Origin of the sequence: Thiogranum longum (assembly GCF_004339085.1) — a bacterium.
Classification (GTDB): Bacteria; Pseudomonadota; Gammaproteobacteria; order DSM-19610; family DSM-19610; genus Thiogranum; species Thiogranum longum.
This window is the reverse complement of record NZ_SMFX01000001.1, coordinates 963,594-1,021,264: the sequence shown is the minus strand read 5'-3', so window position 1 is coordinate 1,021,264 and position 57,671 is coordinate 963,594. Positions and strand designations below refer to the sequence as shown.

Sequence of the window (57,671 nt, the reverse complement as noted above, 5' to 3'; positions counted from 1 at the left end):
CAGCACCTTGACGGTGCCATCGGGCAGCTTCAACAGCTGCAGAATGGTGGAAAGCGTACCGATCTCATGAATGTCATCCACCTGCGGATCATCGACCTCGGCACTCTTCTGGGCAACCAGCAGAATCCGCTTGTCGTCATCCATTGCCGTTTCCAGCGCGCGTATCGATTTCTCGCGCCCGACAAACAGCGGGATCACCATGTGTGGGTAAACAACGACATCGCGCAACGGCAGAACCGGAACGACGGCTGTGGACTCATTGTCTGTTATTGCAGGGGTGTTTTCGTTTTGCTCCATAGGAGAGTACCTCAGTATCCGGTTCTGATCAGGGGAGTCACGCTTTTAACGGGCTCCCGGCACTTTGACATGGGGTCAGCCATAAGACATTTCAATGGCGGTTTTGTGCCCCACAAAGATTTCTGCAAGAAACAAGCCATGGTTTACACCCGGGCTACCGGCGATACGGGTCATGTTTCGCAGTATAGTTCTTTTGCAGGTAAACGCTGACAGGCCCGATGACAACATCATCGGGCCCGGGGCGGAATAAATCGAAAATCAACGCTAATCTGAAACAGCGCGTTGTTCCGGCTCGGAATCATAGACAAGGTAAGGCTCTGATTCACCGGCAATTGCACGCTCATCGACCACAACTTTCTGGACGTTTTCCAGCGAAGGCAGCTCGTACATGGTATCCAGCAGGACGTGCTCCATAATGGTTCGCAGCCCACGGGCACCGGTCTTGCGCGCCATGGCCTTTCGCGCCACCGCCCGCAGTGCATCCTCGCGGAACTCGATCTCCGCGCCTTCCATGTCAAACAGTTTGGCGTACTGCTTGGTCAGCGCGTTCTTGGGTTCGGTCAGAATCTGTACCAGCGCATCTTCATCCAGCTCTTCCAGCGTGGCCACAACCGGCAAACGACCCACAAATTCCGGTATCAGGCCGAACTTGATGAGATCTTCCGGCTCGACGTCGTACAGGATCTCGCCGACATTGACATCTTCATCGACAGTTTTGACCTCTGCCGAGAAACCGATGCCACCCTTCTCGGAACGTCCCTTGATAATTTTTTCCAGTCCGGCAAACGCACCGCCCACGATGAACAGGATGTTCGAGGTATCGACCTGCAGGAATTCCTGCTGTGGATGCTTGCGTCCACCCTGAGGCGGAACGGATGCAACAGTACCTTCGATCAGCTTCAGCAGGGCCTGCTGCACACCTTCACCGGAAACATCACGGGTAATGGAAGGGTTGTCGGACTTACGGGAAATCTTGTCGATTTCATCGATGTAAACAATACCGGTCTGCGCCTTGTCGACATCGTAGTCGCACTTCTGCAGCAGCTTCTGGATGATGTTCTCGACATCCTCACCTACGTAGCCGGCCTCGGTCAGCGTAGTGGCATCGGCAATGGTAAACGGTACATTCAGTAACCGCGCCAGCGTCTCGGCCAGCAGGGTCTTGCCGGAACCGGTTGGCCCGATAAGCAGGATATTACTCTTGGAAAGCTCCACCTCGTCCTTGCGGCCACCGGCCTCCAGGCGCTTGTAGTGGTTGTACACGGCAACAGAAAGCACCTTCTTGGCATTTCTCTGGCCGATAACGTACTCGTTGAGTACATCGTTGATTTCATGGGGTGTCGGGAGCTTGCTGCTGCCGCCTGCCGTCTTCTCCTGCATCTCCTCACGGATGATGTCATTACAGAGTTCGACACATTCGTCGCAGATGAAAACAGAGGGCCCCGCAATCAGTTTGCGCACCTCGTGCTGGCTCTTTCCACAGAAAGAACAGTACAGCAGTTTTCCGTCATCACCCTTACCGTTCCGATCGTCATTCATACTCGATATCCCGACTTGCGATTCCCTTGGCCATATCAACGGCAGATTGCTGTCCAACTGAACATACAGACTGCCGCGAAAACAACAGGTTCCTATTCAACTACGTCCCCGCACCGCTGACAAGTGTTCCCGGCGGGAATCTACGGTTTTTACACCGTCAACACCCTTCAGGCGTCGCTGCTTTCTTCAGCGCCCGCTGTTTCTTTCCGTGATGACAGAATCTCGTCGATCAGGCCATAATCCTTTGCATCCTGGGCGCCCAGGAAATTGTCCCGATCCGTGTCATTCTGGATTTTTTCCATTGGCTGGCCCGTATGATTCGATAAAATCGTATTAAGCCGCTCGCGCACCAGCAGGATCTCTTTGGCATGGATATCGATATCGGTCGCCTGACCCTGGAAACCACCCAGCGGCTGGTGAATCATCATGCGAGAATGCGGCAGGCAGAAGCGCTTGCCTTTTGCGCCACCGGCAAGAAGAACAGCACCCATACTGGCTGCCTGCCCGATACACATGGTGCTGACATCCGCCTTGATGAACTGCATGGTGTCATAGATTGCCAGGCCCGCTGTTACCGAACCACCAGGCGAATTGATGTAAAGATGAACATCCTTGTCGGGATTCTCGGATTCAAGGAACAACAACTGCGCCACGATGACGTTGGCCATGTAATCCTCTACCGGACCCACCACGAATACCACGCGTTCCTTGAGCAGACGCGAGTAAATATCGTAGGAACGTTCACCACGAGCAGTCTGCTCGATCACCATAGGAACGAGATTCAGCGCCTGGATATCTCCACCGCCCTTGATCATGCTATCTGACATTCGGTTGTTTCCTTTGCTACGCAGCGCCGCTGGCTGACTGCATGAGTTCCTCAAATGTTGTGGCCTTGTCCTCGACCTGCGCCTGTTCTGTTACCCATTCCGCCACGGTTTCTTCCATGATGAGGGTCTGCACACCTGACAACATTTCCTGGTTACTGTAGTACCACTGTACAACTTCTTCCGGGTTCTCGTAGGACTGCGCCATCTCCTCGATCGTTTCACGAACACGATCAGGATTAACCGCCAGCTGATTGCGCTGAATAATCTCCGAAATCAACAGACCCAGTGACACACGACGACGCGCCTCTTCCTCGTAGCGGCTACGATCATCGCTCCCTGCATCGGCAGTCGCGCCATCTTTCTTGATAAGGGCCTCGATCTCGCTGTCCAGCAGCGAAGCCGGCACATCAAGGTCAGCCTTTTCCAGCAATGCATCAAAGACCTGTGATTTGATGCTCTTCTTGATTACAGCATCCAGCTCTCGACGCATATTCTTGCGCACTTCCTCACGTAATGCGTCCAGGCCACCGTCACCAACACCAAAAGCGCGGGCAAACTCGTCATCCAGTTCCGGCATGGCCGGCTCGGAAACACTGTGCACGGTGATATCAAATTTCGCCGTCTTGCCTGCCACCTCGGCTGACCCGTAATCATCCGGGAATGTCACTTCAATCGTCTTGTGGTCACCGGCGCTGACACCTGCCAGTTGCTCCTCGAAACCGGGAATCATCGAACCGCTTCCCAGTTCCAGTGGAACATTCTGTGCGGCGTTACCGTTGAACGGCTGACCATCAATGCTGCCTTCGAAATCTATCTCGACACGATCTCCATTTGCCGCAGCCCGATCGACCCTGGTCCAGGTTACCCGCTGCGAACGCAGCTTTTCGAGCATGGCATCGATTTCTGTATCGGACACCTCGGCGACAGGCCGCTCGAGCTTCAGATCGCCCAGATCCGGTATGACAATCTCCGGATACACATCGAAGATCGCCACGTATTCCAGTTCTTCACCGGAGCGGTTACGCGTCTGTTCGATACTCGGCTCTCCGGCCGGCTTGAGATTTTCCTGTTGCAGGGCCTGCTCGTAAGTGGAAGCAATCAGTTCCGCAGCCGTTTCTTCCCGAACCTGTGATTCATAGCGTTTCTTCACGACACCCAGCGGTACCTTGCCGGGACGAAAACCGTCCAGACGCACCGAACGGGTAAGCTGCTGAAGCTTGCTGTCCACCTGCTGGTCTATCTGTTCCGCCGGAATCTGCACCGTCATACGGCGACCCAGCCCACTGGTTGTTTCAACGGAAACTTGCATGTCATACCCTCAAACTTGAAATTCAGTTGCAAAAAAAACGTGTATCCCCGGCTACAGTGAATCGTAACAACTGTGCGAAGACAGAAAACCGTTGTAATTCTGGTGCGAAAGGAGAGACTCGAACTCTCACGGGTTGCCCCACTGGAACCTAAATCCAGCGCGTCTACCAATTCCGCCACTCTCGCAATGTGTGCCAAGGTACTGATTAATCAAGGCCGCAACACAAGCAAGTGATTATACGGGTTTGGAAAATCGAGTATAACCCCAAAAAATACCCGGAAAATAAAAACCCGCGCAAGCGCGGGTCTGAATTAATGGTGGGCCGTGAAGGACTCGAACCTTCGACCAAGAGATTAAGAGTCTCCTGCTCTACCAACTGAGCTAACGGCCCGGATAGCAAAGTGTAATGGGGCGAACGACCGGGATCGAACCGGCGACCACAGGAGTCACAATCCTGTGCTCTACCAACTGAGCTACGCCCGCCATAAACTGCTACAAACTCATTCTGTCTGGCGCCCCGGAGAGGATTCGAACCCCTGACCCACGGCTTAGAAGGCCGTTGCTCTATCCGACTGAGCTACCGGGGCAAAAACTCGAACCACCGATCTGCATCTGACGCATCAGACAGCAAAAAAATTGGTCGGGGTAGAGAGATTCGAACTCCCGACATCCTGCTCCCAAAGCAGGCGCGCTACCAGACTGCGCTATACCCCGCATCTCGGCAGTGCCGGATGGGCGGGCGATAATACGGTCCCACCTGCCCAGCGTCAACGGCCGAAGCGCGGCAGTATACCAGAAATTATCCTGTTCGCTTGTCCGCTTGCAGCCTGCATGCGAGAATCGCCGGCCTTCCCAGCAGCGAAGTCAGGAACCGGATTTTCATGAGCGCCCGCATCATTGACGGCAAAACCATCGCAGCCACCACACGCCAGCAGGCAAAAGAACAAATCAACGCCCGACTGGCTGCCGGCAAGCGTCGACCCGGGCTGGCGGTAATCCTGGTGGGTGCGGATCCAGCCTCCGAAATCTATGTCAGGAATAAACGCACCGCCTGCGAGGAAACGGGGGTACTGTCACGGTCATGGGATCTGCCGGATGACACCAGCGAACAGACCTTGCTGGAATTGATCGATGCGCTCAACGAGGATGAAGAGATCGATGGCATCCTGGTACAGCTTCCGCTGCCGGCGCAGATCGGCACTCAAACGGTAATCGAGCGTATCAGCCCGGACAAGGATGTGGATGGTTTCCACCCGTATAATATCGGCCGTCTCGCTGTGCGCATGCCACAGCTACGTCCCTGCACACCGCGTGGCATCATTACCCTGCTCGACAGTACCGGCGAGGAATACCACGGGCGCGAGGCGGTGGTTGTCGGTGCGTCCAATCACGTCGGCCGGCCGATGGGACTGGAGCTCCTGCTGGCAGGCGCCACCGTGACCTGCTGCCACCGGTTTACCCGTGACCTGGAAGCTCATGTTCGTGCTGCGGAAATCCTGGTGGTAGCCGCCGGCAAGCCCGGCCTGGTACCCGGTGAATGGGTGCAGTCAGGCGCAACCGTCATCGATGTCGGTATACATCGCACGGAAAACGGCCTGATCGGTGATGTCGGTTTTGAGGTCGCAAAGGAGCGGGCCGCCTGGATTACACCAGTCCCCGGGGGCGTGGGGCCAATGACGGTTGCCACACTGATACAGAATACGGTCTATGCAGCGGAAACGCTGCACGACTAAAATAACAAGCCATCATTCTGGTTTAAATACCCGTCATTCCGGCGTAGGCCGGAATCTATTGCGCTGAATCTCTGGATGCCGACATGCACCGGTATGACAGGAAATAAAAGGATCAGAAGTCTCACTACGCCCTCCGCCAGCGGGTCCCTTCGGCCGAATCCTCCAGCTCAATGCCCATCTCTGTCAGTTTCTCCCTAAGCCGGTCAGCCTCGGCCCAGTCGCGCCGTTCGCGGGCAGCCTGACGCTGCGCAACGAGGTCATCAATCAGCGCATCATCGCCTGCTTCACCCTGTGCCGTATCGCCGCGCAGGTAGGCTTCGGGGTCTGACTGCAACAGGCCAAGTCGCCCACCCAGCAACCGCAGGGTAGCGACAAGGGTATCGAGTTGCCCGTCACCGCTATCACGACTACGGTTGATTGCGCGCGCCAGCTCGAACAATACAGCCAGTGCCTCGGGCGTGTTGAAATCATCATTCATGGCTGCGCCGAAACGCTCGACATAGTCAGCAATCGGCTCTGCCTGCAGATCCGTATCGGTATCGCGCAGTGCCGTGTACAGTCGCTGCAAGGCGCCACGTGCCTTGTCCAGGTTGTCGTCGCTGTAGTTCAGCGGGCTGCGATAGTGGCTGGCCAGAATAAAATAACGAACCTCTTCCGGCTGGTACACAGACAGTATTTCACGCACGGTGAAAAAATTGCCCAGCGATTTGGACATTTTTTCCTCGTCCACCTGCACAAAACCATTGTGGATCCAGTAGTTCACGAAGTGCTCGCCGGTAGCGGCCTCGGACTGGGCAATCTCGTTTTCGTGATGCGGGAACTGCAGGTCCATACCGCCGCCATGAATGTCGAAGTGTGCCCCCAGGCACTCGGTGGCCATGGCCGAGCATTCGATATGCCAGCCTGGCCTGCCCTCGCCCCAGGGCGACGGCCAGCTTGGTTCATCGGGTTTGGCCGCTTTCCACAGCACGAAATCCAGTGAATCGCGCTTGTCTTCATCGACATCCACGCGCGCACCGGCACGCAGGTCTTCCAGTTTTTTGCCGGACAACCGCCCGTAATTCTCGAAGTGGCTGACTGAATAATAGATATCGCCATTTTTACCCTGGTAGGCATAGCCTTTCTCCAGCAGAACCCCGATCATGGACAGAATATCGTCCATCGATTCGGTGGCACGCGGCTCAAAATCGGGGCGTAACACGCCCAGTGCGTCGGCATCCTCATGCATGGCGGTAATAAAGCGGTCGGTGAGCGACTGGATGGTTTCACCATTCTCCTGCGCCCGCCGGATAATCTTGTCATCAATATCAGTGACATTGCGTACGTAGGTCACTTCATAGCCCAGGTTGCGCAAGTGCCGGACAATCACGTCAAACACCACCAGTACGCGCGCATGACCAAGGTGGCACAGGTCATAGACCGTCATGCCGCACACGTACATGCGTACCTTGCCCGGCTCGATCGGCACAAATTCTTCTTTCCGGCGTGACTGGGTGTTGAACAGTTTCAGCATGCGTCAGGGCTCCGTTGGCGCTGTCGGACTGTCTGCGCATCCGCGCAGACACATTATCAGGCCGCCCGATCTGCGGGCGTTAACCGGCAGGCATGTTAACAAAAATTGGTCAGGCGCGCGGAAACCGCTATGATACGCGCTGCAAAAAGGAGCCTCCGCCATGACACGTTTTTTGAAACTTATCCTTGGGGCACTGTTACTCTCAACAGCCGCCCATGCTGACACAGGCAAAAAAACCGCCAGTGCCGGTGATACCGTTATTGTTCACATGCAGACAAGCAAGGGCGAAATCGTCCTTGAACTGGATCGGCGCAAGGCCCCGGTTACCGTCAATAATTTCGTGGAATATGCTAATGCCGGTTTTTACGACGGTACCCTCTTCCACCGCGTCATTCCCGGCTTCATGATACAGGGTGGCGGCTTTGAGCCCGGCATGGTCAAGAAGCCTACCCACGCACCGATCAAAAATGAATCCCGCAACGGTCTGCACAACACCGTGGGCACCATCGCCATGGCGCGTACCCGCAATGCGGATTCTGCAACCTCGCAGTTCTTCATCAATACCGGTAACAATGCCGCGCTGGACTATCCATCACAGGGTGGCTACTGCGTGTTTGGCAAAGTCATCAAGGGCATGGACGTTGTGAAAGCCATCGAGAAGACACCAAGAGGAAAACGCGGCATGTATGGCGATGTTCCGAAAGAAGACATTGTCATTGAAAAAGTTACCGTTGAACAACCCGTGCCTGCGCCGGCAGCGAACGAGACCAGCAAATAAACTGCGCGTGCAGCCACCCGCAACAGGATTCACCAGGAGACAACCATGAAAGTCCAGATGCAAACCAACAAGGGCACCATCGTGCTCGAGCTCGATGAAGAAAAAGCACCGATTACCGTCGCCAATTTTGCTGAATATGCCAAATCCGGTTTTTATGACGGTACTATTTTCCACCGCGTCATCCCCGGTTTTATGATTCAGGGTGGTGGCTTTGAGCCAGGCATGACACAGAAAACAACCCGCGAACCGATCAAGAATGAAGCAGACAACGGTCTGACAAATGACCTCGGCACCATTGCCATGGCACGTACACCGGACCCGGACTCCGCCACTGCGCAGTTCTTCATCAATGCCAAGGACAATGGTTTCCTGAATTTCACAGCACCCAATGCACAAGGCTGGGGCTATTGTGTATTCGGTAAAGTGACCGATGGCATGGATGTTGTACAGGACATCGAAAAAGTCACTACCGGTAACAGCGGCGGACACCAGGACGTGCCTGCTGAAGATGTCGTTATCGAGAAAGTTACCGTCGAAGATTGATGACAATTGCCTCCCCGTCACAGGGGGGCATACCCTCTCTTGTCCACCCTGTTCATCTCTGACCTGCACCTCGACCCGGCACGCCCGGCAGTTATCGACGGCTTCATTCACTGGCTTGGCCTGCAGGCAGGCAATGCTGACGCCTTGTATATCCTGGGCGATCTTTTCGAGGCCTGGATCGGTGACGATGACCCGGCACCCCTTTGTGGCCAGGTCAGTGTTGCCCTGAACCACTGTGTAAAAGCCGGCACCCCGGTCACACTGATGCACGGCAACCGGGATTTCCTGATCGGGGAACAGTTCCTTAAGGCCAGCGCCTGCCGGTTGACGGCAGACCCGGCAGTCATTGATCTTTATGGGCGCCGTACCCTGCTGATGCACGGTGACCTGCTGTGCAGCGATGACCACGAGTACCAGCAAATCCGCCGCCTGGTGCGAGACCCGTTATGGCAACAGCGGATACTGGCGAAACCCCTGCAGGAGCGCCGGCAACTTGCCCGGCAGATGCGGGCTGAAAGCCGCCAGTCTATCCTGGGCAAACGCGACGACATTATGGATGTCAACCCGGATACCGTAATCCAGTTCATGGTGCAATACGAGGCTGACCTGCTGATACACGGGCATACACACCGCCCGGGCATTCACCCTGCTGAACAGGGCCAACACCCGTTCACACGTATCGTCCTTGGGGACTGGGTTGACCGGGGCAGTGTACTGTTTGCCGACAGGCAGGGGGGGCTGAGGCTCGAGTCACTGCCCCTTTAAGAACAGTCAGGGCGCCAGCGGCTGATACTGTTCGTAATCCTTCGGCAACTCAAACAGGGCATCATCAATCACCACGTCACGCTCGTAACGCAGCAGCTGACGATGTTCACCTTTTGGCCCCCAGGTAATCACGGGCAATCCCAGCGCCACATCAAAATCCGCCTTGTATAAATAGCGCGCCTGGAAACAGGGCGTAATATATTCAGCTGGTGTATTTCCCTTTGAACGCTGCTGCTGAACGGCCAGTACATCGGCGAATGCCTCGAAAGCATCACGGCTATCGTCCATCAGGCCCTCGACAACCACACTTGAATAACACAGCTCTCCATCGGCGAACAGTTTCAGTGTGGTGGAATCCTGGCCTTCCAGCGTTGGCGCGTCACTGTCATGACTTCGCTTCACCTCGATATCGAGTGCTTCGGGACGTTTACCGGTTTCACCACGACCATCGATATTCAGAATCGTTCGACTGTCCTCGACCACGTTGTAGATTTGTTTCTCCCGACGATCCAGCAGAACAAAGTCAACGCTGCCGTCACCCTGGTCGGAGCGTAAATAGTGATCGGTAATAATGTAGCGCACTTCCCAGGGTTCGTTGCCGGCTTCCTGTTCCAGGTACCAGAGTACGGTTGCACGCGTTTCAGCGACTGACGGCAAGGCTACAGACAGACTGCACGGAATAAACAGTACATAACAGACTGTCCTGCGAAGCAACGTATTAAAAAACACAGCATTCATCAATTTACTTACCATCCTTTTTTGCCATCACCTCAAGGTGACGCATTTCACTGTCGCTGAAACCGGCGCGACGACGTGCTTCGTAATGAAACGGCGGCCTCACCTGCCCCTGCATATATTCCGAGAGCAAGCGTTGAAAAGTCTGCCCGGAATCCAGCCGGCGCTGCGCGCACAGGTGGCGGAACCAGCGCGTCCCTATTTCCACGTGGCCAATTTCGTCGCGCAGGATAATTTCGAGCAACCCCACGGTAGCATTATCACCAACCTTGTCCAGCCGCTCAATCATACCGGGCGTCACGTCCAGTCCCCGCGCTTCCAGTACACGTGGCACCAGCGCCATACGCACCAGCGGATCATGGGCAGTACGCGCAGCCGTTGCCCACAGGCCGTCGTGTGCATCCATGTCACCGTATGATGAGCCCAGCTCAGCCAGTCGTGCGGCCAGCAAACGGAAATGGTAAGCCTCTTCGGCGGCAACACGCGACCAGTCATGATAGTAGCGGTCCGGGAGGCCACGAAAACGATATACCGCATCCCATGCCAGGTTAATGGCATTGAACTCGATATGCGCAATGGCATGCAGCAGGGCAATACGACCTTCCCGACTTGCCGGGCTGCGACGCGGCAGTGCCCGCGGCGCTACCAGCCTGGGACGACGCGGACGACCGGCATCGCTGAAGGGCAGCGGTGCATGACAGGATTCCAGGCTGAGGTCCCCGGCCAACAGCGCTGTAAATGTTTGCGCCGTCAGCGCCAGCTTCTCAACCGGATCGCTGCAATCAAGGCAACGTTTAGCCTGGTCGAACAGGTTCTGCATCATTTCCCCAAATTATGGATTTATATATTATCATATATAACATGTTGTTATGATATATTTCTACGGTAGAATGTAATGTCTCTACAGCTTCTGCTTTGACAGCCCTGACCACTTTAGGCATGCTCGAAAGCACCGTATCGAAGGACAAGCCTATGAAACAACAACATGTCCTCGAAATCTACGAGCCGTACGAGTACACCGGACAAAACCCGGTTGCTGCCGAAGGAATTGCGGTAATCCCCGGCCCCTCGCGCGAAGTCTATTATCTCTTGCAGATTTCCAGTCCGTTTGAATTCGAGCACGAGACGGTCAGACAGTTTGTCATTATGCCGCACTATAATGGCGACAAGATTGATCGCGCCGTCTCCAGTTCCTGCACGGTGAATATCTCACGTGTGCCCGACGGCATGGATCTGTCAGAAAAAAGTCGACTGGCATTTGAAGATTTCCTGCGCTGGGGCGTTGGAAAAATCAGCCTGTGCGAGGAGCACTGAACAGGACCCCTGCCTGCACCGCCGGTCGCATTACTCTCTCAGCAGGTGAATCGAACCACTGACCTGCACGCTGATGCTGCTGCTACCCTGCTCTACCGCCGGTGGCGCCACCGATGCTGCGCTGACCCGGGCGGCACTTTCCATACGCATGGGCACAACCGGTGGTCGGCCTGCACCACCGATATTGATATCAAGCAGGGCATACCCGCTGGCTTTCAGGCTTTTGGCAATCAGCGATGCACGCTTCCGGAACGCGTCCAATGCTTCTGCAATCAGCTCATCCTCGATGGCATCACGCGTGCCAGTAGATACGGAAAATTGCATCGACTGGATTTGCAGGCGTGCCTGCAAGCTGCCCAGCAAGCGGCTGAGCGCCTCCACATCACGTGATTCCAGATGCAGCTCCTGCACACCCCGCCAACGCACAATTTTGCGATCTTCATAAACCGGATAGGTGCGGTAGTTCCCGCTCTGTGGCATAACGCCCTTCCCGGTTTTCACCTGCTGAAGAGCCCAGCTCATGGTACGGTTGATCTCATCCGCCAGCTTTGCTGCGTCTCGATCCTCGGCTTGCGCCTGAAGTACTGCGGAAACCTGGTCATTCTGCACCTCGCGACTGGCCTCGACGTGAAAACTGACCCGGTCGCCGACCGGTATTGCTTCAGCATGCGCCAGGGCGTGCCAGAACATCGCCGCCAGCAGTGGCAGAAAATATGAAATAGCCCGTTTGTCCATCGTCGATACTCTCCTCAAGTCAAAGACCGTGCTGAAGGTCGTCTATCAGGTCGTCCAGCGTTTCCAGGCCCACGGCAACCCGAACCAGACCGTCCGAAATACCCGCTTCTGCACGCTGTTCCGGTGTCAGGCGACCATGCGTAGTGGTTGCCGGATGCGTTATTGTTGTCTTTGCATCACCCAGGTTGGCCGTAATGGAACAGATTTGCGTACTGTCGATCACCTTCCACGCCGCTGTCTGACCACCCTTCACTTCAAATGACACAATACCGCCATAACCCGACTGCTGGGTACTGGCCAGCGCATGCTGCGGATGCGATGCCAGCCCGGGATAGAACACCCGCTCTACCGTCGGCTGTTCCTGCAACCATTCAGCCAGCACCTGGGACGAGCAGCAATGCGCCTTCATGCGCAGCGACAGCGTTTCCAGTCCTTTCAGGAATACCCACGCATTGAATGGACTCATGCTCGGCCCACAGGTCCGCAGGAATCCGTACACACCCTCACCCACAATGTCCCGGGAACCGACAACTGCGCCACCGACACAGCGACCCTGACCATCGAGATACTTGGTGGCAGAATGAATAACAATATCGGCGCCAAGTTCGAGCGGGCGCTGCAACACGGGAGTACAAAAACAGTTGTCCACGGCCAGCAGGCAATCATGTGCATGGGCCAGATCCGCCAGTGCGCGAATATCGGCAATGGCCGTAAGCGGATTTGAAGGTGTTTCCAGGAACAGTAGTTTTGTCTCCGGACGAATTGCCCGGGCCCACTCGTCTACGTCTTCCTGCGAAACAAAAGTGGTTTCGATACCGAATTTCTGCAGGAAGTTGGTGAACAGCAAGGTGGTGCTGCCGAAAATACTGCGTGATGACACGACATGATCACCACTCCTTAACAGGCCGGCACAGGTCGCATAGATTGCTGACATCCCGGAAGCAGTGGCCACGCATCGCTCCCCCCCTTCCATTGCTGCCAGGCGTTCCTCGAATGTGCGCACGGTCGGGTTGGTGAAACGGGAATAGATATTACCGGGTTCCTCACCGGAAAAACGTGCAGCTGCTGCAGCCGCCGAATCGAACACGTAACTCGATGTCGGGAAGATCGGCTCCGAATGCTCGCCTTCTGACGTGCGGTGCTGCCCCGCGCGTACTGCAAGGGTTTCCAGCCCAGGCGATCTGTCTTTGTTGTCAGGCATGACCCGGCTCCTATACTCGAAATAACCGCGGGCGCAAAAAAACCCGCCATCGGCTGTACGAGGGCAGGCGCCTTCGCTTTAGCCGGATTTATAATGCGCCCGCAAGCTGAATTCAAATCGGCGCAATAACGACGAGATTAGATTCGTTACTGTCTCTCGTCAAGCATTATTGTGCAGCTCGATGACCTCATGGTCAGCCAGTCGGCGGTCCTGCTTGGCGGCATCGCTGCGCAGCTGCTCGATGTGATCGAGGTATTCAGCATCCACGCCACCGGTTACATACTCACCGGTAAACACCGAGCAGTCGAATTCGCTGATATCGGGATTACCCTTGCGCACCGCCTCGACCAGGTCATCGAGCGCCTGGAACACCAGCCAGTCAGCGCCGATTTCCTCTGCAATCTGCTCCACCGTGCGACCATGCGCAATCAGCTCATCCTTGGTCGGCATATCGATACCGTAGACGTTGGGATAGCGTACCGGCGGCGCAGCCGAGGCAAAGTAGACATTGCGGGCACCGGCATCGCGTGCCATCTGTATGATCTGCTGTGATGTCGTACCCCGCACAATGGAGTCATCCACCAGCATCACGTTCTTGTCGCGAAATTCCAGCTCAATGGCATTGAGTTTCTGGCGCACCGACTTCTTGCGCTGCTGCTGACCGGGCATGATAAAGGTGCGGCCGATATAGCGGTTCTTGATAAAACCTTCGCGGTACTTGATGCCCAGCGTATTGGCCAGCTGCAAGGCTGCCGTGCGGCTGGTATCCGGGATGGGGATCACGACGTCGATATCGTGCTGCGGACGTTCACGCTCGATCTTTTCTGCCAGCGCCTCGCCCATGCGCAAACGCGCCTTGTAGACAGAGACATTATCAATAATGGAATCAGGACGCGCCAGGTAGACGTGTTCGAATATACACGGCGAATATGATGGTTGATCGGCGCACTGGCGCGTTACGATACTGCCATCGTAACCGAGAAATACCGCCTCGCCCGGGCGTACGTCATCGATCAGCTCAAAACCCAGTGAGTCGAGTGCGACGCTCTCGGAAGCCGCCATGTAATCATAGCCCTCACTGTTTTTACGGCGGCCATACACCAGTGGCCGCACACCGTGCGGGTCACGGAATGCCACGACTCCGAAACCGGTAATCATGGCCACCGCTGCATATGCACCCTTGCAGCGCTGGTGCACGCCGGAGACGGCAGCAAACACATCATCGGCATTGATGCGCAACTTGCCACGCCGCTGTAACTCATGGGCGAACACATTGAGCAATACTTCAGAATCGGAATCCGTATTGATATGACGCAGATCTTCGCGAAACAGATTCTTTTTCAGCGACTCGGCATTCACCAGGTTGCCATTGTGTGCCAGCGTCAGGCCATAGGGTGAATTCACATAGAAAGGCTGGGCTTCTGCCGAACTTTCACAACCCGCCGTGGGATAACGGACATGACCTATGCCCATCTTGCCGCGCAGCCGCAGCATGTGGCGGGTGTGAAAGACATCGCGCACCAGACCATTACTCTTGCGCAGGTAGAGCTGACTACCCTCGCAGGTCATGATACCGGCAGCGTCCTGCCCGCGATGCTGGAGAATGGTCAGCGCGTCATAAATTGACTGATTGACCGCACCATTTGAAACAATACCGACTATGCCACACACAAGCCCGACCTTCGCTTACCCGAATTGAATGTTTTCCGCGATGCTGGCGGGCAGAAAACTGCGCAACCACATCGCCATGTCCTGAAAATGCGCCAGCAGCAGCGACTCGTTCCACCAGGGATCCTGCGGCACTGATGTCAATCCTGCCAGCATTACCAGTACGGCCACGATTACGGCACCACGTGCCACACCAAACACCATACCCAGCGCCCGGTCAGTCGCGCTAAGCCCGGATTTCTCCACCAGCTTGCCAACCAGGAAATTCACTACGCCACCCGCAATGACTGTCGCCACAAACAGAACGGCAAACGCCACCCATCGGCGTACTGACGGGGTTTCGATCCACTGCGACAGGTAACCGCTGAAATCACCGAAATACAGCATCGCCACCCACAATGCCGCTACCCAGGTCACCAGCGACAGTGCTTCCTTGAAAAATCCGCGCCACAAGCTCAGTAGCGCAGAAATTGTGATGATCGCCAGAATGAAGTAATCGACCCAGATCAAACCAGAACCTGCATGTATATCCCGGGCCTCTCAGGCCGATGTCGCAATGGCGGTATTTTACTCGAAGCAGGACAGTGAAGGCGAACGATTAATTACGGATACGACATTACCCGGCCATTCTGGTCGAAACGCTCCGCGACCTGTTTTCTGACGCGGTCCGCCTCGGCACGATCCAGGAAAGGTCCAACGCGCACCCGGTAGCGGGCCTTGCCATCCACCCGCACCTGCTCGACCTGGGTCGCAAAACCGCCCTTGCGCAGTTTGTCCCGCAACGCCAGGGCATTCGATTCACTCGACAGACTGACTACCTGCACGACCCAGCTACCTTTAAGTGGCTCGGTTACCGGCTTTTCAATCGGCAGGGGCTTTGCCGGTGCCGCGACGGGCGCTGGCGGCACAATCACAGCCGGCTCTGGTGCAGGCACTGGTTCTTCAACGGCTTGCGTCGGCGGAGAGGACTGTTGCGCGACTTTGGCGCCGGCAGGCTCTGTCAGGATGGCCCGACTTGCCGGTACGGGTTCACGAAGCGGGGGAAAGGGTTCCAGTGGCAGTTCCGGCGCCAGGGTTTCAGGCTCCGGTATTTTGTCCATCTCCGGCACCAGTGTTCGATTCGGGCCTTCCAGCAACATGGGGATAAAAATTACACCCAGTGCTACCAGTACTATCGCGCCTACCAGTCTTTGCTTCAAGAGAACGTCCATCCCGGTTGCCCAGTCAGTCAAAATTTGTATCGAGTGCGGACCATTCCGCCACCGTGTAAAACGATCCACACACCAGTATCCGGTCACCGGTCTGCACCTGACCCGCCAGCGCCTCAAGTGCTTCGGCAACCGACGGGCAGATGGTCACCGGCCCGTCTGCATGTGTTTGTTGCAGGTGCGCCGTAAACTGTTGCGGCGAAAGCGCACGATCCACGTCCAGACCTACCGGATACCAGTGGTCCACCTGCCCGCGCAGTGCCTCGACAAAGGCGTCAATATCCTTGTCGCGCATCATGCCAATCACCGCATGCGTGGCACCGGACAACGGCCGATGCCGCAAGGCGTCTACCAGTGCCAGCGCAGCCTGGGCATTATGGGCCACATCCAGTACCTGTTCCACTTTACCCGGCAATACCTGGACACGCCCTGGCAAAGCCACCCATTTCAGCCCACCGACCACTGCAGACTCTGTTACCGGCAAGCGATCGTTCAAAGTCTCGAGTGCTGCCAGTGCAGTAGCGGCATTGGCCAGTTGGTGGGCACCCGGCAAGGCTGGCCAGGGCAAGTCCTGGTAATGGCTGTCCCTGCCCTGCCAGTGCCAGCGCTTGCCGCTGTGGCGCAGACGAAAGTCACGCCCGATCACCTGCAGGTCTGCAGCCACCTCGACCGCCTTCTCCAGCAGACTGTCCGGCGGGAAAGCATCACCGCATATCGCCGGCCGGCCGGCACGAAAAATACCGGCTTTTTCCAGACCGATCGCTTCACGCGTGTCACCCAGCCAGTCGGTATGATCCAGCCCGATTGACGTCACGATCGCCACATCCGCATCCACGATGTTGACCGCATCCAGGCGACCGCCCAGCCCGACTTCCAGTAACGCGACATCCAGTGAGCCACGCTGCATGATATCCAGCGCGGCCAGTGTCCCGAACTCGAAGTAGGTCAATGAAGTTTCCCCACGCTGCCGGTCGATATGCGCAAATGCATCACACCAGCGATGATCAGCGACCACTTCACCGTCAATACGCAGTCGTTCGTTGTAGTGCAACAGATGGGGTGAGGTGTAACAACCTGTACGGTAACCGGCACGACGCAAAACAGCTTCCAGCATGGCCAGTGTCGAGCCCTTGCCATTGGTGCCGGCAACGGTGACAACAACGGGCGCCGGTTGCAGACAATCGAGCTTGCGGGCGACCGCCGCTACACGGTCCAGGCCGAGGTCAATGGTGCGCGGGTGTAGTGTCTCCTGCCAGGCAAGCCAGTCAGACAGGGTGTTAAAACGGGTCACGGTCTAAGAGAATACCTGGCCCCGTCATTGCTTCGCTAGCGCTCATTGACGGGGGAGAGGCTCACTGGTTAACCGGTTCGCGGTGCGTGAGCATAGACAACAACGACGCAATTCGCTCACGCATTTCACGGCGATCAATAATCAGATCCACGGTACCGTGTTCAAGCAGGAACTCACTGCGTTGAAAACCCTCCGGGAGGGTTTCTCTCACAGTCTGCTCAATCACGCGCGGACCGGCAAAACCGATCAGGGCCTTGGGCTCGGCAATATTAACGTCACCGAGCATGGCAAGACTGGCAGACACACCGCCCATGGTAGGATCGGTCATGACAGAAATAAACGGTATGCCGGCTCCTGAAAGACGCCCCAGTGCAGCGCTGGTTTTGGCCATCTGCATCAGCGAGAACAGGGCTTCCTGCATGCGCGCGCCACCACTGGCTGAAAAGCATACCAGCGGAATATTGTGATCCAGACTGCTGCTCACGGCACGCACAAAACGTTCGCCGACCACCGAACCCATGGAACCACCCATAAAGCCGAATTCAAAAGCGGCGGCAACCAGTGGAATACCTTCCACCTGGCCACGCATGGCAATTAATGCATCAGTTTCACCTGTCGCTTTCTGGGCCGCCTTTAAGCGATCGATGTACTTCTTGCTGTCACGGAACTTCAGCGGGTCAGCCGGTAATACTTCGGCACCGATTTCCTCGCGTGGTTCCGGATCGAGAAACAGATCGAGACGCCGTCGCGCACCGATGCGCATGTGTTGGTCGCACTTGGGGCAGACATCCTGGTTACGCTCCAGTTCAGCACGATACAACACCGCATCACAGGCCGGACACTTGCTCCACAGGCCTTCCGGCACAGCGCGCTTGTCCTTGTTATCGGTTCTGATGCGCGAAGGCATCAGTTTTTCAAACCAGCTCATTTATATGCACCTTTACTCACTATAAGGCTTAAGTTTGTCCGTCATGCCGGCGCAGGCCGGCATCCGGTTCCGTGGTGTTTTCTGGATTCCGGCCTGCGCCGGAATGACGGGAGACGGATTAACTCGCGTCCATCGCCGCACGCATTTCGGCGATTACCTGTGGCGCTTCTGCCACGATACGGGCCGGCTCATCCACCAGCGCCGCAATGCGATTCACCAGTGCGCTGCCAACCACCACGGCATCGGCCACGCCTGCGACCTGTGCGGCCGACTCGGCATCGCGAATCCCGAAACCTACACCCACCGGCAAATCCGTATTGGCGCGAATCTGGTCCAGCTTGTTCTTTACGGACTGCACATCCAGCCGGTTGGCACCGGTCACACCCTTGAAGGAGACATAGTATAGGAAACCACCACCGTTTTTCGCCATCAGACGGATACGTTCATCACTGCTGGTCGGTGCAGCAAGGAAAATGGTATCAATTCCGTGTGTTTTCAGGGCAGCGACCAGTTCACAGCCTTCTTCCGGCGGAAGGTCCACGGTCAACGCACCGTCAACACCAGCAGATTCTGCCGCCTTTGCGAAAGTCTCGTAGCCCATGACCTCGATCGGGTTGAGATAGCCCATCAGGATCACCGGCGTTTCGCTATCCGTCTGGCGAAATTCCCGCACCATTTCCAGCACGTGGTGCAAACTGATGTGATGCTTCAGCGCACGTTCACAGGCGGCCTGGATCACCGGGCCGTCCGCCATCGGATCAGAAAACGGCACACCGAGTTCCAGCAGGTCGGCCCCGGCTTTTACCAGCGCATGCATCAGCGGCACCGTCACGTCGGGCTGTGGATCGCCGGCGGTTATATAGGGTATCAGCGCTTTACGGCCCTTGCTGCGAAGCGTGTCGAAACGGGCGGGAATACGACTCATACCTTGATGCCCTCCAGCCCGGCCACGGTATGGATGTCCTTGTCGCCACGACCGGACAGGTTCACCAGCAGGATCTTGTCCTTGTCGAGCGTAGGCGCAAGCTGTTTGGCATAAGCCAGCGCGTGGCTGGACTCGAGTGCCGGAATGATGCCTTCGGTTCGCGTCAGATCGTGGAACGCATCCAGCGCCTGCTGATCCGTGGCAGCGACATATTGGGCGCGACCACAGTCTTTCAGCCAGGCGTGCTCGGGACCGACGCCCGGGTAATCCAGGCCGGCCGAGACGGAATGGGTCTCGATGATCTGACCGTCGGCGTCTTCCATAAGATAGGTGCGATTACCGTGCAAAACGCCGGGATTACCGGCACACAGCGGCGCCGCATGGCGACCACTTTTAATACCGTCACCCCCGCCTTCCACACCGTACATGGCAACATCTTTATCTTCCAGGAACGGATAGAACAGACCAATGGCATTGGAACCACCGCCCACACAGGCGATCAGCGCATCGGGCAGACGACCGACCCGCTCCATCATCTGTGCGCGTGCCTCACGTCCGATAATAGTCTGGAAGTCACGCACCATCGCCGGGTAAGGATGTGGGCCAGCCACGGTACCGATAATGTAGAAGGTATCGTCGACATTGGTTACCCAGTCACGCATTGCCTCGTTGAGGGCATCCTTGAGCGTCTTTGAACCGGACTCCACCGCCACCACCTCGGCACCCAGCAGACGCATGCGGTACACGTTGATGGCCTGGCGCTGGATATCTTCCGCACCCATGTAGACGACGCATTGCATACCAAAACGCGCCGCCACGGTTGCCGTTGCCACGCCGTGCTGTCCGGCGCCGGTCTCGGCAATGACGCGTTTCTTGCCCATGCGTTTTGCCAGCAGCGCCTGGCCGATGGTGTTGTTTACCTTGTGCGCGCCGGTGTGATTCAGGTCTTCGCGCTTGAGATAGATTTGCGCACCACCCAGCTGTTTGCTCCAGCGTTCGGCGTGGTAGAGCGGTGACGGGCGTCCGACAAAATGCGCCAGGTCCTCGTCTATCTCACGCTGAAAATCTGCATCTCCACAAAACTTTTCGTAAGCCTGCCGAAGCTCTTCCAGCGGCCCCATCAGGGTCTCGGCAACGAACTTTCCGCCATACGGTCCGAAATGCCCGTCGGCATCCGGCAACCCGGATAAATCACTGCATTGTGTCGCCACGTACTACACCTCGTATAAATGCTTCAATTTTTTGCACCGACTTGATGCCCTTGTCCTGCTCGACGCCACTGCTGACATCGACGGCCCAGGGTCGGGTCTGACGTATGGCCTGCTCAACATTGTCGGGCGCAAGTCCGCCAGCCAGTATGACAGGTCGTTCGCCCGTTGCAGGCACCTGCGTCCAGTCAAAAGCCACACCGCCACCACCGTGAATATCCGGCTGCCAGGCATCTAACAGAAACCCGCCGGCATTCGGGTGCGCCTGCACCTGCGCCGCGACATCAACGCCATCCTTCATACCGATTGCCTTGATATAGGGCCGGCCAAAACCTTCACACTGGTCGGCAGTCTCGTTACCGTGAAACTGCAACAAATCGATGGGTACTTGCTGGAGTACTGCCTCGACCTGTTTACGCGGGGCATTCACGAACAGCCCCACCACGCTGACAAACGGCGGCAGGGCCGCGCAGATAGCCGCTGCCTGCTGCGGCTCCACGTAGCGCGGACTGGAGGCATAAAAGACCAGCCCGATAGCGTCAGCCCCGGCCTGCGCGGCCGCCTGACCGTCCTGCGCTCGGGTTATCCCACAGATTTTGACACGGGTTCGCATGACCTTCATCCGGCACGACGCAACAAGCCGCGTATGCTACCAGAAACCGGCCTGTTTCGGGGTGTTTCGCCGCGGTTTCGAGAGTTTAACCGGTGTTCAGCCAAATACCGGCAACATGCCCTGTTCTGGCAGATTGAAGCGCGTCGGGTATTGCACCCCGACCAGGTACAAACCGCCGGACGGCGCCGTCACCCCGCCGCGGGTGCGGTCCCGGTGTTCGAGGATTTCCTGCGCCCACACCGGCTCCTGCTCGCCCCGGCCAATGGCCATCAACACCCCGGCGATATTGCGCACCATGTGGTGCAGGAAGGCATTGGCCTGGATATCCAGGTAGATAAAATCACCCTGACGACAGATATCCAGCCGGTGCACGGTACGCACCGGGCTTTTGGCCTGGCAGGCCGTGGCGCGGTATGACGAAAAATCGTGTTCGCCGAGCAGGTAACGGGCGCCCGCCTGCATACGTTCTGCATCCAGTGTTTCGTGTACCCAGGTCACCCGCCGTCGCAGCAACGCGCTCGGTACCTCGCGCGTGAGAACGACATAGCGGTAACTGCGTGCCTCGGCGGAAAACCGTGCATGAAAATCGTCATCTGCACCGCGCACCCAGGTCAGGGTGACGTCATCGGGAAGATTGGCGTTGCTGCCGAGCAACCATTCGCATTCCCGGCGCTCCGCCGTGGTTTCAAAGTGAACGACCTGGTGTGTGGCGTGCACGCCGGCATCGGTACGCCCGGCACAGCACAACTGCACCGGGTGGTTGGCGACCTTCGACAAGGCCTTCTCGACGACTGACTGAACGGAAGGTGCGTGCGGCTGCGCCTGCCAGCCGGAATAACCGGCGCCGTCATATTCCACTCCACAGGCAACACGCATGCAATGTCCGGTTTGTTTATGAGAAAGCGCTACTTGTTGTGAATATAGCGTGCATCGTCAAAGCTGCATACCCAGGCAGGCTTTAGCGCAACCAGCGCCGTCATTACCATGCCGTTAACAATGGCTTCGGCAAAGAAAATCAACGGAAAGTACGGGTAGTACTGGTAACTCAGCCAGGCGGCATTGGCCGCGTCACTCGCCAGCATCACACCGGCGCCGGCCAGGCTGGACAAGAGTATGGAAAGTCCCGCCGCCAGGAAACCATTGACATAGATATAAACAAAAAAGTTATGTGGCAGCCGCCGCTGCGCAAAACGCAGCAAGACGGTGGTCACCAGTACCGGGATAGCGCCCATCACCAGGGCATTGATGCCCAGCGAGGCAAAACCGGTGTCAGTATAGAAGCTGCTGCCGACCAGCACCACCAGTACCGCCAGCATGGCCAGCGGCCAGCCGAACATCAGCGTCACGACCGTCATGCCCAGCAGGTGGAAATTGAGCGCCGGCAGCACACCGGCACGGGTGTTCCACAGCACCAGCAGCATCACGCAGGCGGCAAAGAACAGGTTGGAAAAATGGTTCTCGAGCAGGCGCGCGAGGGGCGCACGCCGCAGTGCGATCAGCAGCGCCATCGCAAACAGGGCGTTTGCCGGCCACAGCAAACCGGCGGGGATCAGCTCAGCGGGAAAGTCCATTGTGCGCTCCGTGGAAAACTATGCCTTTTATCCTACCTGGCGCAAAGACAGTCAAGACACAATCTGCATGGAAACCACATGGACCGGCGCAACAAAAAGGGGCGCCGAAGCGCCCCTGCATCCTTAACGGGTCAAGTCCGGATCAGGCAATCTGTTCCATGATGCCGCGGGCTTCGTCCTTTTGATCGTCGCTGCCCTCCTCGATCACTTCATCGAGAATACTGCGGGCGCCGTCCGGGTCACCCATATCAATGTAGGCTCGGGCCAGGTCAAGCTTGGTGGATATTTCATCCATATCGGCCAGCTCACCATCCCCGGACTCTTCGGGCTCATCAGAGCCGTCAAGATCAAGACTGTCGATATCGAAGTCCAGCGTATTCTCCTGCTCGATCGAATCGGACTCAATGCTGTCCATGTCGACATCCAGTTTTGATACAGCCGCTTCATCTGTTGGCGTAAATTCAACACTGTCCGGCGTGTCTTCACCGGTTTCCTTGTCCGCATCAAGAGACAGGCCAAGGTCAAAATCCAGACCCTCTTCTTCACTGTCCTGTGCCGCAGCCTCGGGCTCACGGGTCTCATCACCACCCGACTCGCCCATGTCAAACTCGACATCGTCATTGAGTGAGTCGATATCTCCCATGGTTTCAGAAACAGCACCACCCGGTTGATAGATCGGATTTTCCGGGCTGATCTCACGACCCATCTCGGCAACCTTCAGCCACACCGGGTCATCGGTATTTTCCAGTCGAGCAAGAATCAGTTCAGCATGCCCGTCAAACCCTGGCTGGTTTCTGGAAGCCAGGAAAACTTCGAGCATCTTCAGGTTAAGCTCTTCGTTCTGTGGATCCTTTTCCAGCGCATCGGCAATCAAATCCTCTGCTTGCTGAAAGCGTCCATAAGCCAGGTAGACATCGGCCTCGGCCAGCGGGTCAGCCTCACCATCGTTACGCATGGAGCCCATGTCGCTGACTGCAAACTCGGACAACAGGGAGGATTCACCGGTCGATGAATCACCTGATGCCGTGGAAACGATTTCACTGTCTGAGGCCTGGGCAGACTCACTGCCGGATGCCTGCAGGATGCTTTCCTGGAACTCGGTTTCAACGCTACGCTTGCGACGCAGACCAAAGAATGCCAGCAAAGCCAGTACTGCCATACCGCTGCCCAGCCACAGCGGATTGTTCATCAGGCGGTCGACAAAACCTGGCGTAGTTGCGGTATCCGGCACAACCGGGACAACCGGCTCCGGCTCAGCTTCAGTCGCAACCTCTTCAGTCACGTCAACCACCACGTCTGCCTCAGTACCCGCTGCATCAGCAGGAGGTGTCACATCACCATCGATGGCTTCTGCCATGCTATCTGTCGTTTCGGCAATGCCTGCCTCTTCGACTGCAGCCGCGGCACCTGCCGTATCAGCATCGACTTCCCCAGCCACCACGTCTGTTGCCGGAACCTCTCCTGAAGTTTCAGCCGGAGCAGTCACTTCAGCCGTTGTTTCCCCGACAACGGCCGATCCAGCACCAGCCTGGGCCTGCAATTGTGCCAGTGCTTCGTCCTTTAACTGAATCAGTCGCTGCATGTTCTGGATCTGTTCTTCAAGCACCGCAAGACGACCGGACATGTCATCACTCTGGCGACGTTGTGCTTCCATGGCCTCATTGGCCATGATCAGTTCACGCTTCAGTGCATCGAGTTCTGCAGCGCCTTCGGCGCTTCCCGTAGCACTGGCTGCGCCGGAGCCCTCGGGAGCGACCAGTTGCAGGCTTGGCTCGGCGGCAACCGCTGACTGGCCTGCTTCGCCCGGGGCTGTAGCCGAATTATCAGATAACTGCGTGCGGTTAACCTTACCACTTCGCCTGGCACGCCATGCTTCGTACTGGGCACGACTCTCGCGTCGCGCCTCCGCTCTGCTGAGAGAGGTCAATTCATCACGCGACGGTACCCGCAGGACATATCCTTCCTTGAGATTGTTGATGTTGTTTCCAGTAAAAGCTTCCGGGTTGGCACGTAAAAGACCCAGCATGGTCTGTTCTATGCTGACACCCTCATCAGGCCGCACCTGTCGTGCAACCTGCCAAAGTGTATCGTTACGTCTGGTGGGTCCATATTCCCCAGGCGCGACGGGATGCGGCGTACGGCCTGTGTTGCGAACCCTTGCTGATGAGGTAATGGGAGCTGACTGCACAGGGGCTACCCGTGCGGCGGGTGCCTGTACTGCAGGCGCCGCGGCCGGCATGGTCAACGGGGGATCGACCAGTACCGTGTATTCGCGCAACAAGCGTCCCTTGCTCCAGGAAATTTCCATCAGGAAGTCCAGGAACGGTTCGCGTATCACCTCGCGACTGGTGATCTGCACCACCGGTTTCCCCGCATCGTTGCGGACCACATTGAATTTGAGTTTGGAGAGGAACAGCGGACGATCAATACCGGCCTGTTCGAAAGCCCTGGGCGAACCCATGGAGATCTTGAGTTCCTGCATTTCCGCATCAGTCGCGGAGAGCAGCTCAACTTCTGCATTAAGTGGTTGATTCAGCGCTGATTTAAGATCAATTTCGCCGAGTCCCAGAGCAACCACGTTTCCTGTGGTCAATGCGCCCAGCATTGCCATTGCCAAGGCCGATTTCCTGAACATAAAAGTCCCCTTTTTTCCCTAGTTCGCATCCACAAGCGAACCCGGCCGTTCTCCCGACCGGACCATGTGCATCCACTGGCAGCCCAAACCCCGCTGAACAGACTCGCTCAGAGGTAGTTTTTTACCAGTATTTCAGCGATCTGAATACTGTTAAGGGCTGCCCCTTTGCGCACATTATCGGCGACCACCCATAAATCTAAACCTCTGGGATGCGAGATATCTTCGCGAATGCGGCCAACGTAGACCGTGTCACTGTTTGCACCCTCGGTAACGGCTGTAGGATAGCCGCCATCCTTGCGTTCATCCATGATCTCGATGCCCGGCGAACTCGCCAGTAGCTCACGACACTGATCGGCGGTCATCTTGTCGCACGTTTCGATATGCAGTGCCTCGGAATGACCGAAAAACACCGGCACGCGTACCGCGGTGGGATTCACCAGGATACTCTCGTCGTCCATGATCTTATGCGTCTCCCAGACCATTTTCATTTCTTCCTTGGTATAACCGTTTTCCTGGAAAACATCGATATGCGGCAACACGTTGAAGGCGATCTGCTTTGGATACACCTCAGCCTTCAGATCTTTTGTATTCAACAGGTTGGCTGTCTGGGTTGCCAGTTCCTGGATAGCATCCTTACCGGTGCCGGATACCGCCTGGTAGGTACAGACATTGATGCGCTCGATGCCTACGGCGTCGTGGATCGGCTTCAGCGCGACCAACATCTGGATGGTGGAGCAATTGGGATTGGCGATAATACCGTGGTCCTTGTAGTGGGCAATCTTTTCCGGGTTGACCTCCGGCACCACCAACGGGATTTCATCGTCGTAACGGAACTGCGAGGTGTTATCGATAACCACGCAGCCGGCTGCGGCCGCCTTTGGCGCATATTCCTTTGATATAGAGGCACCGGCAGAGAACAGGCCGATCTGCGCCCTGGAAAAATCGAACTCGGCAAGATTTTGTACGGTGAGCATTTTGTCGCCGAACTGTACCTTACTGCCGGCGGAACGTTCGCTGGCCAGCGGATAGACCTTGCCGACCGGGAAATTACGCTCGGCAAGAATTTCCAGCATAACTTCACCGACTGCACCGGTGGCGCCGACCACGGCGACATCAAATGTACGACTCATAATGACTCCTGTTCTCTCTTGTCTCTTACTCTGTCATTGCGAGCACAGCGAAGCAATCTCTCTGGTCTGGCGCCAGGCTGCAGGAGATTGCTTCGCTGTGCTCGCAATGACGAGGCAAAAATTAATCCAGCACTGCCACCACGGCATCGCCCATCTCTGCGCTACCCACACTTGCCTGCCCTTCGGCAGCAATATCCGGTGTGCGTAACCCCTGGTCCAGCACTTTGCCGACGGCCGCTTCAATGCGTTCGGCCGGTTCCGATTGACCAAAACTGTAGCGTAGCATCATCGCAACCGACAATATTGTCGCCAGCGGGTTCGCCACGCCCTGCCCGGCAATGTCCGGTGCAGAACCGTGAATCGGTTCGTACATGCCCTTGCCATCCGCATCCAGCGAAGCCGACGGCAGCATACCTATCGAGCCGGTCAGCATGGCGGCGGCATCGGACAGGATGTCACCGAACAGGTTGGTGGTTACCATCACGTCGAACTGTTTGGGCGCCCGTACCAGTTGCATGGCGGCGTTATCCACGTACATATGACTCAATTCGACATCCGGGTAATCGCTCGCCAGGCGCAACATAACCTGCCGCCACAACTCGGTCACCTCCAGCACGTTGGCCTTGTCTACCGAACACAGGCGCTTGCCGCGTTTCTGCGCAATTTCAAACGCGGAACGACCGATACGTTCAATCTCCGACTCACGGTATACCAGGGTGTTGAAGCCCTCCTTCTCACCGTTGTCGAGCGTACGCACACCGCGCGGCTGACCAAAGTAAATGCCACCGGTCAGTTCGCGCACGATCATGATATCCAGTCCGGACACAACCTCAGTCTTCAGTGTCGAGGCCTCTGCCAGTTGCGGGTAGAGAATCGCCGGGCGCAGGTTGGAAAACAGTTTCAGTTCCCCGCGCAGACCCAGCAGACCCTGCTCCGGACGTAACGGGCGGTCCAGTGACTCATACTGCGGCCCGCCAACAGCACCGAGCAGAATGGCATCCGCCTCACGCGCCTGTGCCAGGGTGTCTTCCGGCAACGGGTGGCCCTTTGCGTCATAGGCAGAACCACCCACCAGTCCCTGTTCCAGCTCCACCGACAGGCCATCGGCCTTCAGCCGGTCCAGCACTTTCACGGCTTCCGCAACAATCTCCGGGCCGATGCCGTCACCGGGGAGAATCAGAATTTTTTTCATGGTCGTTCATTCCTGCCATCAAGTAAGTTATTTAAACGTCATGCCGGCGCAGGCCGGCATCCATAACGCCGAGCACATGGATTCCGGCATCCGCCGGAATGACGGGAAACAAAGCGTCCTCAGCTTATACCGCTAAACAACCAGGGCGTTTCAGCGCGACGGCGTTGCTCGTAGGCGCGAATTTCATCGGCATACTGCAAGGTCAGACCGATATCATCCAGCCCGTTGAGCAGACAGTACTTGCGAAATTCATCGACCTCAAAGCCCATCACTTCACCTTCCGGCGTGGTTATGGTCTGCGTTTCAAGATCCACTTTCAAACGATAGCCTTCGTTGGTCTCGACATCGGTGAACAGACGGTCCATCACTTCCGCATCCAGCACAATGGGCAGCACACCATTCTTGAAACAATTATTAAAAAAGATATCCGCAAAGCCCGGCGCGATCACCACCCGGAAGCCGGCATCTTCCAGCGCCCACACGGCGTGCTCGCGTGAAGAACCACAACCGAAGTTCTCGCGTCCGAGCAGGATCTGCGCACCCTGGTAACGCGGCTGGTTCATGACAAAGTCCGGGTTCAGGCGCCGCTTGCTGTGATCCTCGCCAGGCTCGCCCGGGTCGAGGTAGCGCCAGTCATCGAACGCATTGGGACCAAAGCCGCTGCGCTTGACCGACTTGAGGTATTGCTTGGGGATGATGGCATCGGTATCGACATTGGGTCGATCGAGCGGCATCACCAGTCCGTCGAGTGTTGTGAATTTTTCCATATCGCTATTCGCCTGTTCGCGCGCTCAAACCAGCTCACGCGCATCAATAAAGTGGCCGGCCACTGCCGCCGCGGCCGCCATTGCCGGGCTGACCAGGTGCGTTCGCCCTCCGGCGCCCTGGCGACCCTCGAAATTGCGGTTGGAGGTCGAGGCGCAACGCTCCCCCGGCTCCAGACGGTCTGCATTCATGGCAAGGCACATGGAGCAACCCGGTTCACGCCATTCAAAACCGGCTTCGATAAAGACCTTGTCCAGCCCCTCTGTCTCGGCCTGCTGTTTGACCAGACCCGACCCCGGCACCACCATGGCGAGCATGATGTTATCCGCCACTTTACGGCCTTTCGCCACAGCAGCGGCTTCGCGCAAATCTTCAATCCGCGAGTTGGTGCAGGAACCGATAAACACCTTGTCGATTTTTATATCCGTGACCGGCATGCCAGGTTGCAGCGCCATGTATTCGAGCGCCTTCTGCATTCCGGTTTGCTTCACACTGTCACTTTCCTGTGCAGGGTCCGGCACCACACCGTTGACCGGCGTCACCATTTCCGGAGAAGTCCCCCAGGTAACCTGCGGCTGGATATCTTCGGCTTTCAATGTCACCACGCTATCAAACACCGCATCATGGTCACTGTGCAGATCACGCCAGTTCTCGATGGCGCGCTCCAGCATCTCACCCTTCGGCGCAAATGGCCGGCCGGTGACATAATCGATAGTCTTCTGGTCCACGGCCACCATGCCGCAACGCGCACCGGCTTCAATCGCCATATTGCACACCGTCATGCGTCCCTCTATGGACAGGGACTCGATGCCGCTGCCGGCAAACTCGATCGCGTGACCTGTACCACCGGCCGTGCCGATTTTACCGATAATGGCGAGCACTACATCCTTGGCCGTTACGCCTTCGCCGAGTTCGCCTTCCACGCGCACCTGCATGTTTTTCGATTTCTTCTGGATCAGGCACTGGGTGGCAAGCACATGCTCGACTTCGGAGGTACCGATACCAAACGCCATGGCGCCGAACGCACCGTGTGTTGAAGTATGCGAATCGCCACACACCACCGTCATGCCGGGCAAGGTTGCACCCTGCTCCGGGCCAATGACATGCACAATGCCCTGGCGTGCGTCGTTCATGTGGAACTCGGTGATACCGAAGCTCTCACAGTTACTGTCCAGGGTTTCCACCTGGATGCGTGCAACCGGGTCGGTGATACCTTTCACGCCCTGATCACGCTGTGTGGTCGGAACATTGTGATCCGGCACGGCCAGTACGCTGTCCGTACGCCACAACTTGCGTCCGCTGATCCGCAGGCCTTCGAAGGCCTGCGGCGAGGTCACTTCGTGTACCAGGTGCCGGTCAATATAAATAAGACCGGTGCCGTTCTCGTCCTCGCGCACCAGGTGCGTGTCCCACAACTTGTCGTAGAGTGTCTTGCCGCTCATCCTTACCTCCTGACTGTGAGGCAATCCTACGGCTTAAGCATAAATAACTCCAATTCATATTTTTTATATTTTGTATTACTATATGGAATATGGATATCGCCTCGCTCAGGGCTTTTCTCGCGGTCGCCGATGCCGGCTCCTTCTCAGTGGCCGCGGAACGCCTGTTCCTGACCCAACCCGCTGTCAGCAAACGCATTGCCGCGCTGGAAAGTGAACTGGAGGCACGTCTTTTCGACCGCATTGGTCGCACGGTATCACTCACCGAAGCCGGCCGTGCCCTGCAACCGCGGGCGCGCACTATCCTGGTAGAAATCGAGGACAGTGTGCGCGCCATTTCCAACCTCAGTGGTGAGGTACACGGCACGCTACGCTTCGCCACCAGCCACCACATCGGCTTGCACCGTTTACCGCCGGCCCTGAAAACGTTTACACAGCAACACCCGGACGTCCGGCTGGATATTCGTTTTATGGATTCCGAAGCGGCCTGTGTGGCCGTTGAACACGGGGAACTGGAACTGGCCATCGTCACCCTGCCGCCCGACCCTTCGCCAAATCTCGCTCTCGACCCGGTGTGGGAAGACCCGCTGGGCATTGTCGTTTCACGCGAACACCCGCTTTCCGGCAAGCGCATCACAACGCTGTCTGCCCTGCTCGAACATCCGGCCATTCTTCCTGCCACCGGCACCTACACACGCCAGATCGCCGAACAGGCCTTCAGCAAGGCCGGCGCCGTGCTCGACGTGGCGCTCTCGACAAATTACCTGGAAACCATACGGATGCTGGTATCGGTCGGCATTGGCTGGAGCCTGCTGCCCCTGACCATGCTGGATGGGCAGCTGAAGCACATCCCTGTGCCGGCGCTTCAGCTACAGCGCACTCTGGGCGTTGTCACGCACCGGGAACGCACGCTGTCGAATGCAGCGCTTGCCTTGCAGTCACTGCTGCACAGGGTCTGAATACCCTGAAGCAATTCCCTTTCTGCACGGAGAGTAGTTGAAAAGCCGGAAGGCGTGGTAAACTGTCGCTATACAGACAGATATACAACCACGGTGACCTTAATATGTCCGAAGTACAGTACAACCCGAAATTAACTGATGAAATCAAGGTTTCTCCGGAAGCCGTCGAGCAGCTGATCGCGCTTACCGAAAATGAAGATGCCGTCAACGGTGTACGCATTTTTGTCTCCGGCGGCGGTTGTGGTGGCATGACCTACGGCATGACGTTTGTCGAACAGCCCAACGACTACGATTGTGTTCTGGAAAATGACGGCATGAATATCTATGTCGATGCCGTGGCACTGGGCTTTCTGGAAGGCGTGGAAATTGACTTCAAAACCCAGGGCGTGAACAAAAGCTTTGTGTTCAAGAACGTGTTCGCCAATACCGGCGGCGCCGGTACCTGCGGTGCCTGTGGCGCAGCCGGCGGCGGTTGCGGCTGACACGCCGTCTACTCCTGGTTGCCCAACCGGGCAGCTACCGTATCGCACCCTACCTGTTCGCCGCCCGGCGAATGGGTGTCGATACGCTGATCGCCTCGCGCGGCAAACACTCCCTTATCAGCGAAGTTTCCAGTGGTCTGCACATCGACCCGGATGACAGCGAAACGGCACTGCAGGATATTCTCCGGCAGGCTGACCTGACCCCTTTCGACGGCATTCTCGGCAGTGACGACAGCACTGTCGAACTGGCCGCCATGGCGGCGCAGGCACTGGGCCTGCCGCATAATCCCCCCAAAGCTGCACGCCTGTCACGACGCAAGGATCTGGCACGTGCTCACCTGGCGCTGGCCGATTGCCCGGTGCCCATGCACAGCCTTGTCGACCTGCAAAAACCCCTCGAAAGACAGGCCCAGGGCATGCCCTGGCCGTGCGTCATCAAACCGCTCAACCTGTCGGCCAGCCGCGGCGTGATACGCGTGGATAACCTGGACGAATTCATCGCCGCCTGTGAGCGCATCAGGCCTATCCTGGCTGAACAGACCGACCCGTTCCTGCAATCAAACCTGCTGGTGGAACATTATGTCGACGGAGTTGAAGTGGCCTACGAAGGCTTCCTGCACGAAGGCCGGCTAACCACCCTGACCCTGTTCGACAAACCCGACCCGTTGACCGGTCCCTTCTTCGAGGAAACCATCTACGTCACGCCCTCTCAACTCGATGCCGAAACGCAGGCGCGCATCGAACACAATGTCGCCCGTGCCTGCAAAGCCTATGGCCTGACCACCGGCCCGGTGCATGCTGAATTGCGTGTCGATGAACAGGACGCGTGGATACTGGAAGTTGCCTCGCGCACCATCGGCGGTGACTGCGCGCGTATCCTCGACCAGGGCAGTGATTTCAATCTGGAAGAACTGGTGATTTCGCTGGCCATCGGGCAACCACTGGCGAACCGCCCCTCGCAAAAAGCCCGCGGGGTGATGATGTTGCCAATCCGCAAAGGCGGCATACTGCGCCGGGTGGAAGGTATAGAAGCCGCGCGCAAGGTCAGATATATCGACCGCGTGGATATCATTATTCGCGACGGTAACGAACTGGTACCGCTACCGGAAGGTAACCAGTACCCCGGTTACCTGTTCGCCAGTGGCAACAGCACGGATGAGGTCACCCGCGCGTTGCGGGAAGCCTGCGACAAACTGAACTTCGTGGTGGCGCCGTTACTGCGTATCGAAGGTGGACCAACGGACCTGTGAGTTTGTCCCGTATACCTGTCATTGCGAGCGAAGCGCGGCAATCTTTTTGAGTCTCGCACCAGGCTGAGAGAGATTACCGCGCTTCGCTCGCAATGACGGGCTTGTGTTACTTCTTGCCACCCGCCGCCTGCTGGAACCCGGCCGGTAACTGGCCATAATCACCTTCACCGAAGAAGAAACCCTGCATGTGTTTCTCGATCAGCTCGATGGCCTTTTCGTCAGCCGTGGTCAGACCGTTTTCGTTAATGATCGTTGTCAGGCGTTCCAGCCACTGGTTCCAGCCTTCCTGCGAAACATTCTCATAGATACGGATACCCAGTTCACCCGGATGCGGCGGCTTGTCCAGCCCTTCCGCCTCTCTCTTGAGTACCACACACTGCACCATTCTCGTCATGTCGATTTCCTGAACGGGTTGTTAATCGGTTAGGTTCTGTTCGTATTTTTTCAGCAGTACGCCATCGTCGCCACAGCAACTCGCCGCGCACTTCCTGACCTCGTGTATCTCGTCCTCGCTGGCGCCAAGATAGAATGACACCGGGCGATTCTCGGCCGCGCAGTCGCAACCCTTGTCATTATACACGTAAATATTCGTAAGCCCGGCGCGTTGTGCGGCATCGCGGGCCGCGAACAGGCTGGACTCCGGGGTAGGCGGCACGTCGCTGAGCTTGTAGGCCGGGAAAAAACGCGTTATGTGCCACGGACTGTCCTTGCCAAGGTTATCACGCACCCAGCAGGCGATACGGTAGTGCTCTTCCGGATCATCGTTCTTGCCGGGGATGATATTGGTCCGGGTTTCCACATGGATACCCAGTTCCTGGGCCTTTTTAATCGAGTGCAGCACCTGCTCGACCCGTGCCGGCTTGCAGATTTCACGGTAGAACGCATCACTGAGGCTTTTGATATCCGAGCACAATACATCGATATGCGGCGCCGCCAGTTCCAGCGCCTCATCGGTGACGAAACTGTTGGACACGTACACGGTGTACAGCCCCGCCTCGTGCGCCAGCTTTGCCACGTCAATGATGTATTCCAGCCACACGGCCGGCTCTGAATACGTAAAGGCAATACCCTGCACACCGGCGCGCAACGCTGAATCGACCAGCGACTGCGGCGGCACCCAGGCTTCACGCGATTCACCGCGCGCCAGCTCGTCCAGTGCCTTCACTCCCCAGGAAATATCCAGGTTGTGGCAACCGCCGCAGCGGAAGCTGCAACCGTAACTACCCACGGACATCACCTGCGTACCGGGACGGTAGTGCTTTACCGGCTTGTCCTCAATGGGGTCAATATCGATCGATGAAAGGATGCCGTAGGACAGGTTATACAGGGTGCCATCGCGGTTCACGTGCGCCTGGCAGAAGCCGCGCTGGCCGTGACCGATTTTGCAACGCCACAGGCACAGGTTGCAGCGCGTGGTGCCGTTGGCAAGCTTCTCCTGCAGGCGTGTTTCGACAAGCTGGTATTGTTGGGGGGCGGTCAAGCGTCACCTGCAGAATTAACGTTGTGGGAAAGTACGCGCCATATTACACCAAACACCACAATACGTTTGATAACCGTTGAGGACTTCCGGTTTTCCGGACACGGCGGCACCGCCCGTACTCCACTCAATCCACTATTGAATGTGTGTGAAGCCGCCGGCCGGTTTCCGATATGATAGTTTCATCAGAAATATCAGGTGCAACCCGTCCGCTCCATGAAATCACTCCAGCAACTCCGGTTCGAAAACCACTACGCCAGTCTGCCGGAAATCTGCCTGTCCGGGCATTCGCCACAGCCGCTGGAAAACGCCCGCCTGGTTCACTTCAATGCCGACGCCGCCGCACTGATCGACCTGGATCCCGGCCAGGCGAATACACCGGAGTTCCTCGACTTCGTATCCGGCAAACAACTGCTGCCCGACTGCCAGCCACTGGCCATGTGCTATGCCGGTCACCAGTTCGGCCAGTATGTGCCACGTCTCGGTGACGGACGCGCCATTCTGCTCGGCCAGGTACGCAACGATGACGGGCAAAGCTGGGACCTGCAACTCAAGGGCGGCGGCAAGACGCTGTATTCACGCGGCGGTGATGGACGTGCCGTACTGCGCTCCACGATCCGGGAATACCTGTGCAGCGAAGCCATGCACGGACTGGGCATACCCACCACGCGCGCCCTGTGCCTGATCGACAGCGATGAAGAGGTATACCGGGAACAAATCGAGACCGGTGCCATGCTGGTGCGCATGGCGCCCACCCATATCCGTTTTGGCAGCTTTGAGTACCTGTATTACGAAGAGCGCCACGATGACCTGCGTGCGCTGGCCGACTACACGCTGAAGCACTATTTCCCCGATCTTGTGGAATCCGACAATCCTTTCCTTGCCCTGCTCGAAACGGCCATCGCCTCCACGGCCAACCTGATTGCACAGTGGCAGGCCGTGGGTTTTGCGCACGGCGTGATGAACAGTGACAACATGTCTATGCTGGGATTAACGCTGGATTATGGCCCCTTCGGTTTTCTCGATGCCTATGACCCGGGGTTTATATGCAATCATTCGGACCACAGCGGGCGCTACGCTTTTGACCAGCAGCCGCATATCGGACTGTTCAATCTCAGTTGCCTGGCACAGGCGCTGCTGCCCCTGATCGATACACAAGCGGAAACTTCCGCAGCGCTGGCCCGCGAAGCCCTCGACCGCTACCAGGCACTGTACATAGACGCCTACGCGGAACGCATGCGTGAAAAACTCGGGCTGCAAACCGCCCGTCCGGAAGACAAGGAGCTGTGTGAAACCCTGCTCGGGGTGATGGCCTCCTGCCGCGCCGACTACACGCGGGTATTCCGGCAGTTATCGGAACCGAATGGTCTCGAAACACTGCGCGACCTTTTTACCGACCGCGATGCCATCGATACCTGGCTGCGCCATTATCGGGCGCGTCTGGAGCATGAGAAATGCGTGCCCGAAGCACGCAGCCAGCGCATGAAACAGGTCAATCCGAAATATATCCTGCGCAACTACCTGGCCGAGAACGCTATCCGCAAGGCGCGAGACGAACAGGACTTCAGCGAAATCGGGCGCCTCATGACGCTGCTGAAAAACCCCTTCGATGACAACCCGGAATTTGATCACTATGCCGCCGAGCCACCTGACTGGGCACAGGGTATTTCGGTCAGCTGTTCTTCCTGATGCACCTGTACGGAAGATTCATGTCAGAACTGAGGTGTCAGGCGACCTCCTTCGCCAGCCCGCGCACCTGCTGTTTCATTAACTCAACAATCGCGTAAACACCCACATGACGGTTGGGTGACAGGTGTTCGTAGAGGTGCAGACGTTCAAACACTTCGTCGACATCAAGTTTCTCTATCTCCTCGGCAGTCCGGCCCGATGCCAGTTCAATGAGAATTGCAAGCACACCCTTGATGGTACTGGTGTCGCAGTCTCCGTGGAAACGTATGCGTGACGCATCCCCCTCGTCATGACAGGCACTGACCCAGACTTTGCTCATGCAGCCTTTGACGCGATTATCACCGGTCTTCAGTTCGTCCGGCATGGCAGGTAATTTTTTGCCGAGCTCGGTGAGATACAGGTAACGCTGTTCCCAGTCACCGAGAAGGTTGAAGTTCTCAACAATGTCGTCGAGGCTCGCCATGTTCAGACCGACGCCTCCCGCGCACCCGACAGGTCAAGCGTGCGGCACAATAGCGCGCCTGCTTTTTCACGAAGTCTTTCATCATCGAGCGACTGAATGATTTCTGCGGCAAATCCCGACGCCAGCATGGTCCGGGCAGCCACTTCATCCAGCCCTCTGGAACGCAGGTAAAACACCTGCTGCGGATCCAGCTGACCGACGGTTGTACCGTGACTGCATGCCACATCGTCTGCATCGATTTCCAGCCGTGGCTTGGTGTCGACTTCCGCATGTTCGGACAACATCAGGTTATCATTTCGCAGTTGTGCATCCGTATGCTGCGCAGACTCGCCCACATGAATACAGCCATCAAATACACCACGCCCCTTTCCGTACAGCACACCCCGGAAGTTGACCCGGCTTTTGCAGGATGGCACGCTGTGTTCAATATTGATGTGCACATCAGAAAGCTGTCCGTCACCGACGGTATACAGACCGTCGAGTTCACAGTGGGCAGCTTCATCGCAGAAGCCGATCCGGAATTCCACCCTTGACCAGGAACCACCCAGCATCAGCGGCACACTGCGATAGTGACTGCCGGCATCAAGTGACAGAAATACACTTCCCAGGTGCCTGGCGCCAGGTGCTTCGTTCTGAATGCGGACGTGACTCAGGTCAGCCCCGGCATCCAGAAGGATCTCACTTATACCATTATAAAAATAACGGGCTTCTGCTTCACCGGTACAATACTCGACCAGTTCTGCTTTTGCGCCGGACTCGAGCACCACGAGATTGCGTACCGGTACCAGGCTGGCCTGCTCGCGGGCAGCACCGAGACAAATTAACGCTATCGGACGATCGACAGATACGCCTTCAGCCACATGCAGAAACAGACCGTCGTCGATCAATGCGCTGTTCAGTGCGTTAAAAAGATGACCTCCCTGTCCCGCAACCGAACCCAGCCAGTTTTCCACCTGCCCGGGACTGTGCTTCATGTAATCGCGCAGGCTGCCAAACATGACGCCACCCGGAAGGTGTTCCACATTGGAAAGGTGGGCAGCGAAGCGCCCGTTAACCAGCACCAGCCGCCATGTGTCGGCTGGCGATATAAACGCGTCACCGTCAATAGTGGGTGACAGGTCGGCAGGAATGTCATCGAGATACCAGTCCTCGGCCAGTAAACTGTCGATTGGCGTGTAGCGCCAGTCTTCCTGTTTGCGTTCAATCAGCGGCAATGCATCCAGCAATGCAACTGCATGATGACGCATCCTTGCAAGGCAATCGTCGGCCCGTTGCCCCGCTGCCAGGCCGGCCTGATTTGCCGCGCTCCGGAACCAGCGCCGCTGTGTCAGTTCGTCCGTCATGCGGCTATCCCACCCGCCAGCCAGCCATAACCCCTGCGTTCAAGCTCCAGCGCAAGCTCACGATTACCGGAACGCACCATACGGCCACCCATCAGCACGTGGACCCGGTCCGGTTCAATATGCTCGAGCAGACGCTGGTAATGCGTAATCAGCAAAATAGTGCGGCCCGGACCGCGCAGCGCATTGACGCCGTCTGAAATGACGCGCAACGCATCGATATCCAGGCCGGAATCGGTCTCATCGAGAATCGCCAGGGCTGGCTCCAGCAGGGCCATCTGCAGAATCTCGTTACGCTTCTTTTCGCCACCGGAAAAGCCTGCATTAACGTTACGCTTCAACAGAGTCGGGTCCAGCCCGAGTTGTTCTGCATGTTGCTTCGCCAGGCGTATAAAACTGCCGGCATCCAGTTCACTTTCATTCCGTGCGCAACGGATAGTATTCAGTGATTCGCGCAGGAAAGTCATGTTGTTAACGCCGGGCAATTCTACCGGATACTGCATGGCCAGAAACACACCCTTGCGGGCGCGCGTCTCGGTATCCATGTCCAGCAGGTTTTCACCCTGGTAGCAAATCTCGCCCTGCGTAACCCGGTAACCGTCACGCCCCGCCAGCACGTGCGCAAGTGTGCTCTTGCCCGACCCGTTCGGACCCATAATCGCATGCACTTCGCCTGCATTCAGGTTCAGGTCAACACCTTTCAGAACAGGTTTCCCTTCGACTTCGACATGCAGGTCTTTTATAGACAGCATCATGGCACACTCCTTTTCGAATACGCTCAGCCAACCGCACCTTCCAGTGTGATGTTCAGTAATGTCTGTGCCTCGACGGCGAACTCCATCGGCAACTCGTTGAACACTTCCTTGCAGAACCCGTTGACAATCATGAACACGGCGTCTTCTTCCGACATCCCGCGTTGTCGGCAATAGAAAAGCTGGTCCTCGGCTATTTTCGATGTGGTCGCCTCGTGCTCAACGCGGGCGGTCGGGTTACGCACTTCGATATACGGCACCGTGTGCGCACCGCAATGATCATTCAGCAACAGTGAATCGCAACGCGTATGGTTACGCGCATGGGCTGCGCGTGCGCTCATGCGCACCAGACCACGGTAGGTATTCTGTCCATGCCCCGCAGAAATGCCCTTGGATACAATGGTGCTGCGCGTGTTACGCCCCAGGTGAATCATCTTGGTCCCGGTATCAGCCTGCTGCCGGCCGCGCGTTACTGCCACGGAATAAAACTCGCCAATTGAATCATCGCCTCGCAAAATACAGCTCGGGTATTTCCAGGTAATGGCCGAGCCGGTTTCCACCTGCGCCCAGGAGATATGTGACCGGTCACCCCGGCAGTCACCGCGCTTGGTCACAAAGTTATAGATACCACCGCGACCCTGCTCATCACCGGGATACCAGTTCTGCACGGTGGAATACCGGATACGCGCATCTTCCAGCGCAACCAGTTCAACAACGGCAGCGTGCAGCTGGTTTTCATCGCGCATCGGTGCCGTGCAACCTTCCAGGTAACTCACATGACTGCCCGCTTCGGCGACAATCAGTGTGCGCTCGAACTGGCCGGTGTTGGCTTCATTGATACGGAAATAGGTGGACAACTCCATCGGGCAACGCACGCCTTCCGGTATATAGACAAACGTGCCATCACTGAACACGGCCGAATTCAGCGCCGCGAAGAAATTATCCGTGTGCGGGACAACCGAACCCAGGTAGCGTTGTATCAGTTCCGGGTATTCACGTATTGCCTCGGAAATGGAACAGAAAATCACCCCGGCCCCGGCAAGGCTGCTCTGAAATGTCGTCGCCACAGAAATACTGTCGAACACGGCATCCACGGCCACCCCGGCGAGCGCCTTTTGTTCCTGCAACGGGATACCGAGACGGTTATAGGTTTCGATCAGATCCGGGTCGACCTCGTCGAGGCTCGCCGGACCGCTACCCTTGCGCTTCGGTGCGGAGTAATACGAAATCGACTGAAAATCAATCGGGGCATGGTGTACATGCGCCCAGGCAGGCTCGTGCATGCCCTGCCAATGGCGGAAAGCCGTGAGCCGGCGCTCCAGCATCCAGTCCGGTTCCTGCTTTCTCTCGGAAATGGCACGAACGACGGATTCATCCAGACCCGGCGGCAGAGTGTCCGATTCAATCTCGGTGACAAATCCCTGCGCATAACCCGTCTGTACCAGCTCACTGACTGCCTTGTTGTTCGCCGCCATCGCCATGAACCCCTGCAGGAATACCTGACAAAAATGCTCAGGTATTACTTATGCGCCTTTTAGCGAGGGAAAACAAGATTGAGGAAAGTAGGGATATTGATCAGGCGGCGTGCACGGCCATTTCTGTACTTTCTGTCCTGGCGATTGTTTCACTGGCCCGTTCCACCTCGTCACGGGGGCCCTGCACAATCAGTATCAGGCGGCCCTGGTCAACCACGGACTCATAGTGCAATGCACTGTCGCCCGACAGACCCACGGCATAGAGACCCATACCCAGCCGATGGAGTTTCCCTCCAATCAGCTTTCTGTCCGGCTTGCCGGTTAATACGGTGACAATGGCGCCCGCAACCGTAAACGGGCCAAAACCCGGCGCCCAGAAAAATCCCGCTGAGCCAAGTAATGCGTGTACACGGTTCCAGAAGTCAGCCTGCTCTCCGTGGAATCTGGGCATACCCCGGGACAAGATGAGTGCAAAGTGGTGCTGTTCGCTGTAACCACCTTTGCCGATAACAGACACTTTTTTCAGATCATAACCATTGCGCTGCAATGCAGCGATGGAATCTTCGAGCTGTTGCTGAAGGTCATATACCGCCACACAGCTATTAATGTCAGACACTCAACGACCTCCTCTTACCCGCTCTATGAGGATAATGTGACTCATTCCGGGAAGCAGGTCTGTCACCTGACTGACAATCACCAGGGGAACCCCGGGGAAAATAAAGCACCCTGTCGTAAATCAGGGCCGTGATGGCAGGATTTACTGGCTGCCTGTTTTCTCCGTATCACCGTGTGTCGGTGACTCATCGGCGTAGTCCTGCAGGGATTCCAGCTCTGTCACCACGGTCTGGAAATGCCGCTTGTGCAGAATACCCTGCTTGCGCCAGTGCTGAAGATGCCGGTTCACGACCTGCCGAACAGAGCCGACCATGCGCGCCAGCGACTCGTCGTGCAGGTCATTGATCAGGTGTAATGAACGTTCTCCCGTGGTGGGCCCACTATTACAGGGCTTCACGTGACGGAGAATCAGCCGCGCGAGACGTGTCATGGTGTCGTGCAGGGCAAGATCGGTTGCCAGATCCTCCAGCTTGCGCATCTGCTCTCCCAGGTAAGGCAGGAAATTCCGGTTGAACTCGGGGTGTTTTTCCAGCCACGCCCTGGCATCGCCGAGCGGTACAGAAATCAGGCTGACATCATCGAGCGCAACCGGCGTCATTTCATGCGGTCTGTCGTTGAGGAGCGTAATCATGTCAATGCCGTCACCCGGCCCGAGCAGGAACAGGGTAATGCTGCGACCGGTCTGTGGATTGATACGCGTCACCTCGACACGGCCGTCGACCAACAGGAACAGGCGCTGCTGAAACAGGGAGGGATCCAGCTGCACGCCCCGGCGCCAGCTGTCGCGCCGGAACATCTCCAGCATATCGTCCATCAGCTCGTCTGACAGACCGGTAAACAAGGGTGAGCGGGCAAGCCGGTTCTTGCAGTGCGTGTAGTACGCCATATCCCTTTTCATGCTGGCAGCTCCGGAAATGTTCGGACGTGGATTGTCGCACAGCTTGCGACAGGCAACAAAACCGGACACCCTGTCACGTAAGTGACACCCCCGGCCGGCAACCGATGGTACGCTACCCCGCAAATATCTGCCGTGTCATCGGCTCTGTGTCCGGGCCTGCTTGAAACCGGCCTGTCTCGCCACCATTTACCGGGCACACATAATCTAGCCGCTCATCGGAGCCGTACATGGAATTCAAAGACTATTACAAAATTATGGGTGTGGAGCGTGACGCCACCCAGGATCAGATCAAGCGCGCCTACCGCAAGCTGGCGCGCAAGTATCACCCGGATGTCAGCAAGGAATCCGACGCCGAGGAACGCTTCAAGGAAGTGGGTGAAGCCTACGAAGTCCTGAAAGACCCTGAAAAACGTGCAGCCTATGACCAACTGGGTGCCAACTGGAAAGCCGGTTCCGATTTCAACCCGCCACCGGACTGGGATGCCGGCTTTGAATTTGGGGGTGGCGGCTTCACCGCGGGTGACGCCGGCGATTACAGTGACTTTTTTGAGTCCTTGTTTGGCCAGGGATTCGCTGGCGCACGTGGCGGTGGACAGCGGCGCGGCGGCTACCATGCGCGTGGCGAAGACCACCATGCCAAGGTCCTGATTGATCTCGAAGATGCCTTTAATGGTGCAACACGCACGATTACCCTGCGCCATCCCGAGCTGGACGCCAGTGGCCACGTGGTAAACCGTGAACGCACTCTGAACATCAAGATCCCGAAAGGTGTCAAGGAAGGCCAACGCATCCGGCTGACCGGTCAGGGCTCGCCCGGCATGGGAGAAGGACCGGCTGGCGACCTGTACCTCGAGATCAATTTCAAACCTCACCCGCTGTACCGTATCGAGGGCCGTGACCTGTATCTCGACCTGCCGGTTGCGCCCTGGGAAGCGGCGCTGGGTGCGACGGTTAAAACACCCACACCCAAGGGATCGGTTGACCTGAAAATCCCTGCAGGCACCCGCAGCGGGCAGAAACTGCGCCTGAAAGGCCGGGGTATCCCGGGCACACCGCCAGGTGACATCTATGTTATCCCGCAGATCGTCCTGCCACCGGCAAATACCGATGAGGCAAAAGCGCTGTATCGCAAGATGGAGCAGGAACTGGCATTCAACCCACGCAGCAAACTGGGAGTGTAAGCAGCCATGCCGACAAACATACTGAATGGCGTAGTCATCGACGAACAGACACAGATGTCACTGGGTGAACTGTGCCGGGCCTGCTCACGACATGCCGAATGGGTTATCGAGCTGGTGGATGAAGGTGTCCTTGAACCCAGCGGCCCTTCCCCGGAACGCTGGTACTTCAGCGCTGTGTCCCTGCAAAGGGCGCTGGTGGCTGCACGACTGCAACGCGACCTGGGGGTCAACCTTGCCGGTGTGGCGCTGGCGCTGGACCTGCTCGAAGAGATAGAAACACTGCGTATACAACTGCGAGGCCATGGACGATGAGCAACAAAAAACGCTATATCCGCTGGTTCGAAGAGCTCGGCATCGAAGACATTCCCCTGGTCGGGGGCAAAAATGCCTCGCTGGGTGAAATGTACCGCGAACTCACGCCGCAGGGAGTAAAAATACCCAACGGTTTTGCCATTACGGCCGAAGCCTATCGCAGCATGCTCGATGATGCCGGTGCGTGGGAAAAATTACACGGCGTCCTCAACACCCTTGACCCCGATGATGTCGATGAGCTGGCGCGATGCGGCGCACAGGCACGCGAAATTGTCTACGCTGCAGGCCTGTCGGACCCGCTGCGCGAACAGATACTGGAAGCCTTCCACACACTGAAATCACAGTACAAAGGCGACATCAGCGTCGCCGTGCGCAGTTCCGCTACCGCGGAAGACCTGCCCAACGCCAGCTTTGCCGGCCAGCAGGATACCTACCTCAACATCGAAACCGACGAACAACTGATCGATGCCTGCCGCCGCTGTTTCGCCAGCCTGTTCACCGACCGGGCCATTCACTACCGGGTCGACCAGGGCTTCGATCATTTCAAGGTTTCCCTGTCGATTGGCGTCATGAAAATGGTACGTTCCGACCTGGCTTCCAGTGGCGTGATGTTCTCGCTGGATACCGAAACCGGCTTCCGTGATGTCGTATTTATTACAGGCGCCTACGGGCTCGGCGAGAATGTTGTGCAGGGTGCCGTGGATCCTGATGAGTTCTACGTCCACAAGCCCACCTTCGAACAGGGCCACCGCGCAGTGCTGCGCCGCCAGCTGGGCTCGAAGAAAATCAAAATGATCTATGCCACCGGGCGTACCCGTGAGGCAACACGCAACGTACCAACACCGCGCGAAGACCGGCAGCGTTTCTGTGTTTCCGATGAGGATGTACTGACACTGGCCGAGTATGCCATCAAGGTCGAGAAGCACTACAGTCGTCAGGCGGGTCACGATAAACCCATGGATATGGAGTGGGCGAAAGACGGCATCGATGGTGAACTGTATATGGTCCAGGCCCGCCCTGAGACAGTCGCCTCGCAGGTCACCGGCAATATGCTCGAAGTGTTTCATCTCAGGGAAGAAGGCAAAGTGCTCGCCACTGGTAATGCCGTTGGCACCCGTATCGCCAGTGGTAATGCACGTTTGATCCGTGACCTCAGCCAGCTCAATACCTTTCAGGCCGGTGAAGTACTGGTTGCCGATACCACCACCCCGGACTGGGAACCGGTGATGAAAATTGCCGCCGCCATTGTCACCAACCGTGGTGGCCGCACCTGTCACGCAGCCATTGTCGCACGTGAACTGGGTATTCCTGCCATTGTCGGCTGTGACGACGCCACGGCGGTTATCCCCGACGGGGAACCTGTCACGGTGGACTGCTCACAGGGCGACCGCGGTCGTGTCTATGCCGGTAAACTGGACTACGTTTGTGAAACCACCGACCTCGGCGAACTGTCGCGGCCAAAAACCCGTATCATGCTCAACCTGGGCAACCCCGACCTGGCATTCAAGACCTCGTTCCTGCCCAACGATGGCGTGGGCCTGGCGCGCATGGAATTTATCATCAACCAGTCCATCAAGGCACACCCGATGGCCCTGTTACACCCGGAGCGCGTGCGTGACCCTGCCCAGCGCGAACAGATCGACAGCCTGTGCCGTGGTTACGACAGCCCTACCGAGTTCTTTATCAAACACCTTTCCGAAGGTGTGGGTACCATTGCCGCTGCCTTCTGGCCCAGGCCGGTGGTGGTGCGCATGTCGGACTTCAAGTCCAACGAATACGCCTCACTGATCGGCGGTGGCTTTTTCGAACCGCAGGAAGACAACCCCATGCTGGGTTTCCGGGGTGCCTCACGTTACACACACCCCGATTACGCCGAAGGGTTTGCTCTCGAGTGCGCCGCCATGAAACGTGTACGCAACGACATGGGGCTGACCAACGTCATTCTTATGATCCCTTTCTGCCGGCGGGTGGAAGAAGGCGAACGGGTACTGAAGGCCATGGCGGACAATGGCCTTGGTCGCGGCGACAACGGTCTGCAGGTTTATGTCATGTGCGAGATCCCCAACAACGTCATCCAGATCGATGCGTTTGCCAAACTGTTCGACGGTTTTTCGATTGGCTCGAACGATTTGACCCAGCTCACACTGGGCGTCGACCGCGACTCCGAAATCGTTTCCTTCGACTTTGACGAACGCGACCCTGGCGTAAAAGAAATGATTCGCCTCGCCGTCGAAGGCGCGCGACGCAACGGCAAGCATTCCGGCCTGTGCGGGCAGGCGCCTTCCGATTACCCGGAAATGGCGGAATTCCTGGTCGAAACCGGTATTGATTCCATTAGCCTCAACCCCGATACCGTGCTGGCAACAACTCGACATGTTCTTCAACTCGAATCAACAAGGAGCAAAGAATGAACCAGCCAGAACCTGCATTACCAACACCAGGAACCCTCGGCCGCTATACCCTGATTACCGGCATCCTGCTCGCCATACTCGGCACGGTGGGTATACTGCTGCCAACCGTCGTTTCACTCGGTACCAGTGTCCTGATTGCCTGGCTGATGATTGCCGGCGGGCTGTTCTGGGCCTACCATACCTGGCAATACAACGCCCGCAACTTCATGGACTGGCTGAAACCGGTACTGTTGATCGTAAGTGGTGGCCTGATGCTGTTCTATCCATTATCCGGCGTAGCCGCTGTTGGCATGTTACTGTCGATCTACCTGCTGCTTGATGCATTTGGCAGTTTCGCTCTGGCAAGCGCTATTCGTCCGGCCAGTGGCTGGGGCTGGATGGTCTTTAACGGCATTGTATCACTGGCACTGGCCATCCTGTTTCTTGTCGGGTGGCCGGAAACCTCACTGTGGCTGGTCGGGCTGTATGTCAGTATCAGCCTGGTGTTTGATGGCTGGGCACTGATTATCATCGGTTGGGCATTACGCAAGTCCTCCGTCATCTGACGCGTAGTCGGGTCTCGTGCAAACTGGACATTACCTGCCGCGTTCCATGCCCGATGCACTGCATGGGCTGGTTACGCTGGCGCTTGATCTGCGCTGGAGCTGGCACCATGGCAGCGATGTACTGTGGCGTCAACTCGACCCGGAGCTGTGGGATAAAACCGCCAACCCCTGGCTGATGCTCGAGACAGTATCCGACTTGCGGCTTGGCACACTGGCCGAAGACCGGGACTTCCTTGACCTGTTACAAAAACAACTGGACGCACGCGAAGCGCACTTTGCCGAACAGTCCTGGTTTTCACGTGAGATTGACGGTGATTTCAAGGGACACATCGCCTACTTCAGCATGGAGTTCGGCATCTGTGAGTCCCTGCCCATTTACTCCGGCGGCCTCGGCGTACTGGCCGGTGATTTCCTTAAAACGGCTTGCGACCTCGATGTGCCTGTCATCGGAATCGGGCTTTTATACCAGCGCGGCTACTTCCGCCAGGCACTGAACGTGCACGGTGAGCAGATCGAGTTCTATCCTTATAATGACCCGACCATGCTGCCCGTTGTACCGTTGCGCGATGACCAGGGCGAGTGGGTACGCATCAGTATCGAACTGCCCGGGCGTAACCTGGACCTTCGCACCTGGCGGGCGCAGGTTGGACGTCGTACCCTGCTGCTGCTCGACAGCAATGATCCGTTGAACGACCCCGGCGACCGCGGTATCACCAGCGAGCTGTATGGTGGTGGCCATGAAATGCGCCTGCAACAGGAAATGGCGCTTGGTATCGGTGGCTGGCGACTGCTGGAAACCCTGGGTATCGATAGTCCCGTATGCCACCTCAACGAGGGACACGCTGCATTCGCCATACTCGAACGCTGCCGTTTATTCATGCAGCGTTACAAGGTCAGCTTCCGCCATGCGCTACGTGCCACCCGGGCCGGAAACCTGTTCACAACCCATACACCGGTCGCCGCCGGCTTCGATGTATTTGAACCCGAACTGACAAGCCTGTACCTCGGCACCCTCGCGGAGCAGATGGAAATCAGCATTGATGAACTGCTCACACTGGGTCGAAGCCATGCGGGTAACCTGCACGAAGGGTTCAACATGGCCTACCTCGCGTTACGCGGTGCCGGTGCCGTGAATGGTGTCAGTCGCCTGCACGGAGAAGTCAGCCGACGGATTTTCCTGCCACTGTTTCCGCGCTGGCCCGAGGCCGAAGTCCCTGTTGGTCACGTCACCAACGGCGTACACGTCCCGAGCTGGGACTCGGCTGCTGCCGACACCCTGTGGACCGAAAGCTGTGGAAAGTCCCGCTGGCTGGGCACGCTGGAAACGGTTGAGGAGGATCTGCGCAAGGTATCGAATGAAACACTCTGGCAATTCCGCACCACCGGCCGGCAGCGACTGGTAGAGTTTGTTCGCCGCCGCCTCGCACATCAGCAATGCAGCCGTGGCGCCACACGCCCCGATGCCAGCCAGTGCAGTGAAATACTGGAACCGGATGCCCTGACACTGGGTTTTGCCCGTCGCTTCGCTGAATACAAACGACCTAACCTGCTGTTGCAGGACCCGGCACGCCTGTTACGTCTGCTGACAAACCGTGACCGCCCGGTACAATTGATTCTTGCCGGCAAAGCACACCCGCGCGATAACGATGGCAAGACCATGCTGCGTCAGTGGCATGATTTTATCTCGACATACCAGGTCTGGGACCGTGTGGTATTTATCGAAGACTATGACCTCGACGTGGCCGCCCGGCTTACACAGGGCGTGGACGTCTGGATCAATACACCGCGCAGACCCTGGGAGGCCAGTGGCACCAGCGGCATGAAGGTGCTGGTCAATGGTGGACTCAACCTGTCCGAACTGGACGGCTGGTGGGCCGAGGCCTGGACGCCGGACGTGGGCTGGGCGATAGGTGACAGGCTGGAGCATGCGCCATCACAGGATGTCATCGAGGCCGGAGAGTTGTACCGTATCCTGGAGACCGAGGTCGTCCCCTGCTTTTACCAGCGTGACGAGCTCGGGCTTCCGCAGGAATGGGTCAACCGGATGCGTGAAAGCATGGCATGTCTGACCACGCAGTATTCCACCAACCGTATGTTACGTGAGTACACGGAAAACTATTACCTGTCGCTCGCGGATAACTATCGCGATCGTCGCGACAACCCTGAACAGGTGTCTGCCATCGAACGCTGGCACGACACACTGCTGCGTCACAGCCCGCGCATCCACTTTGGCAATGTCAGCAAAACCACCCGTGGCGACGCATATCAGTTCGAGGTCCAGGTCTACCTCGACGATGTACCGGTGGAAGCCGTGCAGGTCGAACTCTACGCAGAAGGTATCGACGGGGGCGCACCGGTGCGCAGCAGATTACAGTGCGGTCCACCACTGGCCGGTGCTGTTAACGCCTTTACCTACACGGGTAGCGTACCTGCAAACCGGCCGATTACGGATTACACACCACGCGTCGTCCCGTTTTTCCCGAAAGTGGCAATCCCGCTCGAAGCCAGCCCGGTTTACTGGTACACCTGAAGCCTCGCTGCTTAACAACCATTCACCAGGGCCTGCACATGGCAAACGGACAATCCGGAAACGGGGACAGCAAGCTCACCCTGAAAGAAGTTATCGCCATGGGTATAGGCGGCATGGTGGGCGGCGGGATCTTCTCCGTGCTCGGTCTGGCCATTGCACAGGCCGGCCACGCGGCACCGATTGCTTTTGCACTGGGCGGCTGTATCGCCCTGCTGACCGGCCTGTCCTACGCCCGGCTGGGACTGGTCTACCAGTCCAGTGGTGGCAGCTTCACGTTTATCGAACACGCCTTCAGTAACCAGAATGTTGCAGCGATTGGTGGCTGGCTACTGCTCGTTGGCTATGTCGGCACCCTGTCGTTGTATGCTTTTACCTTCGGCGTCTATGGCAGTGCCATGCTGGGCGCCGACGGGGCAAACCCGGCTGTGCATCATTTCCTGGAAACGCTTATTCTGTTGAGCTTTCTTGGTGTAAACCTGTACGGCATCAAGGCAAGCGGCACCAGTGAACTGGTGATTGTAACCATCAAGGTCATTATCCTCGGGCTGTTTGCCGTGATAGGCCTGTTCTATGTCAGGTCCGACCACCTGCTGCCGGTTTTCAACCAGGGGTACGGTGGTGTTGTGATGGGGGCAGCACTGATCTTTGTAGCCTACGAAGGCTTCGAACTGATTCCCAATGCCATTAACGAAATGGAAGACCCGCAGCGAAACCTGACGCGTGCCATCATGTGGTCGATTGCCGTTACCATCGCCATTTATGTTCTGGTCTCGATTGTGGCAACAGGAAACCTGTTGCCGGATGAAATAACACGTTACAAGGAATATGCACTGGCCGTGGCAGCCAAACCTTTCCTGGGCGAGGCCGGCTTTCAGCTGATCGGGCTTGCAGCACTGTTTTCTACCGCCTCTGCCATCAATGCCACCCTGTTCGGCACCGCTCGGCTGGGTATGATCATGGCGACACAAAAAGCCCTGCCGTCGGCCTTTGGCTTTCGGCGCCGGCAGAACAATATCCCCTGGTTCAGCCTGATCGCCATTACCCTGGTGACACTGGTGTTCGTGAACACCGCCAACCTGACGATCATTTCATCATTTGCCAGCTCTACGTTCCTGCTGATCTTCGCCCTGATCAACCTGTCGGCCTGCCTGTTGCGGGATAAAACCGGTGGCAATGCCCTGTTGCCGCTGGCAGGCCTGCTTTTGTCTCTGGCCTCATGGCTGGCACTGGTATTCTACCTGTGGGAAACCAGCCGCGAGAGCCTGTACTGGATCGGTATAATGTACCTTGCAATTATCGCCGCAGAGCTGCTGTTCAGCCAGCGCCGCTGTATCCTTCGTCCTGATGAAGACTGATATCAGGGTTTCACGACCAGCACATCACAATGCGCCTGGTGCAGCACACCACTGCTGACCGAGCCCAGCAGGCGCTCTATACCATGCCGTCCGTGTGAACCGACGATGATCAGGTCAACAGCTTTTTCACGCGCCCAGGAAACAATAGACCACTTTGGTGTGCCCCACTGCACCTCAAGGTCGGTATCCTTGCCCAGTTGCGTACGCTCGGCAAACTTCTTCATACTGTCTTCGGCCTGCACAATCTGCGTCTCGTCGTTCAGCGGCATACTGGCAAGTATCGGATCATAGTCGTCGTAATAAAACACCAATGGCTCTACTATGTGCAGTACATGCAGCTTCGCGTCATATTGTGTACATAATTCCCGTGCCCGGTGCGCTGCACGCTCTGACCAGACAGAAAAGTCGGTCGCCAGCAGAATATTCCGGTAGGGCGTCACTGGCCTGACCCTGTCCTTCTGCTCGGGCTTCTCTCTCAGCCAGTCCCAGGCCTTGTCAGCCTCGGACTTGTCAAAGAAACGCATCTCGGTATGGGTAAAAAAGTTTGCAAGCCCCACACCCAGGTGCTCGAGAGCGTTATCCCCGACAATGGCAATACGCTTGAAATCCTTGTCGTGCTGAAGACCGAAACGCAAGTCGTCCCATGCCGCACCGGGTTCCCAGCCCTGGAAATCCTCCAGCTCGACATAGAGGGAAATAACGCCATACTCACGTATCAGCGCTTCCAGTTTCGGCAAAAAGGTCTTGTAGTCCTTGTCAGTCAGCTTCCCACTGGCCTTGAATGCAAGAATATTTTCTTCGTTAACCGGTATGATTTCGAACATGTGAGCACTCCTGAGCGCATGTGTTAAACTGATACAAAGCCTAGACTATCAACGTTATTTTTGCTGTCACCTGGGTTACATGTGCACGGCAAAACCTGGCAGGAATACCTGGATAATGAGCTACCCAACCCCGCTGTTTTCGCTCCTGATACTGATAATCCTGTCCGCTTGCCAGGAATCGGCTCAGGCGGCGCCAACCGGTAACGCCAACCTCCACCTGAGAGAAGCCGCCAAGTACCGGCTCGAGTTTGATAATGACCTGTTTGTCGGGTCGGATAACCAGTTTTCCAGCGGCTGGAGTTTCCAGTATCACTCGGCGACAGGCGATGACTGGGCACGGCTTGAATCGCCGGCACAACAACTGGCCAGGCTCGGTGGACGACTGCCAGGCCTGCAGAATGACAACTTGTACAAACGTTTCAACCTGTCGATCGGGCAAATCATTCAGACACCGGCCAGGCTCAGCGAGTCGAAACTCATCAAGGATGATGTACCTTACGCCGCCATCATTGCCGTGCAAAGCACCTGGATCACCTACAACGATGAAACATTTCACGGCATCGAATTAACGCTGGGCGTCGTTGGCCCTGCCGCACTGGGCGAACCTTCGCAGAATTTTGTTCACAGACTGCTGGGTGTGAATGAAGCGGAAGGCTGGAACAACCAGCTGAACAGCGAGCCTGTACTCAACGTGAATTACATGCGCAAGAAGAAGTTTTACCGCGGCGGCGGTCCTTCAGGCCTGAAGTGGGATGCCACGATCGATGGGCACGCCGCACTGGGCACCCTGTTTACGCTGGCAGCCGTGCGCCTGGAAACCCGCATTGGCCGGAACATACCCGGAGGCTTCACCTACTACCCGGATCCAATCGGGCACAGCATGATTTATGACGCCACCTTGTCACCGGCATTGCCATCTGAACCATCCCTGTATACTTCTATTACCGCTTCGGCCATAGCCATTGCACATAATCTTTTACTGGACGGTAACGTTTTCCAGAACAGCCACAGCATCGACAAGGAGCCCTACGTGTTTATGCTCAACATCGGCTTTCACTATGAAACGCCACGCTGGGGTGCGCACATGGACTGGACCTTCACTACCGATACGGTGGAAACCGCCAGTATCGATGCCGCAGAGGATGCCGATAATGCCTTTGGCACCCTCATGTTCGAGTGGAAGCTGTAAGCAACTGACAGGGCCGGCCTGTCACCTGGGTTGCAGGCCAGGGAAGAAAATCACGCTAGTCTTGCAGAATCCCGTATCCCGTACTTTCAACCCAGGATTCGAACATGACCCAGGACACTGATACTTACGCACAACAAAGCGTCGCCGAGACCCTGAAGGCGCTGGATGTCGATCCGGCCGCCGGACTGACCGATGCCGAAGTAAAGCAGCGTCTCGAGAAATACGGCCCCAACGAAATAGAAGAACGCGAAGAACCGCTCTGGCACCGGATTTTCCGGCGTTTCTGGGCTCCCATCCCGTGGATGATCGAGGCCGCAGCTGTGCTGTCTGCGCTGGCAGGCAAGTGGGAAGACTTCGTGATCATCCTGGTCATGTTGCTGGTCAATGCAGGCCTCGATTTTTTCCAGGAACATCGCGCACTGAATGCCCTGAAAGCGCTAAAAGCAAGAATGGCGCGCCAGGTTACCGTGATGCGCAACGGGATAACGAAGGTCATACCGGCCCGGGATCTGGTGCCCGGTGACCTGGTGCGACTGCGTATCGGCGATATCGTACCTGCGGATGTCCAGCTGGTTTCCGGCGACTACCTGCTTATCGACCAGTCTGCGCTGACCGGTGAGTCATTGCCGGTCAGCCGAAAGATCAATGAAGTCGCCTATGCGAATACCATCGTCAAGCAGGGTGAAATGCTGGCTGTGGTCATCAATACCGGCATGAACACGCGCTTCTCCAGCGTGGTTTCGCTGGTCGCCCGGGCCCAACTGGAAGAACGCAGCCATTTCCAGAAAATGGTTATCCAGATTGGTAATTTCCTCATCCTGATCACCGTTGCACTGGTGCTGCTGATCATACTGGTATCGCTGTTCAGGGGCGACGAGCTGATCGAGATAATCCGTTTCGCACTGGTACTGACGGTTGCAGCAATTCCTGTCGCCCTGCCTGCAGTGCTTTCAGTCACTATGGCGGTCGGCGCCATGAATCTCGCTCGCCGCCAGGCGGTAGTATCAAAACTCACCGCCATCGAGGAGCTGGCCGGTGTCGATGTGTTCTGCAGCGACAAGACCGGTACGCTGACCGAGAACCGTATGCAGGTCGCGGAACCGGTAGTACTTGATGGACATGACATCCCCGAGCTGTTCCTGGTCGCGGCACTTGCCTCGCGCCTGGAAAACAACGACCCGATTGAATTACCGATATTCCACTATATCGATGAAAAGCTGCCGGACATGGATCTGGCGCCCTATCGTCAAACTCACTTCATCCCCTTTGACCCGGTACGCAAGCGAACCGAAGCAACAATCGAAACGGACAGTGAAACGTTCACCGCCGTAAAAGGCGCTGCCCAGGTGCTGGCGGAGATGGCGGAACTACCGGATGAAGAAGCCGCCATTGTCAACACACTGGTCGACCAGCTTGCCAGCAAGGGATATCGCACGCTGGCGGTGGGCCGGAAACCGGCTGACCAGCCACTGCAACTGATTGGCCTGATCCCCCTCTACGACCCACCCCGCCCGGAATCCGCCCAGGTCATTGCGGACATGCGCGACTACGGTGTACGCGTCAAAATGGTCACCGGCGACCACATTGCCATTGCCCGCGAAGTCGGCCGACTGCTGGGGCTGGAAGGCGAAACCATCCGTTCAAAACAGTTGACCGGTAGCGGAAGCCAGGAACTGCTGACGCTGACATCGGCCCTGTCTGCGGCCATCTACTCGCGCCTCAAAGGTGATGTTTCGCAATCGGAAGCCCGGCATTTTGCTGATGAAGTCATGGAGACACTCGAACAACTTTACGACACGCGCCTGCTGGAACGCGAGTTCATCTACACCCACGAATCGGCCATCATCGACATGATCGAGGATGTCGACCTGTTCGCCGAAGTCGTACCGGAAGACAAGTACCGCATTGTCGATACGCTGCAAAAAGGCGGTCACCTGGTCGCCATGACCGGCGATGGCGTCAATGACGCCCCGGCACTGAAAAAAGCCGACTGCGGCTTTGCCGTGGCCAACGCCACCGATGCCGCACGCGCAGCGGCTGATATTATCCTGACCGCACCCGGCCTGTCCGTCATTAACGAAGCCACCAAGCAGGCACGCATCACCTTTGAGCGGATGAAAAGTTATGCAACGTTCCGCATTGCGGAAACGATACGCATCATCCTGTTCATGACGCTGTCAATTGTGGTGTTTAATTTCTACCCGATCACGGCGTTGATGATCATTCTGCTGGCACTACTCAACGATATTCCGATACTCGCTATTGCCTACGACAACACCCGCGTGGACAGAAAGCCGGTGCGCTGGAATATGAGCGAACTGTTGACAGTTTCCAGTGCACTGGGCGTAACAGGCGTTATATCGTCTTTCCTGCTGTTTTATATCCTTCAAAAAAACGGCCTGCCCGAGGAACTGATTCAAACACTGCTGTTCCTGAAGCTGATCATTGCCGGTCACAGCACGCTGTATGTCACGCGTATCGATGACTGGTTCTGGAAACGCCCCTACCCGTCAGGCCTGTTGTTCGGTGCCACCTTTGGCACTGAAATCCTCGGCACACTGATCGCGGTATACGGGATATTCGTCACGCCAATTGGCTGGGAATACGCACTGGGTATCTGGGCCTACGCCCTGCTCTGGTTTGTCATCAACGACGCAGTAAAAATCCAGGCCTACCGTATCCTGCGCAATCGCTGAATCAAAGATCATAACGCTGGTGCAGTTCTGGCATCTCTACCTTTGTATGACTTAACTTGCGGGAAAATGCCTTCATAGCGTCTTCTTCACCGTGAACCAGAAAGGTTGTTGCCGGATTTCCGGTTCGCTGTTGCCAGGCCAGTAATTCTGCCTGATCGGCGTGCGCGGAGAATCCACCAATGGTGTGGATGCTGGCCTTCACCGGAATCTCCTCACCAAATATACGCACCGATTCAGCGCCATCAATTATACGGCGTGCCAGCGTGCCCTGTGCGGCATAGCCGACAAAGACAATACTGTTCTGCTGCCGCCACAGATTGTGCTTGAGGTGGTGACGAACGCGCCCACCGGTGCACATACCTGAACCCGCCATAATCACCGCACCACCGTCGATCTGGTTTATCGCCATGGATTCCGCCGTCTCACGGGTAAAGTGCAGCCCGGGCAGGTCAAAGGGGTCTGTACCTCCGTCGAAGATTTTCAGTGTCTCCTTGTTGAAACATTCCGGGTGCCGCCGGAAGATCTGTGTGGCGGATATGGCCATGGGCGAATCGAGAAAGACATTGGTAAAGTGTTCGATGTGTCCATCCTTCACACCCTCTCGCAGGTAATACAGTATTTCCTGGGCGCGCTCCAGCGCGAACGTTGGGATTATAATATTGCCGCCACGCCGGACAGTTTCGTTTATCACGGCGTACAACTCATGGATGGATGGCTCGAGTTGTTTGTGCAGGCGGTCCCCGTAGGTTGTTTCCATGATCACGGTATCGACAGGCTGTTGCGGACTGACCGGGTCACGCAGTACTGCCCTGCCACTGTAACCAAGATCTCCTGAAAACAGTACACGATGCTTGCGCCCTTCCTCTTCGAGATCCAGCACGATACTGGCGGACCCCAGGATATGTCCGGCATCGATAAAAGTTGCATCGATACCACCGTCGAGTCGCAGGGCTTCGTTATACGCTGCATGCCTGCCAAAATATTCGAGGCTGTTGAGCGCATCGAGCGTGGTATAGAGTGGCTCTACATTCCTGCCATGGTTGCCACCATGACGGCGCGCCTTGCGTAACTGGTAACGTGCTTCCTCTTCCTGAAGACCGGCAGAATCCAGCATCACCAGACGCGCCAGTTCGGCCGATGCCGGGGTAGTGATGATCTCGCCGTTAAAACCCTGTTTAACCAACAGCGGTATTCGTCCGCAATGATCAAGATGGGCATGGGTCAGGAGCAGATAGTCGATATCTGCGGGATCAAACCCGAAAGGCGCGGAATTCTCCTCCACCAGCTCATGTCCGCCCTGGTACAGTCCACAATCAATCAGAATGCGTTTTCCGGCACATTCGACCATGTGGCAGGAACCGGTTACGCCCCGGTCGGCACCATGAAACAAGATTTTCATTGATACTCCTTTAATGTGCTATCGGCATGGTAACGACCGGATCTGCACCCGCCCAGCCAAGACGCATGGCACAGTGCTCGGCCTGGTCGGGCGTGCAGTGCAAAATGACGGCGTATCGTCCTTGCTGAATAGCATCGTGGATCATTTCGATATCCGCATCCGGCACGCCCATGCGGTGCAAGGCGCTGGCCAACTGTGTCAGGGCCGCAGCACCGGCCATGGCACCACCGGTCAAAGCCGCCCCGGCAATTGCACCACCCAGTGCCTCGACAACCGGTCCCGCTGCAAGCAGTGGCCCAATGCCTGGCAGCATAAACAGGCCCGTCGCACCGGCAAGCAGGCCCCACAGCGCACCCCAGGCTGCGCCGTGCTCACCCCACACTTTCACGCGTTCTTCGGTATTGGTAAAGGCGAGGCCAAGCATATCGTCGCCCTCACCGCCGGAGCGGTGCAGCAGCGACAACTGGTCCATGGGAAAATCATCCTCGATAAGCTTTTCCACCACACGCCTCGCAGAAGCTTCATCGTTGAATATGCCACACGCCAGCACCAGGCGTGGTGGCTTGCCTTCAGCAGCTGTCGGTTTGTCTGTATCACTCATAGGTGTATTCCCCGGTTTCACGGAACTGCTGTCATGCCGCGAATACTGTGCGGCGGGATACTTGTAGCATGGACCCCGTGTAATCATTTATCATGATCCGGCGTCGACACTCAATCTACCACCGATCATCCTGTGGCGTTGTCACCCAGGTTACAGCCCCACCAGAAAGGAGCAGGCAAAATGCACCGAAATTCACAGGAGCAGGAAAAATGTTAGTCGGGTTTCTGGTGATATGGCTGATAACCGCGCTGGGACTCTGGCTGGTAACACTCATGGTGGGTGGCGTAAAGGCAGATTCGGCCGGCAGCCTGCTACTGGCGGCCCTGGTACTGGGCATTTTCAACGCGGTGATCCGGCCAATCCTCTGGTTTCTCACGTTACCGCTTACGGTATTCACATTCGGCCTGTTTGCCCTCCTGATCAACGCAGTGATGCTGAAACTCACTGCCGCCATCGTGCCGGGATTCGAGGTCGAGCGTTTTGGTGATGCTGTACTCGCTGCCATCATCATGGCGCTGTTGGCCATTGTCGGTTTTATCTTCGTCCAGTGGCTTATGTTCGATACGGTGTACTGGATGCATATGAGTACCGGGCACCCGATGTACAACATCTAGTCCGGCATGACGACCGGCCGCGACAACCTGCTGGTGATCAACAGTGGGTCTTCCAGCCTGAAATTTACCCTGTTTACCGGCGTAGATCGCAGCTCGCTGCAGGAGCGCTGTCGTGGCCTGATGAGTGGCATTGGACAGGAAAGTCGTTTCCGGGTTTCTGAGAATGGACGAACCCGTGAGGTGCCCGTGGTCCTTCAAGACCACGAGCAGGCGCTGTCCACCCTGATGACATGGTTGTCGGAACAGGCCGGGGACGCAACGCTGACCGCTGTTGGCCATCGCATGGTGCATGGTGGAACACGCTTTAACAAACCGGTCCCTGTCACCAACGATGTACTCCACTACCTGGATACACTGACGCCACTTGCACCCAATCATCTACCAGCCAACCTGGCAGGTATTGCTGCACTACAGAAGCTTCAGCCGAACCTCCCCCAGGTTGCCTGTTTCGATACCGCGTTCCACAGCACGCGCGCAGAAGTAGAACAGCAGTTCGCACTTCCGGACCGGGAAGCATTGAATAATGTAAGGCGCTATGGTTTTCACGGCTTGTCTTATGAATATATCGCCAGCGTGCTTCCCGATCACCTGGGTGAAAAAGCAGACGGCAGGGTTATTGTTGCACACCTCGGACACGGGGCCAGCCTGTGCGCCATGCATCAGCGTCACAGCGTCGCCACCACAATGACCTTCACACCGCTGGATGGTATCCCGATGGGCACCCGCAGCGGCAGTATTGACCCGGCCGTGGT

Annotated in this window: 54 protein-coding genes and 5 tRNA genes (2 of these 59 cut by a window edge); 19 read left to right on the top strand and 40 right to left on the bottom strand. The window is 56.9% G+C overall.

Features of this window, described 5'->3' with window-relative positions; all coding sequences use genetic code 11:
* From lon to DFR30_RS05110, 9 genes are all read right to left on the bottom strand, one after another.
* Positions 1-297: the 5' end (the start) of an endopeptidase La gene (lon, locus tag DFR30_RS05150; protein ID WP_132971644.1), read on the bottom strand. The gene continues 2,151 nt to the left of window position 1, outside the view; 297 of the gene's 2,448 nt are visible here — the first part of the coding sequence; it begins with the start codon at positions 295-297; the stop codon falls past the left edge of the window.
* Between the two features lie 264 nt (positions 298-561).
* Positions 562-1,836: an ATP-dependent Clp protease ATP-binding subunit ClpX gene (clpX, locus tag DFR30_RS05145; RefSeq protein WP_132971643.1), complete on the bottom strand. Its 1,275-nt coding sequence runs from the start codon at positions 1,834-1,836 to the stop codon at positions 562-564.
* 167 nt (positions 1,837-2,003) lie between these two features.
* On the bottom strand, positions 2,004-2,651 hold the full coding sequence (clpP, locus tag DFR30_RS05140; protein ID WP_207891940.1) for an ATP-dependent Clp endopeptidase proteolytic subunit ClpP: 648 nt from the start codon (positions 2,649-2,651) through the stop codon (positions 2,004-2,006).
* A 28-nt stretch (positions 2,652-2,679) separates the two neighbouring features.
* Positions 2,680-3,972, bottom strand: a complete 1,293-nt coding sequence (gene tig / locus DFR30_RS05135) for a trigger factor (protein WP_132971641.1) — start codon at positions 3,970-3,972, stop codon at positions 2,680-2,682.
* 100 nt (positions 3,973-4,072) lie between these two features.
* Positions 4,073-4,157, bottom strand: a tRNA-Leu gene (locus DFR30_RS05130).
* Positions 4,158-4,287: 130 nt separating this feature from the next.
* A tRNA-Lys gene (locus tag DFR30_RS05125) sits at positions 4,288-4,363 on the bottom strand.
* A gap of 16 nt (positions 4,364-4,379) precedes the next feature.
* Positions 4,380-4,455 (bottom strand) — tRNA-His (locus DFR30_RS05120).
* Between the two features lie 27 nt (positions 4,456-4,482).
* Positions 4,483-4,559 (bottom strand) — tRNA-Arg (locus DFR30_RS05115).
* A 50-nt stretch (positions 4,560-4,609) separates the two neighbouring features.
* Positions 4,610-4,686 (bottom strand) — tRNA-Pro (locus DFR30_RS05110).
* A gap of 167 nt (positions 4,687-4,853) precedes the next feature.
* On the opposite strand from DFR30_RS05110, the gene folD reads away from it, so the two are divergent.
* Positions 4,854-5,705: a bifunctional methylenetetrahydrofolate dehydrogenase/methenyltetrahydrofolate cyclohydrolase FolD gene (folD, locus tag DFR30_RS05105; protein WP_132971640.1), complete on the top strand. Its 852-nt coding sequence runs from the start codon at positions 4,854-4,856 to the stop codon at positions 5,703-5,705.
* Between the two features lie 124 nt (positions 5,706-5,829).
* Here folD and cysS read toward each other — a convergent pair whose 3' ends face one another.
* Positions 5,830-7,218 (bottom strand): cysteine--tRNA ligase, encoded by a 1,389-nt coding sequence (cysS, locus tag DFR30_RS05100; RefSeq protein WP_132971639.1) that lies wholly within the window; start codon positions 7,216-7,218, stop codon positions 5,830-5,832.
* A 160-nt stretch (positions 7,219-7,378) separates the two neighbouring features.
* On the opposite strand from cysS, the gene DFR30_RS05095 reads away from it, so the two are divergent.
* From DFR30_RS05095 to DFR30_RS05085, 3 genes are read left to right on the top strand one after another with little or no spacing between them, the layout of a single operon-like run.
* Complete coding sequence (locus DFR30_RS05095; protein WP_132971638.1) at positions 7,379-7,996, top strand: peptidylprolyl isomerase; 618 nt, start codon at positions 7,379-7,381, stop codon at positions 7,994-7,996.
* Positions 7,997-8,041: 45 nt separating this feature from the next.
* Positions 8,042-8,539: a peptidylprolyl isomerase gene (locus tag DFR30_RS05090; protein WP_132971637.1), complete on the top strand. Its 498-nt coding sequence runs from the start codon at positions 8,042-8,044 to the stop codon at positions 8,537-8,539.
* A 39-nt stretch (positions 8,540-8,578) separates the two neighbouring features.
* On the top strand, positions 8,579-9,304 hold the full coding sequence (locus tag DFR30_RS05085; RefSeq protein WP_132971636.1) for a UDP-2,3-diacylglucosamine diphosphatase: 726 nt from the start codon (positions 8,579-8,581) through the stop codon (positions 9,302-9,304).
* A gap of 6 nt (positions 9,305-9,310) precedes the next feature.
* Here the strand turns inward: DFR30_RS05085 and DFR30_RS05080 are convergent, their stop codons facing one another.
* Together DFR30_RS05080 and DFR30_RS05075 are read right to left on the bottom strand one after the other, a co-directional pair.
* On the bottom strand, positions 9,311-10,042 hold the full coding sequence (locus tag DFR30_RS05080) for a hypothetical protein (RefSeq protein WP_132971635.1): 732 nt from the start codon (positions 10,040-10,042) through the stop codon (positions 9,311-9,313).
* Positions 10,043-10,046: 4 nt separating this feature from the next.
* Entirely contained in the window at positions 10,047-10,859 is an 813-nt protein-coding gene (locus tag DFR30_RS05075; RefSeq protein ID WP_132974383.1) for a ferritin-like domain-containing protein, read from the bottom strand.
* A gap of 152 nt (positions 10,860-11,011) precedes the next feature.
* Here DFR30_RS05075 and DFR30_RS05070 point away from each other — a divergent pair, with 152 nt between their 5' ends.
* Positions 11,012-11,353: a hypothetical protein gene (locus tag DFR30_RS05070; protein ID WP_132971634.1), complete on the top strand. Its 342-nt coding sequence runs from the start codon at positions 11,012-11,014 to the stop codon at positions 11,351-11,353.
* A gap of 30 nt (positions 11,354-11,383) precedes the next feature.
* On the opposite strand, the gene DFR30_RS05065 is transcribed toward DFR30_RS05070, so the two are convergent.
* The 17 genes from DFR30_RS05065 to leuC form a co-directional block, all read right to left on the bottom strand.
* Positions 11,384-12,088 (bottom strand): SIMPL domain-containing protein, encoded by a 705-nt coding sequence (locus tag DFR30_RS05065; protein ID WP_132971633.1) that lies wholly within the window; start codon positions 12,086-12,088, stop codon positions 11,384-11,386.
* Positions 12,089-12,107: 19 nt separating this feature from the next.
* The gene (locus DFR30_RS05060) at positions 12,108-13,289 is read right to left on the bottom strand and encodes an O-succinylhomoserine sulfhydrylase (protein ID WP_132971632.1); all 1,182 of its coding nucleotides are present in this window, start codon (positions 13,287-13,289) and stop codon (positions 12,108-12,110) included.
* A gap of 159 nt (positions 13,290-13,448) precedes the next feature.
* Positions 13,449-14,960, bottom strand: coding sequence for an amidophosphoribosyltransferase (gene purF, locus DFR30_RS05055; protein ID WP_132971631.1), 1,512 nt, complete (start codon positions 14,958-14,960; stop codon positions 13,449-13,451).
* A 15-nt stretch (positions 14,961-14,975) separates the two neighbouring features.
* Positions 14,976-15,467 carry a CvpA family protein gene (locus DFR30_RS05050; protein WP_132971630.1) on the bottom strand — a complete coding sequence of 164 codons (492 nt, stop codon included), beginning with the start codon at positions 15,465-15,467 and terminating at the stop codon, positions 14,976-14,978.
* A 92-nt stretch (positions 15,468-15,559) separates the two neighbouring features.
* Positions 15,560-16,156 carry an SPOR domain-containing protein gene (locus DFR30_RS05045; RefSeq protein WP_165869098.1) on the bottom strand — a complete coding sequence of 199 codons (597 nt, stop codon included), beginning with the start codon at positions 16,154-16,156 and terminating at the stop codon, positions 15,560-15,562.
* A 25-nt stretch (positions 16,157-16,181) separates the two neighbouring features.
* Complete coding sequence (folC, locus tag DFR30_RS05040) at positions 16,182-17,456, bottom strand: bifunctional tetrahydrofolate synthase/dihydrofolate synthase (protein ID WP_132971628.1); 1,275 nt, start codon at positions 17,454-17,456, stop codon at positions 16,182-16,184.
* Between the two features lie 61 nt (positions 17,457-17,517).
* Positions 17,518-18,384, bottom strand: coding sequence for an acetyl-CoA carboxylase, carboxyltransferase subunit beta (accD, locus tag DFR30_RS05035; protein WP_132971627.1), 867 nt, complete (start codon positions 18,382-18,384; stop codon positions 17,518-17,520).
* A 118-nt stretch (positions 18,385-18,502) separates the two neighbouring features.
* Positions 18,503-19,309: a tryptophan synthase subunit alpha gene (gene trpA, locus DFR30_RS05030; protein ID WP_132971626.1), complete on the bottom strand. Its 807-nt coding sequence runs from the start codon at positions 19,307-19,309 to the stop codon at positions 18,503-18,505.
* Positions 19,306-20,520 (bottom strand): tryptophan synthase subunit beta, encoded by a 1,215-nt coding sequence (gene trpB / locus DFR30_RS05025; protein WP_132971625.1) that lies wholly within the window; start codon positions 20,518-20,520, stop codon positions 19,306-19,308. Before trpB ends, trpA begins: the two co-directional genes overlap by 4 nt.
* The gene (locus DFR30_RS05020) at positions 20,501-21,130 is read right to left on the bottom strand and encodes a phosphoribosylanthranilate isomerase (RefSeq protein WP_132971624.1); all 630 of its coding nucleotides are present in this window, start codon (positions 21,128-21,130) and stop codon (positions 20,501-20,503) included. The genes trpB and DFR30_RS05020 overlap by 20 nt, the downstream gene beginning before the upstream one ends.
* 96 nt (positions 21,131-21,226) lie before the next feature.
* The gene (gene truA, locus DFR30_RS05015) at positions 21,227-22,006 is read right to left on the bottom strand and encodes a tRNA pseudouridine(38-40) synthase TruA (protein ID WP_132971623.1); all 780 of its coding nucleotides are present in this window, start codon (positions 22,004-22,006) and stop codon (positions 21,227-21,229) included.
* Between the two features lie 29 nt (positions 22,007-22,035).
* Entirely contained in the window at positions 22,036-22,701 is a 666-nt protein-coding gene (locus DFR30_RS05010; RefSeq protein ID WP_132971622.1) for an energy-coupling factor ABC transporter permease, read from the bottom strand.
* A 142-nt stretch (positions 22,702-22,843) separates the two neighbouring features.
* Entirely contained in the window at positions 22,844-25,312 is a 2,469-nt protein-coding gene (locus tag DFR30_RS05005) for a motility hub landmark protein FimV (protein WP_243640751.1), read from the bottom strand.
* Positions 25,313-25,443: 131 nt separating this feature from the next.
* Entirely contained in the window at positions 25,444-26,469 is a 1,026-nt protein-coding gene (locus tag DFR30_RS05000) for an aspartate-semialdehyde dehydrogenase (RefSeq protein ID WP_132971620.1), read from the bottom strand.
* Between the two features lie 118 nt (positions 26,470-26,587).
* Positions 26,588-27,658, bottom strand: coding sequence for a 3-isopropylmalate dehydrogenase (gene leuB / locus DFR30_RS04995; RefSeq protein ID WP_132971619.1), 1,071 nt, complete (start codon positions 27,656-27,658; stop codon positions 26,588-26,590).
* Positions 27,659-27,777: 119 nt separating this feature from the next.
* Positions 27,778-28,425, bottom strand: coding sequence for a 3-isopropylmalate dehydratase small subunit (gene leuD / locus DFR30_RS04990; RefSeq protein ID WP_132971618.1), 648 nt, complete (start codon positions 28,423-28,425; stop codon positions 27,778-27,780).
* Between the two features lie 24 nt (positions 28,426-28,449).
* Positions 28,450-29,865, bottom strand: a complete 1,416-nt coding sequence (gene leuC / locus DFR30_RS04985) for a 3-isopropylmalate dehydratase large subunit (protein ID WP_132971617.1) — start codon at positions 29,863-29,865, stop codon at positions 28,450-28,452.
* An 89-nt stretch (positions 29,866-29,954) separates the two neighbouring features.
* Between leuC and DFR30_RS04980 the strand changes: the two genes are divergently transcribed.
* The 3 genes from DFR30_RS04980 (at position 29,955) to DFR30_RS04970 (ending at position 32,553) form a co-directional block, all read left to right on the top strand.
* On the top strand, positions 29,955-30,821 hold the full coding sequence (locus DFR30_RS04980) for a LysR family transcriptional regulator (protein WP_132971616.1): 867 nt from the start codon (positions 29,955-29,957) through the stop codon (positions 30,819-30,821).
* A 104-nt stretch (positions 30,822-30,925) separates the two neighbouring features.
* Entirely contained in the window at positions 30,926-31,303 is a 378-nt protein-coding gene (locus DFR30_RS04975; protein WP_132971615.1) for a HesB/IscA family protein, read from the top strand.
* Positions 31,294-32,553 (top strand): ATP-grasp domain-containing protein, encoded by a 1,260-nt coding sequence (locus tag DFR30_RS04970; RefSeq protein WP_132971614.1) that lies wholly within the window; start codon positions 31,294-31,296, stop codon positions 32,551-32,553. The genes DFR30_RS04975 and DFR30_RS04970 overlap by 10 nt, the downstream gene beginning before the upstream one ends.
* 106 nt (positions 32,554-32,659) lie before the next feature.
* Here the strand turns inward: DFR30_RS04970 and DFR30_RS04965 are convergent, their stop codons facing one another.
* Positions 32,660-32,947, bottom strand: a complete 288-nt coding sequence (locus tag DFR30_RS04965) for an oxidative damage protection protein (protein ID WP_132971613.1) — start codon at positions 32,945-32,947, stop codon at positions 32,660-32,662.
* A 21-nt stretch (positions 32,948-32,968) separates the two neighbouring features.
* Complete coding sequence (gene amrS, locus DFR30_RS04960) at positions 32,969-34,033, bottom strand: AmmeMemoRadiSam system radical SAM enzyme (protein WP_132971612.1); 1,065 nt, start codon at positions 34,031-34,033, stop codon at positions 32,969-32,971.
* A 213-nt stretch (positions 34,034-34,246) separates the two neighbouring features.
* On the opposite strand from amrS, the gene DFR30_RS04955 reads away from it, so the two are divergent.
* Entirely contained in the window at positions 34,247-35,719 is a 1,473-nt protein-coding gene (locus DFR30_RS04955; RefSeq protein WP_132971611.1) for a protein adenylyltransferase SelO, read from the top strand.
* Between the two features lie 37 nt (positions 35,720-35,756).
* On the opposite strand, the gene DFR30_RS04950 is transcribed toward DFR30_RS04955, so the two are convergent.
* The 6 genes from DFR30_RS04950 to DFR30_RS04925 all read right to left on the bottom strand — a co-directional run bounded on the left by DFR30_RS04950 (position 35,757) and on the right by DFR30_RS04925 (position 41,262).
* On the bottom strand, positions 35,757-36,182 hold the full coding sequence (locus DFR30_RS04950) for a SufE family protein (protein ID WP_132971610.1): 426 nt from the start codon (positions 36,180-36,182) through the stop codon (positions 35,757-35,759).
* A gap of 2 nt (positions 36,183-36,184) precedes the next feature.
* Entirely contained in the window at positions 36,185-37,525 is a 1,341-nt protein-coding gene (gene sufD / locus DFR30_RS04945; protein WP_132971609.1) for a Fe-S cluster assembly protein SufD, read from the bottom strand.
* Entirely contained in the window at positions 37,522-38,274 is a 753-nt protein-coding gene (sufC, locus tag DFR30_RS04940; protein ID WP_132974382.1) for a Fe-S cluster assembly ATPase SufC, read from the bottom strand. Before sufC ends, sufD begins: the two co-directional genes overlap by 4 nt.
* Positions 38,275-38,300: 26 nt before the next feature.
* Entirely contained in the window at positions 38,301-39,749 is a 1,449-nt protein-coding gene (gene sufB, locus DFR30_RS04935; RefSeq protein WP_132974381.1) for a Fe-S cluster assembly protein SufB, read from the bottom strand.
* A 100-nt stretch (positions 39,750-39,849) separates the two neighbouring features.
* The gene (locus tag DFR30_RS04930; protein ID WP_132971608.1) at positions 39,850-40,365 is read right to left on the bottom strand and encodes a hypothetical protein; all 516 of its coding nucleotides are present in this window, start codon (positions 40,363-40,365) and stop codon (positions 39,850-39,852) included.
* A gap of 141 nt (positions 40,366-40,506) precedes the next feature.
* Positions 40,507-41,262, bottom strand: a complete 756-nt coding sequence (locus DFR30_RS04925; protein ID WP_132971607.1) for a Crp/Fnr family transcriptional regulator — start codon at positions 41,260-41,262, stop codon at positions 40,507-40,509.
* Positions 41,263-41,489: 227 nt separating this feature from the next.
* Between DFR30_RS04925 and DFR30_RS04920 the strand changes: the two genes are divergently transcribed.
* Genes DFR30_RS04920 through DFR30_RS04895 form a run of 6 tightly spaced genes read left to right on the top strand, consistent with a single transcriptional unit; the run spans position 41,490 to position 49,596 of the window.
* Positions 41,490-42,443, top strand: coding sequence for a DnaJ C-terminal domain-containing protein (locus DFR30_RS04920; RefSeq protein ID WP_132971606.1), 954 nt, complete (start codon positions 41,490-41,492; stop codon positions 42,441-42,443).
* 6 nt (positions 42,444-42,449) lie between these two features.
* Positions 42,450-42,755 carry a chaperone modulator CbpM gene (locus tag DFR30_RS04915; protein WP_132971605.1) on the top strand — a complete coding sequence of 102 codons (306 nt, stop codon included), beginning with the start codon at positions 42,450-42,452 and terminating at the stop codon, positions 42,753-42,755.
* Complete coding sequence (gene ppsA, locus DFR30_RS04910) at positions 42,752-45,166, top strand: phosphoenolpyruvate synthase (RefSeq protein ID WP_132971604.1); 2,415 nt, start codon at positions 42,752-42,754, stop codon at positions 45,164-45,166. The genes DFR30_RS04915 and ppsA overlap by 4 nt, the downstream gene beginning before the upstream one ends.
* Positions 45,163-45,711 (top strand): HdeD family acid-resistance protein, encoded by a 549-nt coding sequence (locus DFR30_RS04905; RefSeq protein WP_132971603.1) that lies wholly within the window; start codon positions 45,163-45,165, stop codon positions 45,709-45,711. Before ppsA ends, DFR30_RS04905 begins: the two co-directional genes overlap by 4 nt.
* Before the next feature lie 16 nt (positions 45,712-45,727).
* The gene (glgP, locus tag DFR30_RS04900; RefSeq protein ID WP_243640680.1) at positions 45,728-48,241 is read left to right on the top strand and encodes an alpha-glucan family phosphorylase; all 2,514 of its coding nucleotides are present in this window, start codon (positions 45,728-45,730) and stop codon (positions 48,239-48,241) included.
* A 38-nt stretch (positions 48,242-48,279) separates the two neighbouring features.
* The gene (locus DFR30_RS04895; RefSeq protein WP_132971602.1) at positions 48,280-49,596 is read left to right on the top strand and encodes an APC family permease; all 1,317 of its coding nucleotides are present in this window, start codon (positions 48,280-48,282) and stop codon (positions 49,594-49,596) included.
* A 2-nt stretch (positions 49,597-49,598) separates the two neighbouring features.
* On the opposite strand, the gene DFR30_RS14530 is transcribed toward DFR30_RS04895, so the two are convergent.
* On the bottom strand, positions 49,599-50,420 hold the full coding sequence (locus DFR30_RS14530) for a universal stress protein (protein ID WP_165869096.1): 822 nt from the start codon (positions 50,418-50,420) through the stop codon (positions 49,599-49,601).
* A 115-nt stretch (positions 50,421-50,535) separates the two neighbouring features.
* On the opposite strand from DFR30_RS14530, the gene DFR30_RS04885 reads away from it, so the two are divergent.
* Positions 50,536-51,609, top strand: a complete 1,074-nt coding sequence (locus DFR30_RS04885) for a lipid A deacylase LpxR family protein (RefSeq protein ID WP_165869095.1) — start codon at positions 50,536-50,538, stop codon at positions 51,607-51,609.
* A 104-nt stretch (positions 51,610-51,713) separates the two neighbouring features.
* Positions 51,714-54,305 carry a plasma-membrane proton-efflux P-type ATPase gene (locus DFR30_RS04880; protein WP_132971600.1) on the top strand — a complete coding sequence of 864 codons (2,592 nt, stop codon included), beginning with the start codon at positions 51,714-51,716 and terminating at the stop codon, positions 54,303-54,305.
* A gap of 1 nt (position 54,306) precedes the next feature.
* Here DFR30_RS04880 and DFR30_RS04875 read toward each other — a convergent pair whose 3' ends face one another.
* Entirely contained in the window at positions 54,307-55,704 is a 1,398-nt protein-coding gene (locus DFR30_RS04875; RefSeq protein WP_132971599.1) for an MBL fold metallo-hydrolase RNA specificity domain-containing protein, read from the bottom strand.
* Positions 55,705-55,714: 10 nt separating this feature from the next.
* The gene (locus DFR30_RS04870) at positions 55,715-56,305 is read right to left on the bottom strand and encodes a hypothetical protein (RefSeq protein ID WP_132971598.1); all 591 of its coding nucleotides are present in this window, start codon (positions 56,303-56,305) and stop codon (positions 55,715-55,717) included.
* A 209-nt stretch (positions 56,306-56,514) separates the two neighbouring features.
* Between DFR30_RS04870 and DFR30_RS04865 the strand changes: the two genes are divergently transcribed.
* Together DFR30_RS04865 and DFR30_RS04860 are read left to right on the top strand one after the other, a co-directional pair.
* Entirely contained in the window at positions 56,515-56,919 is a 405-nt protein-coding gene (locus DFR30_RS04865; protein WP_165869094.1) for a phage holin family protein, read from the top strand.
* A 6-nt stretch (positions 56,920-56,925) separates the two neighbouring features.
* On the top strand, positions 56,926-57,671 hold the 5' portion of the coding sequence (locus DFR30_RS04860; RefSeq protein WP_132971596.1) for an acetate/propionate family kinase. The gene runs 442 nt beyond the window's last position; 746 of the gene's 1,188 nt are visible here — the first part of the coding sequence; the start codon lies at positions 56,926-56,928; its stop codon lies off the right edge, out of view.

Excerpts from the sequence above, each read along its gene's own strand:
- leuD (WP_132971618.1), bottom strand. The coding sequence starts at position 28,425 with ATGGAAAAATTCACAACACTCGACGGACTGGTGATGCCGCTCGATCGA.
- DFR30_RS04870 (WP_132971598.1), bottom strand. The coding sequence starts at position 56,305 with ATGAGTGATACAGACAAACCGACAGCTGCTGAAGGCAAGCCACCACGC.
- sufB (WP_132974381.1), bottom strand. The coding sequence starts at position 39,749 with ATGGCGGCGAACAACAAGGCAGTCAGTGAGCTGGTACAGACGGGTTAT.
- clpP (WP_207891940.1), bottom strand. The coding sequence starts at position 2,651 with ATGATCAAGGGCGGTGGAGATATCCAGGCGCTGAATCTCGTTCCTATG.
- DFR30_RS05060 (WP_132971632.1), bottom strand. The coding sequence starts at position 13,289 with ATGCCTGACAACAAAGACAGATCGCCTGGGCTGGAAACCCTTGCAGTA.
- DFR30_RS05095 (WP_132971638.1), top strand. The coding sequence starts at position 7,379 with ATGACACGTTTTTTGAAACTTATCCTTGGGGCACTGTTACTCTCAACA.
- leuB (WP_132971619.1), bottom strand. The coding sequence starts at position 27,658 with ATGAAAAAAATTCTGATTCTCCCCGGTGACGGCATCGGCCCGGAGATT.
- DFR30_RS04865 (WP_165869094.1), top strand. The coding sequence starts at position 56,515 with ATGTTAGTCGGGTTTCTGGTGATATGGCTGATAACCGCGCTGGGACTC.
- DFR30_RS14530 (WP_165869096.1), bottom strand. The coding sequence starts at position 50,420 with ATGTTCGAAATCATACCGGTTAACGAAGAAAATATTCTTGCATTCAAG.
- cysS (WP_132971639.1), bottom strand. The coding sequence starts at position 7,218 with ATGCTGAAACTGTTCAACACCCAGTCACGCCGGAAAGAAGAATTTGTG.
- sufD (WP_132971609.1), bottom strand. The coding sequence starts at position 37,525 with ATGACGGACGAACTGACACAGCGGCGCTGGTTCCGGAGCGCGGCAAAT.
- DFR30_RS04880 (WP_132971600.1), top strand. The coding sequence starts at position 51,714 with ATGACCCAGGACACTGATACTTACGCACAACAAAGCGTCGCCGAGACC.
- trpA (WP_132971626.1), bottom strand. The coding sequence starts at position 19,309 with ATGAGTCGTATTCCCGCCCGTTTCGACACGCTTCGCAGCAAGGGCCGT.
- sufC (WP_132974382.1), bottom strand. The coding sequence starts at position 38,274 with ATGCTGTCTATAAAAGACCTGCATGTCGAAGTCGAAGGGAAACCTGTT.
- DFR30_RS04975 (WP_132971615.1), top strand. The coding sequence starts at position 30,926 with ATGTCCGAAGTACAGTACAACCCGAAATTAACTGATGAAATCAAGGTT.
- DFR30_RS04915 (WP_132971605.1), top strand. The coding sequence starts at position 42,450 with ATGCCGACAAACATACTGAATGGCGTAGTCATCGACGAACAGACACAG.
- DFR30_RS04875 (WP_132971599.1), bottom strand. The coding sequence starts at position 55,704 with ATGAAAATCTTGTTTCATGGTGCCGACCGGGGCGTAACCGGTTCCTGC.
- DFR30_RS05075 (WP_132974383.1), bottom strand. The coding sequence starts at position 10,859 with ATGCAGAACCTGTTCGACCAGGCTAAACGTTGCCTTGATTGCAGCGAT.
- DFR30_RS04885 (WP_165869095.1), top strand. The coding sequence starts at position 50,536 with ATGAGCTACCCAACCCCGCTGTTTTCGCTCCTGATACTGATAATCCTG.
- DFR30_RS04920 (WP_132971606.1), top strand. The coding sequence starts at position 41,490 with ATGGAATTCAAAGACTATTACAAAATTATGGGTGTGGAGCGTGACGCC.
- tig (WP_132971641.1), bottom strand. The coding sequence starts at position 3,972 with ATGCAAGTTTCCGTTGAAACAACCAGTGGGCTGGGTCGCCGTATGACG.
- DFR30_RS04950 (WP_132971610.1), bottom strand. The coding sequence starts at position 36,182 with ATGGCGAGCCTCGACGACATTGTTGAGAACTTCAACCTTCTCGGTGAC.
- folD (WP_132971640.1), top strand. The coding sequence starts at position 4,854 with ATGAGCGCCCGCATCATTGACGGCAAAACCATCGCAGCCACCACACGC.
- DFR30_RS05090 (WP_132971637.1), top strand. The coding sequence starts at position 8,042 with ATGAAAGTCCAGATGCAAACCAACAAGGGCACCATCGTGCTCGAGCTC.
- DFR30_RS04955 (WP_132971611.1), top strand. The coding sequence starts at position 34,247 with ATGAAATCACTCCAGCAACTCCGGTTCGAAAACCACTACGCCAGTCTG.
- truA (WP_132971623.1), bottom strand. The coding sequence starts at position 22,006 with ATGCGTGTTGCCTGTGGAGTGGAATATGACGGCGCCGGTTATTCCGGC.
- DFR30_RS05080 (WP_132971635.1), bottom strand. The coding sequence starts at position 10,042 with ATGAATGCTGTGTTTTTTAATACGTTGCTTCGCAGGACAGTCTGTTAT.
- ppsA (WP_132971604.1), top strand. The coding sequence starts at position 42,752 with ATGAGCAACAAAAAACGCTATATCCGCTGGTTCGAAGAGCTCGGCATC.
- DFR30_RS05065 (WP_132971633.1), bottom strand. The coding sequence starts at position 12,088 with ATGGACAAACGGGCTATTTCATATTTTCTGCCACTGCTGGCGGCGATG.
- DFR30_RS05010 (WP_132971622.1), bottom strand. The coding sequence starts at position 22,701 with ATGGACTTTCCCGCTGAGCTGATCCCCGCCGGTTTGCTGTGGCCGGCA.
- DFR30_RS05020 (WP_132971624.1), bottom strand. The coding sequence starts at position 21,130 with ATGCGAACCCGTGTCAAAATCTGTGGGATAACCCGAGCGCAGGACGGT.
- DFR30_RS05070 (WP_132971634.1), top strand. The coding sequence starts at position 11,012 with ATGAAACAACAACATGTCCTCGAAATCTACGAGCCGTACGAGTACACC.
- accD (WP_132971627.1), bottom strand. The coding sequence starts at position 18,384 with ATGAGCTGGTTTGAAAAACTGATGCCTTCGCGCATCAGAACCGATAAC.
- DFR30_RS04895 (WP_132971602.1), top strand. The coding sequence starts at position 48,280 with ATGGCAAACGGACAATCCGGAAACGGGGACAGCAAGCTCACCCTGAAA.
- leuC (WP_132971617.1), bottom strand. The coding sequence starts at position 29,865 with ATGAGCGGCAAGACACTCTACGACAAGTTGTGGGACACGCACCTGGTG.
- clpX (WP_132971643.1), bottom strand. The coding sequence starts at position 1,836 with ATGAATGACGATCGGAACGGTAAGGGTGATGACGGAAAACTGCTGTAC.
- DFR30_RS04925 (WP_132971607.1), bottom strand. The coding sequence starts at position 41,262 with ATGAAAAGGGATATGGCGTACTACACGCACTGCAAGAACCGGCTTGCC.
- DFR30_RS04980 (WP_132971616.1), top strand. The coding sequence starts at position 29,955 with ATGGATATCGCCTCGCTCAGGGCTTTTCTCGCGGTCGCCGATGCCGGC.
- DFR30_RS04905 (WP_132971603.1), top strand. The coding sequence starts at position 45,163 with ATGAACCAGCCAGAACCTGCATTACCAACACCAGGAACCCTCGGCCGC.
- DFR30_RS04965 (WP_132971613.1), bottom strand. The coding sequence starts at position 32,947 with ATGACGAGAATGGTGCAGTGTGTGGTACTCAAGAGAGAGGCGGAAGGG.
- DFR30_RS05005 (WP_243640751.1), bottom strand. The coding sequence starts at position 25,312 with ATGGCAATGCTGGGCGCATTGACCACAGGAAACGTGGTTGCTCTGGGA.